The 43,361-nt window shown below is 65.9% G+C and carries 32 protein-coding genes; 19 read left to right on the plus strand and 13 right to left on the minus strand.

Annotation, left to right across the window (positions count from 1 at the left end; all coding sequences use genetic code 11):
• Positions 1–1,189 precede the first annotated feature (1,189 nt).
• From ACE04A_RS29135 to ACE04A_RS29155, 5 genes are all read left to right on the plus strand, one after another.
• Positions 1,190–2,455: an MdtA/MuxA family multidrug efflux RND transporter periplasmic adaptor subunit gene (locus ACE04A_RS29135; protein WP_485820777.1), complete on the plus strand. Its 1,266-nt coding sequence runs from the start codon at positions 1,190–1,192 to the stop codon at positions 2,453–2,455.
• Positions 2,456–2,467: 12 nt separating this feature from the next.
• Positions 2,468–5,566 (plus strand): MdtB/MuxB family multidrug efflux RND transporter permease subunit, encoded by a 3,099-nt coding sequence (locus ACE04A_RS29140; protein ID WP_448717023.1) that lies wholly within the window; start codon positions 2,468–2,470, stop codon positions 5,564–5,566.
• Complete coding sequence (locus ACE04A_RS29145) at positions 5,563–8,676, plus strand: multidrug efflux RND transporter permease subunit (protein WP_259252916.1); 3,114 nt, start codon at positions 5,563–5,565, stop codon at positions 8,674–8,676. The genes ACE04A_RS29140 and ACE04A_RS29145 overlap by 4 nt, the downstream gene beginning before the upstream one ends.
• On the plus strand, positions 8,673–10,193 hold the full coding sequence (locus tag ACE04A_RS29150) for an efflux transporter outer membrane subunit (protein ID WP_448717024.1): 1,521 nt from the start codon (positions 8,673–8,675) through the stop codon (positions 10,191–10,193). The genes ACE04A_RS29145 and ACE04A_RS29150 overlap by 4 nt, the downstream gene beginning before the upstream one ends.
• A 181-nt stretch (positions 10,194–10,374) precedes the next feature.
• On the plus strand, positions 10,375–11,391 hold the full coding sequence (locus ACE04A_RS29155; RefSeq protein WP_448717026.1) for a Bug family tripartite tricarboxylate transporter substrate binding protein: 1,017 nt from the start codon (positions 10,375–10,377) through the stop codon (positions 11,389–11,391).
• 84 nt (positions 11,392–11,475) lie between these two features.
• On the opposite strand, the gene ACE04A_RS29160 is transcribed toward ACE04A_RS29155, so the two are convergent.
• The 13 genes from ACE04A_RS29160 to ACE04A_RS29220 form a co-directional block, all read right to left on the minus strand.
• On the minus strand, positions 11,476–12,726 hold the full coding sequence (locus tag ACE04A_RS29160; protein ID WP_485820778.1) for a D-amino acid dehydrogenase: 1,251 nt from the start codon (positions 12,724–12,726) through the stop codon (positions 11,476–11,478).
• A gap of 79 nt (positions 12,727–12,805) precedes the next feature.
• A complete protein-coding gene (locus ACE04A_RS29165) occupies positions 12,806–14,323 on the minus strand; it encodes an N-acyl-D-amino-acid deacylase family protein (RefSeq protein WP_485820779.1) in 1,518 nt (505 codons plus the stop codon).
• A 7-nt stretch (positions 14,324–14,330) separates the two neighbouring features.
• Positions 14,331–14,993, minus strand: a complete 663-nt coding sequence (locus ACE04A_RS29170) for a TetR/AcrR family transcriptional regulator (protein ID WP_485820780.1) — start codon at positions 14,991–14,993, stop codon at positions 14,331–14,333.
• A gap of 3 nt (positions 14,994–14,996) precedes the next feature.
• Positions 14,997–15,908: a DUF6963 family protein gene (locus ACE04A_RS29175; protein WP_485820781.1), complete on the minus strand. Its 912-nt coding sequence runs from the start codon at positions 15,906–15,908 to the stop codon at positions 14,997–14,999.
• 3 nt (positions 15,909–15,911) lie between these two features.
• Complete coding sequence (locus ACE04A_RS29180) at positions 15,912–16,811, minus strand: carbohydrate ABC transporter permease (protein WP_259252923.1); 900 nt, start codon at positions 16,809–16,811, stop codon at positions 15,912–15,914.
• Complete coding sequence (locus ACE04A_RS29185) at positions 16,801–17,745, minus strand: carbohydrate ABC transporter permease (protein WP_448717033.1); 945 nt, start codon at positions 17,743–17,745, stop codon at positions 16,801–16,803. The genes ACE04A_RS29180 and ACE04A_RS29185 overlap by 11 nt, the downstream gene beginning before the upstream one ends.
• Positions 17,742–18,863: an ABC transporter ATP-binding protein gene (locus tag ACE04A_RS29190; protein ID WP_485820782.1), complete on the minus strand. Its 1,122-nt coding sequence runs from the start codon at positions 18,861–18,863 to the stop codon at positions 17,742–17,744. The genes ACE04A_RS29185 and ACE04A_RS29190 overlap by 4 nt, the downstream gene beginning before the upstream one ends.
• Before the next feature lies 1 nt (position 18,864).
• The gene (locus ACE04A_RS29195; RefSeq protein ID WP_448717035.1) at positions 18,865–20,292 is read right to left on the minus strand and encodes an ABC transporter substrate-binding protein; all 1,428 of its coding nucleotides are present in this window, start codon (positions 20,290–20,292) and stop codon (positions 18,865–18,867) included.
• 357 nt (positions 20,293–20,649) lie between these two features.
• The gene (locus tag ACE04A_RS29200) at positions 20,650–21,612 is read right to left on the minus strand and encodes a Nudix family hydrolase (RefSeq protein WP_448717037.1); all 963 of its coding nucleotides are present in this window, start codon (positions 21,610–21,612) and stop codon (positions 20,650–20,652) included.
• Entirely contained in the window at positions 21,605–22,471 is an 867-nt protein-coding gene (locus ACE04A_RS29205) for an ATP-binding protein (RefSeq protein ID WP_259252928.1), read from the minus strand. Before ACE04A_RS29205 ends, ACE04A_RS29200 begins: the two co-directional genes overlap by 8 nt.
• A 669-nt stretch (positions 22,472–23,140) precedes the next feature.
• Positions 23,141–24,367 carry a bifunctional glutamate N-acetyltransferase/amino-acid acetyltransferase ArgJ gene (gene argJ, locus ACE04A_RS29210; RefSeq protein WP_485820783.1) on the minus strand — a complete coding sequence of 409 codons (1,227 nt, stop codon included), beginning with the start codon at positions 24,365–24,367 and terminating at the stop codon, positions 23,141–23,143.
• Positions 24,368–24,478: 111 nt separating this feature from the next.
• Positions 24,479–25,519: a hypothetical protein gene (locus tag ACE04A_RS29215; protein ID WP_485820784.1), complete on the minus strand. Its 1,041-nt coding sequence runs from the start codon at positions 25,517–25,519 to the stop codon at positions 24,479–24,481.
• A gap of 62 nt (positions 25,520–25,581) precedes the next feature.
• Complete coding sequence (locus tag ACE04A_RS29220; protein ID WP_259252931.1) at positions 25,582–26,076, minus strand: MarR family winged helix-turn-helix transcriptional regulator; 495 nt, start codon at positions 26,074–26,076, stop codon at positions 25,582–25,584.
• A 339-nt stretch (positions 26,077–26,415) separates the two neighbouring features.
• On the opposite strand from ACE04A_RS29220, the gene ACE04A_RS29225 reads away from it, so the two are divergent.
• From ACE04A_RS29225 to ACE04A_RS29290, 14 genes are all read left to right on the plus strand, one after another.
• Positions 26,416–27,579, plus strand: a complete 1,164-nt coding sequence (locus ACE04A_RS29225) for an ABC transporter substrate-binding protein (protein WP_259252932.1) — start codon at positions 26,416–26,418, stop codon at positions 27,577–27,579.
• Positions 27,580–27,710: 131 nt separating this feature from the next.
• Entirely contained in the window at positions 27,711–28,631 is a 921-nt protein-coding gene (locus ACE04A_RS29230) for a branched-chain amino acid ABC transporter permease (protein WP_050447047.1), read from the plus strand.
• A complete protein-coding gene (locus tag ACE04A_RS29235) occupies positions 28,631–29,596 on the plus strand; it encodes a branched-chain amino acid ABC transporter permease (RefSeq protein WP_259252933.1) in 966 nt (321 codons plus the stop codon). Before ACE04A_RS29230 ends, ACE04A_RS29235 begins: the two co-directional genes overlap by 1 nt.
• A complete protein-coding gene (locus ACE04A_RS29240; RefSeq protein ID WP_485820785.1) occupies positions 29,593–30,381 on the plus strand; it encodes an ABC transporter ATP-binding protein in 789 nt (262 codons plus the stop codon). Before ACE04A_RS29235 ends, ACE04A_RS29240 begins: the two co-directional genes overlap by 4 nt.
• The gene (locus ACE04A_RS29245; RefSeq protein ID WP_100857487.1) at positions 30,381–31,085 is read left to right on the plus strand and encodes an ABC transporter ATP-binding protein; all 705 of its coding nucleotides are present in this window, start codon (positions 30,381–30,383) and stop codon (positions 31,083–31,085) included. Before ACE04A_RS29240 ends, ACE04A_RS29245 begins: the two co-directional genes overlap by 1 nt.
• A 238-nt stretch (positions 31,086–31,323) precedes the next feature.
• Positions 31,324–33,312 carry a biofilm regulation protein phosphatase SiaA gene (siaA, locus tag ACE04A_RS29250; protein ID WP_279995084.1) on the plus strand — a complete coding sequence of 663 codons (1,989 nt, stop codon included), beginning with the start codon at positions 31,324–31,326 and terminating at the stop codon, positions 33,310–33,312.
• Between the two features lie 23 nt (positions 33,313–33,335).
• The gene (gene siaB / locus ACE04A_RS29255) at positions 33,336–33,875 is read left to right on the plus strand and encodes a biofilm regulation protein kinase SiaB (protein WP_050447051.1); all 540 of its coding nucleotides are present in this window, start codon (positions 33,336–33,338) and stop codon (positions 33,873–33,875) included.
• A gap of 40 nt (positions 33,876–33,915) precedes the next feature.
• On the plus strand, positions 33,916–34,293 hold the full coding sequence (gene siaC, locus ACE04A_RS29260; RefSeq protein WP_259252936.1) for a biofilm regulation phosphoprotein SiaC: 378 nt from the start codon (positions 33,916–33,918) through the stop codon (positions 34,291–34,293).
• Positions 34,290–35,090 (plus strand): biofilm regulation diguanylate cyclase SiaD, encoded by an 801-nt coding sequence (gene siaD, locus ACE04A_RS29265; RefSeq protein WP_448717044.1) that lies wholly within the window; start codon positions 34,290–34,292, stop codon positions 35,088–35,090. Before siaC ends, siaD begins: the two co-directional genes overlap by 4 nt.
• A gap of 39 nt (positions 35,091–35,129) precedes the next feature.
• Positions 35,130–37,703 (plus strand): sensor domain-containing protein, encoded by a 2,574-nt coding sequence (locus ACE04A_RS29270; RefSeq protein WP_485820786.1) that lies wholly within the window; start codon positions 35,130–35,132, stop codon positions 37,701–37,703.
• A gap of 1,198 nt (positions 37,704–38,901) precedes the next feature.
• Positions 38,902–41,253, plus strand: coding sequence for a bifunctional salicylyl-CoA 5-hydroxylase/oxidoreductase (locus ACE04A_RS29275; RefSeq protein WP_448717047.1), 2,352 nt, complete (start codon positions 38,902–38,904; stop codon positions 41,251–41,253).
• Positions 41,250–42,041 carry an SDR family NAD(P)-dependent oxidoreductase gene (locus ACE04A_RS29280; RefSeq protein WP_279995082.1) on the plus strand — a complete coding sequence of 264 codons (792 nt, stop codon included), beginning with the start codon at positions 41,250–41,252 and terminating at the stop codon, positions 42,039–42,041. Before ACE04A_RS29275 ends, ACE04A_RS29280 begins: the two co-directional genes overlap by 4 nt.
• A gap of 42 nt (positions 42,042–42,083) precedes the next feature.
• Complete coding sequence (locus tag ACE04A_RS29285) at positions 42,084–42,941, plus strand: enoyl-CoA hydratase family protein (RefSeq protein WP_259252940.1); 858 nt, start codon at positions 42,084–42,086, stop codon at positions 42,939–42,941.
• Positions 42,942–42,943: 2 nt separating this feature from the next.
• Positions 42,944–43,361, plus strand: a 418-nt coding sequence (locus ACE04A_RS29290; RefSeq protein ID WP_485820787.1) for an acyl-CoA dehydrogenase family protein, incomplete at its 3' end; no start/stop codon positions are given.

Consider the following 43,361-nt stretch of genomic DNA (forward strand, 5'->3'; position numbering starts at 1 on the left):
ACCCGCCCGGCAAACCGCACCCGTAGGATGGGTGGAGCGCGGCAAGCCAAAGCCAAGCACCCAGCCCTCCAACGCGCGAAACCCATCACACACCGCCGAATTCGCGCCATCACGTCACCCGCCCGGCAAACCGCACCCGTAGGATGGGTGGAGCGCGGCAAGCCAAAGCCAAGCACCCAGCCCTCCAACGCGCGAAACCCATCACACACCGCCGAATTCGCGCCATCACGTCACCCGCCCGGCAAACCGCACCCGTAGGATGGGTGGAGCGCGGCAAGCCAAAGCCAAGCACCCAGCCCTCCAACGCGCGAAACCCATCACACACCGCCGAATTCGCGCCATCACGTCACCCGCCCGGCAAACCGCACCCGTAGGATGGGTGGAGCGCGGCAAGCCAAAGCCAAGCACCCAGCCCTCCAACGCGCGAAACCCATCACACACCGCCGAATTCGCGCCATCACGTCACCCGCCCGGCAAACCGCACCCGTAGGATGGGTGGAGCGCGGCAAGCCAAAGCCAAGCACCCAGCCCTCCAACGCGCGAAACCCATCACACACCGCCGAATTCGCGCCATCACGTCACCCGCCCGGCAAACCGCACCCGTAGGATGGGTGGAGCGCGGCAGGCCAAAGCCAAGAACCCAGCCCTCCAACGCGCGAAACCCATCAAGCACCGCCAAATAGCACCATCACGTCACCTGCCCGGAAAAAGCACCCGTAGGATGGGTGGAGCGCGGTAAGCCATAGCCAAGAACCCAGCCCCCCACGCGCGAAACCCATCAGGCACCGCCAAATCGCGTCATATACCCGGCACCAAGCACCCCGAATCGCGTCACCGACCCGCAAAAGCCCGCAGGACGGGTCAGCGCGGCAAGCCCAAGCCAAAAGCCCATGGCCCCGAATGCCTGTCGCCCATGTCCACGAACACGTGTCACCCATGTTCCCGAATGCCTGTCACCCATGTTCCCGAACACGTGTCACCCCTGTCCCCGAACACGCGTCACCCATGTCCCCGAACACCTCTCTCCCCGTCCCCGCTCCAAACATCCGCGCGAAACCCAAGCCTCCCCATCCACCCCACCCCCACCCCGATTCTTGTTGCGGCCAGTTTCAACTGGAACTTCCAGCGCGCGAAACCGGGACTGACTAGTAGACAATACGGCTTTCTGCATTAGTGCCGGAACCGTTCCATGTCCGAAAGTCGTCCTGTTTCCCAACCCTCCCGCTGGAGCCGCCGCCGCGTTGTCGGGCTGGTGGTGTTGTTGCTGGTGGGGGCGGGTGTTGCCTGGTTTGCGCTGCGGCCTTCCCCCAAGCAAGCCGGGGCGCGGGGGCCGGGCGGGGCGCGTCCGTCGATGGCCGCCATGGCCAACATGCCCGTGCCGGTGCGCATTGCCACCGCCACCCAGCAGGACATCGACATCTACCTGAAGTCGCTTGGCACCGTCACCGCCTACAACACCGTCACCGTGCGCAGCCGCGTCAGCGGTGAACTGGTGGACGTGGCTTTCCAGGAAGGCCAGCGCGTCAAGGCGGGCGACCTGTTGGCGCAGGTGGATCCGCGAGCCTTCCAGGTCGCGCTGGATCAGGCGCGCGGCACGCAGATGCAGAACGTGGCCCAGCTTGAAAACGCGCGGCGCGACCTGCAGCGCTACCAGGCCCTGTTCAAGCAGGACTCCATCGCCAAGCAGCAGGTGGATACGCAGGCCGCGCTGGTGCGCCAATACGAAGGCACCGTCAAGAGCGACCAGGCCAATGTCGACAACGCCAAGCTGCAACTGGACTATGCCCGCATCACCGCGCCCATCAGCGGCCGGCTGGGCTTGCGCCAGGTTGACCGGGGCAACCTGGTGTCCAGTTCGGACACCAACGGGCTCGTCGTCATCACCCAGACACAGCCGATCTCCGTCGTCTTCACCTTGCCCGAAACCCAGCTACCCGAAGTGCGCGCTGAACTCGCCGCCGGCCGCACCCTGCCGGTTGACGCCTATGACCGCGCCGACACCCGCCGCATCGCCACCGGCGTGCTGGAAACGCTGGACAACCAGATTGACGTCACCACCGGCACCTTGAAGTTGAAAGCCAAGTTTGAAAACGCCGACGACGCGCTTTTTCCGAACCAGTTCGTCAACGTGCGCCTGCACGTGCTGACGCGCAAGGACGTCACCGCCATCCCCACCGCCGCCGTGCAGCAAGGCGCGGCCGGCGCCTTTGTCTTCCTGGTGCAGCAAGACGACACCATCGTCGTGCGCCCGGTGAAGCTGGGCGCCATCAACAACGGCATGGTGGCCGTGAACGAAGGGCTGCAACCGGGTGACCGCGTCGTGACCGAAGGCACCGACCGCCTGCGCGCCGGCGCCAAGGTTGAAATCGTGGGCGGCGCCGAAGTCATTCCCGCCACCCGCGACAAGACGCTGGGCGCGGGTGCGCCGGCCGGCACCACGCCGCCGTCGAAATAAGCCGAGCCCATCGTGAGTCCGTCGCGCCTGTTCATTCTGCGTCCCGTGGCCACCACGCTGGCGATGGTGGCCATCCTGATCGCGGGTTTCATCGCCTACCGGCTCTTGCCCGTGTCGGCGCTGCCCGAGGTGGACTACCCGACGATCCAGGTGGTGACGCTGTATCCCGGGGCCAGTCCTGACGTCATGACGTCCCTGGTGACGTCCCCGCTGGAACGGCAGTTTGGGCAGATGCCCGGCCTGAACCAGATGTCGTCCACCAGTTCGGGCGGCGCGTCGGTCATCACCATGCAGTTCAACCTGACGCTGCCGCTGGACGTGGCGGAGCAGCAGGTGCAGGCCGCCATCAACGCGGCGTCCAACCTGCTGCCCAGCGACCTGCCGGTGCCGCCCACCTACAACAAGGTGAACCCGGCCGACGCCGCCGTGCTGACGCTGGCCATCACGTCGCCCACCATGCCCTTGCCGCAGGTGCGCGATTTGGTCGACACGCGCGTCGCGCAAAAGTTGTCGCAGATTCCGGGCGTGGGCCTGGTCAGCGTGGCGGGCGGGCAGCGTCCGGCCGTGCGCGTGCAGGTCAACCCGCAGGCGCTGGCCGCCAATGGTTTGGCGCTGTCGGACCTGCGCACCGCCATCGTGGGCGCCAACGTCAACCAGCCCAAGGGCAACTTGGACGGCCCGCTGCGGTCCACCACCATCAACGCCAACGATCAGTTGAAGTCGCCCACTGACTACAACGACCTGATCATCGCCTACAAGAACAATGCGCCGCTGCGCCTGTCCGACGTGGCGCGCGCGGTCGAGGGCGCCGAAGACACGCGCCAGGCCGCCTGGGTCGGCGACAAGCCCGCCATCCTCTTGAACATCCAGCGTCAGCCGGGCGCCAACGTGATCGACGTGGTCAACCGCATCCAGACGCTGTTGCCGCAGTTGCGCGCCGCCTTGCCCGCCACGCTGGACGTGACCGTGGTGTCCGACCGCACGCAGACCATTCGCGATTCCGTTGAAGACGTGAAGTTTGAAATGCTGCTGGCCGTCGGGCTGGTGGTGATGGTGACCTTTGTGTTCCTGCGCAGCCTGACCGCCACGCTGATCCCCAGCGTCGTGGTGCCGCTGTCGCTGGTGGGCACGTTCGGCGTCATGTACCTGGCCGGCTTCTCCATCAACAACCTGACCTTGATGGCGCTGACGATCGCCACCGGCTTCGTGGTCGACGACGCCATCGTCATGATCGAGAACATCGCGCGCCACCTTGAAGAAGGCGAAACGCCGATGCAGGCCGCGTTGAAGGGCGCCTCGCAGATCGGCTTCACGCTGATCTCGCTGACCTTCTCGCTGATCGCCGTGCTGATTCCGCTGTTGTTCATGACGGAAGTCGTGGGCCGATTGTTCCGGGAATTCGCCATCACGCTGGCGGTATCCATCCTGATATCGCTGGTGGTGTCATTGACCCTGACGCCGATGATGTGCGCGCGCCTGCTGCGCGCCGAATCAGAACAGAAGCATGGGCGTTTTCATACGGCTACCGGCAACTTCATCGACCGCGTCATCGCCGGCTACGACCGCATGCTGCAAGTGGTGCTGCGGCATCAGACGCTGACGCTGCTCGTGGCGCTGGGCACCTTCGCACTCACGGTGGTGCTGTACCTGATGGTGCCCAAGGGCTTCTTCCCGCAGCAGGACACCGGCCTGATCCAGGCCATTACGCAAGGCCCGCAATCCATCTCGTTCCCCGCCATGGCCGAACGCCAGCAGGCCGCGGCGCGCCTGGTGCTGGAAGACCCGGACGTGCAGGCCGTGTCGTCGTTCATCGGGGTGGATGGCAGTAACGCCACGCTTAGCGCCGGGCGCATGCAGATTGCGCTGAAACCGCAGGCCGAACGCAACGGCGACCTGGCTACCGTGATGGCGCGCTTGCAGGAATCATTAGGCAAGCAGGATGGGCTGACCGTCTACATGCAGCCCGTGCAAGACCTGACCATTGAAGACCGCGTCAGCCGCACGCAATACCAGATGACGCTGTCCAACCCCGACCTGAAGGTGTTGAGCGAATGGACGCCCAAGCTGGTGGACCGGCTGCGCCAGGTGCCGGGCTTGAAAGACGTGACCGATGACCTGCAAGACGACGGCCTGCAAACCTGGGTCGAGATTGATCGTGACGCGGCATCCCGCTTGGGCATCACCGCCGCCGTCATCGACGAGGCGCTTTACGACGCCTTCGGCCAGCGGTTGATCTCCACGATTTTCACGCAGTCCAACCAATACCGCGTGGTACTGGAAGTGCAGCCGCAGTTTCAGATGAACCCCGCCGCGCTGGGCCAGATCCATGTGCCCACCTCGGCCGGCACGCAGGTGCCCTTGTCGTCGGTGGCGCATATTTCCGAAGGCAAGACCGTGCTGGCGGTGAACCGCCTGGACCAGTTCCCGATGGTGACCGTGTCGTTCAACCTGGCCCCGGGCGCATCGCTGTCCAACGCGGTGGAAGCCATCACCGCCGCCGAGGCCGAGATCGGTATGCCCGCCAGCGTTGAAACCCGTTTCCAGGGCGCGGCGCTGGCGTTCCAGAATTCCCTGACCAGCACGCTGTGGCTGATCCTGGCCGCCGTGATCACCATGTACATCGTGCTTGGCGTGCTGTACGAAAGCTACATCCACCCCATCACCATCCTGTCGACCTTGCCGTCCGCCGGCGTGGGCGCGTTGCTGGCCTTGCTGATCAGCGGCACCGAGCTGGACATGATCGGCATCATCGGCATCATCCTCTTGATCGGCATCGTTAAAAAGAACGCCATCATGATGATCGACTTCGCGCTGGACGCCGAACGCAAGCGGGGCTTGAGCCCGCGCGCGGCCATCCACGAAGCGGCGCTGCTGCGCTTTCGGCCCATCTTGATGACGACGCTGGCCGCCTTGTTCGGCGCCTTGCCGCTGATGCTGTCCACCGGCACGGGGGCGGAACTGCGCCAGCCGCTGGGCCTGGTCATGGTGGGCGGGCTGTTGCTTAGCCAGGTGCTCACGCTCTTCACCACGCCGGTCATCTACCTGATGTTCGACCGCCTGTCGCGCCGCTGGCGTGGCGTGCGCGAGCCGGCGGCCGGGGATGCGTCATGATTCTGTCGGCGCCTTTCATCATGCGGCCGGTAGCGACCACGCTGCTTAGCCTGGCGGTGGTGATGGCGGGCTTGCTGGCGTTCTTCCTGCTGCCGGTAGCGCCCCTGCCGCAGGTGGATATCCCCACGATTTCCGTGTCGGCCAGCCTGCCCGGCGCCAGCCCCGAGACCATGGCGTCCAGCGTGGCCACGCCGCTTGAGCGGTCGTTGGGCAGCATTGCCGGCGTGACCGAGATGACGTCGCGCAGCTCGCAGGGCTCGACCCGCATCACCTTGCAATTCGATCTGTCGCGCGACATCAACGGTGCCGCGCGCGACGTGCAGGCCGCCATCAACGCGGCGCGCTCGCTCTTGCCAACCAGCTTGCGCAGCAACCCCACGTATCACAAGTCCAACCCGTCGGACGCGCCCATCATGACCTTGGCGCTGACGTCCGACACGCTGAGCCAGGGCCAGCTGTACGACATTGCCTCGACCATCGTGGCGCAGAAGCTGGCGCAGGTGGACGGGGTTGGCGAAGTCACGGTGGGCGGCAGTTCGCTGCCGGCCGTGCGCGTGACCGTGCTGCCCGGCGCGCTGGCCAACCAGGGCGTGTCGCTGGACCAATTGCGAACCACGCTGGCCAACGCCAACGCGAACCGCCCCAAGGGCGTGCTGGAAAACGACCGCTACCACTGGCAGATCATGGTCAGCGACCAGCTCAGCCGCGCCGAGCAGTACCGGCCGCTGATCGTCGCCTGGAAAGACGGCGCGCCGGTGCGCGTGTCGGACGTGGCCAAGGTGGAAGATTCCGTCGAAGACCTTTACCAGACCGGCTTCTACAACGATCGCAAGGCCATCCTGATGATTGTGCGGCGCCAGGCCGACGCCAACATCATCGAAGCCGTCGACGCCGTGCGCGCGCAACTGCCCGTGTTGCAGGCGCTGATGCCGGCGGACGTGAACATGACGGTGGCGCAAGACCGCACGCCCAGCATTCGCGCGTCGCTGCACGAAGCCGAGCTGACGCTGATCATCGCCGTGGGCCTGGTGGTGCTGGTGGTACTGCTGTTCCTGCGGCGCTGGCGCGCGGCCATCATCCCCAGCGTGGCGGTGCCGGTATCGCTGATCGGCACGTTCTGCATCATGTATATGTGCGGCTTCACGTTGAACACGATTTCGCTGATGGCGCTGATCGTGGCCACGGGCTTTGTGGTGGACGACGCCATCGTGGTGCTGGAAAACATCATGCGGCACGTGGAAAACGGCATGTCGCCGATGCGGGCGGCGCTGCGCGGCTCGCGCGAGGTGGGCTTCACCGTGCTGTCCATGAGCCTGTCGCTGGTGGCGGTGTTCATTCCGATCTTGCTGATGGGCGGCGTGGTCGGCCGCCTGTTCCGCGAATTCGCGGTGACCTTGTCGGCCGCCATCATGGTGTCGCTGGTGGTGTCGCTGACCTTGACCCCGATGATGTGCGCGCGGCTGTTGCGCCCCGAACCGCAAGACGCCAAGCCGCCCGGCCGCCTGGCGCGCTGGTCCGAACGCGGCTTCGAGTCCATGCTGAACGGCTACCGCCGCAGCTTGAGCTGGGCTTTGGCGCATGGCCGGTTGATGATGCTGACGCTGGCCGTGGCGGTGGGACTGAACGTGTACCTGTACATGGCGGTGCCCAAGGGATTTTTCCCGCAGCAGGACACGGGCCAACTGCTGGGCTTTTTCCGGGTGGACCAGGGCACGTCGTTCCAGGCCACGGTGCCCAAGCTGGATGCGCTGCGCAAGGTGGTGCTGGCGGACCCGGCGGTGCAAAGCATGACGGGTTACGCGGGTGGACGCGGGGGCAGCAACAGCAGCTTCATGCAGATCCAGCTTAAGCCCCTGGAAGAACGCAAGGTGTCGGCCGATGACGTCATCAACCGGCTGCGCGGCAAGTTGCAGAACATGCCGGGGGCGCGCATGTTCCTGGTGTCGCAGCAAGACATCCGCATCGGCGGGCGCCAAAGCCAGGGGTCTTACGACTACACGTTGATGTCCGGTGACCTGCAATTGCTGCGCACCTGGATGCCCAAGGTGCAGCAGGCCATGGCCAAGATTCCCGAGATCACCGACGTGGACACCGATGTCGAGGACAAGGGCCGCCAGATTGACCTGGTGATCGACCGCGAGGCCGCGACCCGGCTGGGCGTCAGCATGTCCACGATATCCACCGTGCTGAACAACTCGTTCAGCCAGCGCCAGGTGTCGGTCATGTACGGCCCGCTGAATCAGTACCACGTGGTGCTGGGCCTGGAACCGAGGTTTGCCGAAGACATTGAATCGCTCAAGCAGGTTGAAGTGATTACGTCGACCGGCGCGCGCGTGCCGCTGCTGGCTTTTGCCCGGCTTGAAAATTCCAACGCGCCGCTCAGCGTGCAGCATCAGGGCCTGTTCGTGGCGGACACCGTGTCGTTCAGCCTGGCGCCCGGCGTGTCGCTGGGGCAGGCCACGGCCGCCATCGACGCGGCGGTGGCGCGCATCGGTTTGCCGTCGGACCAGATCCAGGCCGGCTTCCAGGGCACGGCGGCGGCCTTGCAGCAGACCTTGTCGCAACAACCCTGGCTGATCCTGGCGGCGCTGGTCACCATGTACATCGTGCTGGGCATTCTGTATGAAAGCTTCGTGCATCCACTGACGATCCTGTCGACGCTGCCATCGGCCGGGTTGGGCGCGCTGCTGGCGCTGCTGCTGGTGCGCCATGACTTCACCTTGATTGCGCTGATCGGCGTGTTCCTGTTGATCGGCATCGTGAAAAAGAACGCGATCATGATGGTGGACTTTGCGCTGGAAGCTCAGCGGGTGCAGGGCATGGCGCCGCGCGAGGCCATCTTCCAGGCCTGCCTGACGCGGTTTCGTCCGATCATGATGACGACCATGGCCGCCATCTTCGGCGCGCTGCCGCTGGTGCTGGCCACCGGCGCCGGCGTCGAGATGCGCCAGCCCTTGGGCATTACCATCGTGGGCGGCCTGGTGCTCAGCCAGATCCTGACGCTGTACACCACGCCCGTGGTTTATCTCTACCTGGACCGATTTCGCCTGTGGGCCGCGCGCGGGCGCGGCCGGCGCAAAGACGCCTCTGCTTCCATAGAACCTACATGATCCGACCCAAGCCGCTTGTCTTCACCCGTCTTCCTCGCAGCGCCGCCACGTTGGCGCTGTGCGCGCTGCTGGGCGCCTGCGCGGTGGGCCCCGACTACCAACGCCCCGAACTGGATGTGGGCGCGTCCTACAAGGAAGCCCAGGGCCAGCAGCAGGTAGAAGGCTGGAAGCCGGCCCAGCCGCGCGACGAGGCGGACCGTGGCAAGTGGTGGCTGGTGTACGGGGACGACACGCTGAACACGCTGGTGGAACGGCTGGATACGTCGAACCAGACCATCGCCCAGGCCGAAGCCAATTACCGCCAGGCGCTGGGTCTGGTGCGTGCCGCGCGCGCCGGCTTCTACCCCACCGTGGGCGCCAGCGCGGGCGCATCGCGCGCGGGCGTCGGCAACGGGTCATCGTCGTCGTCGTCCAACGGCAGCAACGTGTCCAACCAGTATTCCGTGACCGGCAGCGTCAGTTGGGAAGTGGACGTGTGGGGCCGCGTGCGCCGCAGCACGGAATCGTCCGAGGCCAGCGCGGCCGCCAGCCTGGCGGACCTGGGCGCCACCCGCCTGAGCGCGCAGGCGGCGCTGGTGCAAACCTATTTCCAGTTGCGTGTGCTGGACGAACAGAAGCGCTTGCTGGACGCCACGGTGGCGGCCTATGAACGGTCGTTGAAGCTGACGCAGAACCGCTACGAGGTCGGCGTGGCGGGGCAGGCCGATGTGGCGGTGGCGCGTACGCAGGTGGAAAGCACGCGCGCCCAGTCCATTGACCTGGACTGGCAGCGCGGCCAGTACGAGCACGCCATTGCGGTATTGATGGGCCAGGCGCCATCGCAATTCAGCCTGGCGCCCGCTGTCTTCACCTTGCAGTTGCCACAGATTCCGGTGGGCCTGCCGTCCGAGCTGCTGGAACGCCGTCCGGACATAGCCGCGGCCGAGCGCCGCGCGGCAGCCGCCAACGCGCAGATTGGCGTGGCGCAAGCCGCATGGTTCCCGTCGCTGATCCTGTCCGCCGACGGCGGTTTTCGCAACGGCCAATTCGCGGACCTGTTGACCGCGCCCGCGCGCTTCTGGTCCCTGGGGCCGGCGCTGGCGCTAACGATCTTCGATGGCGGCGCGCGCGCCGCGCAAGTGGAACAGGCACGCGCTTCTTACGATTCGCAGGCCGCCGCCTACCGCCAGGCGGCGTTGGTGGGGCTGCGCGAAGTCGAGGACTACCTGATCCAGCTTCGGGTCATGGAACAAGAACAGATCGTGCAGCGCCGCGCGCTGGAGTCCGCGCGTGAATCGCTGCGCCTGATCCAGAACCAGTACCAGGCCGGGCTGGTGGACTACCTGAGCGTGGCGGTGGTGGACGCTACCGCGCTCAATAGCGAACGCAATGCGCTAAGCCTGTTGGGCACGCGGCTGGTGGCCAGCGTGAACCTGATCGTTGCCCTGGGCGGCGGCTGGGAGGTGGAGCCCCCGGTGTCTCAGGAAACCCAGGAATCGCGGGTGTCCCAACAGCCCTCGGTGGCGCAAGGATCCTAGGCAATTCCTGGAGCTAGGGATTACGCCTAATTCTCTTTGCTGTCGTTGACAAGCTTTCGGCGCCGGTTCTTAATGCGGGAAAAGTGACCGCATGGTCACTTTCGCTGTGCATGACGTCATGCTGCACCGACGCCGACTTCCGTTTGATCACACGAACACAATCATTCGAAGGGGAAAGAGGATGGGCTGGTCATTTCAATGGCGGCGCACCGCCAGTGCCGGGCGCTGGGCAGGCAAGGCGGCTTCCGCCGTGGCAGCCGCTACGCTGGCATTTTCGGCGGCGGCATCCGCCGACACGTGGCCGACGCGGCCCATCACCCTGATCGTGCCGTTTCCAGCGGGCGGCACCACCGACCTCTTCGCGCGGACCATCGCGCAGCACATGGCGCCCACGCTGGGCCAGTCCATCGTGGTTGAAAACAAGCCGGGCGCGGCGGGCAACCTGGGCGTAGCCGCCGCAACGCGCGCCGCACCGGATGGCTACACGATCGTGCTGGGGTCTATCGGCACGCAGACGGTCAACCAGTATCTGTACAGCAACATCGGCTTCAACCCGGCCACCGACCTGGTGCCGCTGGGCATCATCGCGTCCACGCCCAACGTGATGGCGGTGGCCGCCACGTCGCCATGGCGCAATCTGGATGACGTGATGAAGGCGGTGAAGAAGGACCCGGGCAAGTATTCCTATGCGTCGCCCGGCATCGGCTCATCGGTGCATTTGACGGGCGCCTACTTTGAATCGCTGGCGGGCTTGCAGATGCTGCACGTGCCGTTCAAGGGATCATCCGCCGCCATACCCGCCGTGATCGGCGGCCAGGTCGACATCCTGATGGACAACCTGCCCAGCTCCATGAGCGCGATGAAACCGGGCGGACGCCTGCGCGGCATTGCCGTGACGTCGGCCGAACGCAGCCCCGCCGCGCCCGACCTGCCGACGATGGCGGAAGCGGGCTTGCCCGGCTTCGAGGTCACGGCCTGGTCTGGCTTGTATGCACCGCGCGGCACGCCCGCGCCGGTGGTCGACAAGTTGATCGCCGCCATGAAGCAAGCCTTGAAAGCGCCTGAGCTACAGCAATCGCTGGCGCAAGGCGGCGCCACACCGGGGAATGTCTTTGGCGCCGAGCTGGCTGCGTTTGAAGAGAAAGAACGCGGCAAGTGGAGCAAGCTGATCCAAAGCCGAGGCATCAAGGCCGATTGATCGCGCGGGCGCAGGCGGGACTCTATCCGCCTACGCCTACACCTACACCTGCACCTACGCCTGCACCTGCACCCACGCCTGCGCTTACTTCAGTGCGAAGGCGGACGGCTCCACGGCGGGGTCGCGGCCCCGCATCAAATCCGCCAAGACCCGCGCGCTACCCAGGGCCAGCGTAAAACCCAGGCCGCCATGGCCGGTGTTCAGCCACAGGTTGCGGTACGGCGTGGCGCCGATCAGCGGCTTGCCGTCGGGCCGCGCCGGCCGCAGCCCGGCCCAGGCGCTTGGCGCACCCTTGGGCTTCAAGCCAGGAAAGAATTGCGCCACATCGCGCTCCAGGCTGCGCACGCGCTGCGGGTCGACGCCCGCGCCGCCCGTGCCAATGTCTACCATGCCCGCCACGCGCAGCCGCTGCCCCAGCCGCGCATAGACCACCTTGCGCCGGATATCGCTGATGCTGGCGGTGGGCGCCACGCTGTCCGGCGTCAGCGTGTAGGTCAGGCTGTAGCCCTTTAACGGATAGATGCCCAGGTTCAAGCCCAGCGGGCGCGCCCGCGCTTGCGCGCCCATGCCGCTGGCCAGCACGAAGTGGTCGGCTTCCAGGTCGCCGGCCGTCGTGGCGGCGCCCATCACGCGGCCGTGTTCGCGGCGCAGCGTGTCGACCCGCGTGTTGAAGTGAAAGCGCACGGGGTCGGGCGCGGCGCGCAGGATGCGCTCCAGCTCGGTGCACAGCCGCTGGCAATCGCCGGCGTCTTCGGTGGGGGTGTAGAGCGCGCCCTGGATGCTTGCCCCGATGCCGGCCAGTGCGGGTTCCATCTCAAGGCAGGCGCGCGTGTTCATTACCTGTTGCTCGCAGCCCAGGTCGGCCAGGTAGTCGCGTTGCGCAAGGGCCTGCCGATAGGCGTCGGCATCTTGGTAGACCAGCAGTTTTCCTGCGCTGGCAAAGTCGAAGTCGGGCCGTTCGTCACGCACCAGCGTGTGCACGCACAAGCGGCTGTACATGCCCAAGGCCAACAGTTCGCGCGTGGTCTCGCGATTCTTGGCGCGTGTGCAGGCGCGTAGAAACGCCAGGCTCCAGCGCCATTGATCGGGATCCAGCCGGGGGCGAAAGCGCAGCGGTGCGTCCTGGGCCAGCAGCCAGGACGGCAGCTTGGGCAGCACGGCGGGGTCAGCCAGTGGGGCGACAAAGCTATAACTCAGTTGCGCGCCGTTGGCCATGCTGGTGGCCTGGCCGGGGCCGGACCCCGCGTCCACGACCGTCACGCGATGGCCCTCGCGATGCAGGAAGTAGGCGGTGGCCATGCCGACCACCCCCGCGCCGATGACAACGATGTGCATGATGCTCCAGGAAAGCCGCCACGCGCCGAGCGCGCGGCGTTCAGGGTTGCTATTTGCTATTTGCCTTTTGCTATTCGCTTTAAGTGGCGCTCGCGTTACAGGCCGCCCAAGCCGGTGTTTCGAAGCCGGGGGCGGCGCGCTCGTCGCCGCGCAGCAGGCGGCCCGGGCGGGCGCCCGTGGGCGCGCCGCCTTCTTCGACCAGTTGGCCATTGACCAGCACCGCATGGATGCCGGTGGACGGCAGCGTCGGTTCGGCAAAGCTGGCCAGGTCGGCGACGGTGGCGGCGTCGAACACCACCACGTCGGCATAACAGCCGGCGCGCAATACGCCGCGATCCTTCAAGCCGAATTGCGCGGCGGTCAGGCTCGTCATGCGGCGCACGGCCTCTTCCAGGCCCAGCACGCGCATCTCGCGCACATAGCGCGCCAGCACGCGCGAAAACGCGCCCCACAAGCGCGGGTGCGGGCGTTGGTCATGCGGCAGGCCGTCCGACCCGATCATGACGCTGCCATGCCCGATGACCCGCTTGACGTCGGCTTCGTCCATCGAAAAATAAATGGCGCCGCCCGGCGACAGTTCTTCGGCCAGGCGGGTAGGGTCCTTGCCTTCGCGCGCGGCCAGTTCGCGCAGGTCCACGCCCTGGATTTCCGGGCGCGTCTGCGACCACGTGACGATGATTTTTTCGCCCGCCGCCACGCGGCGCGGTTCCAGAATGGTGGACGACGCCGCGTAGGGGTAGACGTCCATGCCCACCGGCTGGTCGGCACGCACGCGGTCGAACAGCGCCAGCGTTTGCGCGGTGCGTCCGTGGTTGTGCTTGCCGGTGACCTTGTGGTGCGACAGGATGGCCGGCACGTCGGCTGCGCGGCCAATCAGGAAAGCTTCTTCCATGGCGTCGCAAACGTGGTCGGCTTCGTCGCGCAGGTGGGTGGTGTACAGGCCGCGCCAGGCCGACAAGGGCTCGGCCACGCCGATCACTTCCTCGGTGCTGGCGTGCATGGCGGTGGGGTAGTACAGGCCCGTGGACAGGCCGGCGGCACCCGCCGCCATGGCCTCGTCCAGCGCGCGCCGCATGGTGGCGATCTCGCCCTTATCGGCGGGGCGGTCCAGCCGGTCCATGGCCGATACGCGCAAGCTGGAATGGCCCACCAGCGCCAGGCTGTTGACGGCGGCGGGCGCGGCGGAAAGCGCGTCGGCGTAGTCCTGCATGCGGGCGTAGAGTTCGCCCGTGTGCTTGGCCAGCAGGTTCAACGGGGGCGGCACCACGTCGCCCGGCGCGCGCACCGGCGCCAGGCTGATGCCGCAGTTGCCGGTGACCACGGTGGTGATGCCCTGGCTGACTTTAGGCCGCATAAGCGGAGAGCCCAGCAACGCGCGGTCATCGTGGGTATGGCAATCAATAAAGCCTGGCGACACCACCTTGCCGGTGGCATCCAGGCGACGCCGCGCGCGCCATTGCGCCCCGTCGCCAATGGCCGCAATGCGCTCGCCCTGGATGGCGATGGCGGCGCGGCGGGCGGGGCCGCCCAGGCCGTCGGCCACCTGGCCGCCGATGATGATGATGTCGTATTCCTGCGGGTCGGGATGCGCGGGCATGAAGGGCTCAGGTTGGGGGATCGGCGGCCGGCGGTTTGCCGCGCCCCGCTTCCAGGTGGGCAAGGGATTCGGTATTCAAGGGGTCTGGCAAGCCACGAGCCACCAGGTGTTCAAGCGCGGCGCTGATCCGTTCCCACCCTTCGGGCGTGCGCAGTGGCACGCCCAGGAAATGGGATTCGGTCTTGGCGCGCAGCATCAGGTACAGCACGCCCGCCAACATCACGCTGACCGTCGCGGGCATGTCCAGGTTGGGCGCCAGGCCGTCCAGGCGGTCGATGAAGCCGCGCGCCGCGCGTTCGCGCCGTTCGGCCAACGGCGCGGACACCTCGTTGCGTTCGATCAATTCCCAGCGGCGCACTTCGCGCAGGGTTTCATTGCCGGCCAGCGCATCGATCTGCGCGCGCAGCATGGACAGCACCAGTTCCGCGGGCGTGCGCTGGCTGGATTCATCTTCGGCCAGCAGGCCGGGGTTGCGTGTCCAGAAATCTTGTTCCTGCATCCAGGCCAGCATCAGGCCGGGCATGCCGTCGAAGTAGCGGTAGATAAGTTCTTTGCTGACCCCCGCGCGTTTGGCGATGGCGTTGATGCCCACCCCGCCCATGCCCGTTTCCAGTATCTGGGCTTCCAGCGCTTGCAGGATCAGTCTCTCGGTATTCTCGCGGCGGGACATGGCTTATTCCTTCATGAAGATGAGGAAGCGGGCGGGGTCCGGCACGCCGGTCACTCGCCCGTCAGCCAGGTCGGCAATAAGTTCGCTGACGGTGTGGCCGATTAGCCTTCCATCTTGCCAGACTTCGCTGCCCAGGTAGACCACATTCGCACGCCTTGGCGTACGCGGCAATGAAGGGTCGGATTGCTCGATGGCAAGAATGCGTCCATACCGGTTCACCTGCACGCGGTCATGGGTTGCGAGGGTGATCGGCGTTGCAGCAGGCAGGGTCAGGGCGCGGTAGGAAGCGGCCTCACCGGTCAAGGCGCACCAGGCCAGGTCGGCCATGACGTCGGCTAGCGGCGCGCAGGGATAAATGGAGTTGTGCAGCACCGCGACGCGGCAGTCACCGTTGTCGCGATGGGCCATGCCTTGGTCGGGCCGGCGCGAGACGCGGCGGGTATTGCCCCAGCCCAATTCGCCCGTGGCGGACAGCGCGATCAGGCCCGCGTCGATTTCCGGATGCGCGTGCAGCACGCGCGCGACGGCGTCGGCGGGCGGGGCGCCGTCGGCCATGTTTTGAAGCGCGGCAAGGTTCAGCGCAACGCCATCCGCGCCGGGCCGGTTGGGCAGGCGGTGGCCGGTCACCAACCCTACGCCATCGGCGCCGGGCAGGAACTGCACCAGGGGTTCGGGGCGGTCGGGACCGCGTTCGATCAAGGCCGCGCGCCGCGCGCGTAGCCAGGTCGGCGGCAAGTCCAGCGCGGTAACGCCGCCGCGCTGGCATGACGTGTGATGCACGCGGCCATCGTCATCCATCACGGCGAACACCGCGAAGCCGCCGATGGCGCCATGGCCCATCAGCTCGGCGGCCAGCGCCGCCGTGCGCACCACCGCGCCCGCATCCCGCCCCGCTGCCGCTACGCCTATGGTCATTGGCTAGTCCGTATTGCTCGTCACGGGGTCGACGATGTTCAGGTTGGTGATGAAGCGTTGGAACAGCATGGCCAACGCCAGCGGGGGCAGGGCGGCCAGCATGCTGGCGGCGGCGAACAGGCCCAGGTCGGCGCGAAAGCCCGGCATCAACGGCGACAAACCCAGCAGCGAGGCCGACAAGGTTTGCGCCGACGTGCCGCCCGTCAACACGATGGCGAACAGCAGATCGTTCCAGCCCACCAGGAAGGCGATGATGAAGGCGGCGGCAATGCCCGGCATGGCCATGGGCAAGGTCACGTGGCGCAGCATCTGCCAGCGCGTGCAGCCGTCCATGCGCGCGGCGCGTTCGATCTCGACGGGCAGTGACGCGAAGTAGCCCATCAACACCCACGACAGCAGCGGGATCACGGCGGTCAGGTACACGATCCACAGGCCGAACAGGCTGCCCGCCAGGCCGATGGCGGCAAAGAACACGTAGTACGGAATCAGCAAGGCAATCGGCGGCAGCGTGCGCGAGGCCAGCAGCACATACAGCAGCGGACCCTTGAACGGAAATTCAAAGCGCCCCAGCACATAGCCCGCCAGCGTGGCGATGGCCGTGCCGGCGGCGGCGGCCGGCAGCGCCACCAACGCGCTGTTCACAAAGCCCGTCATGATGGCCTTGGTCTGCCCGCCGAAGATAGAGTCCGACGTCGACAGGCCCAGCACGCGCAGATAGTTGTCGAACGTGAATCCGCCCACGTTGTGCGCCACGCCCATGATGATGGCGGACTCGTCCATGAAGGACGCCTTCAGCGTCCAGTACAGCGGGAACAGGCACCAGAACGCAACCAGGGCCACGCCCGCCCCGACCAGCCAGGGGCGCCAGCCTTCGCCGGTGACTTTCGCGGCGTCATTGCGCATGGGCGGCTCCTTGGGGGCGCTTCTTGCGGATCAGCATGAAATAGGCGGTGGCCAGCAGCAGCGACAACACGGTCAGCAAAAAGGCCGCCGCCGACGCCAGGCCATACTTCGAGAATTCGAAGTTGTAGCGGAAGATCAGCAAGGGCAGGATCTGCGTGGACGTGCCCGGCCCGCCGCGCGTCAGCGAGAACAACAGGTCAAACTGGCGCACCGCTTCCACCGTCATCACCACCAGCACGATCAGCGTGGTGTGCTTCAAATGCGGCAGCGTGATATGCCGGAAACGCGACAGCGGCCCCGCGCCATCCACGCGCGCCGCGCGGTACAGGTCGCGCGGAATGGTCTGCAAGGCCGCCAGATAAAAGAAGCTGCCCAGCGGCGCGATATGCCAGACGAACGCCAGCGCCACCCAGAACAGCGCCCAGTCGCTGGACAGCCACACGGTGGCCGCGTTGGCCAGGCCCAGCGGCGCCAGCAGCCCGGTCAGCGCGCCGAAGCTGGGGTTGAGCAAGAACGAGAACACGGTAGCCGTCACCACCTGGGACATCGCCCAGGGCAAGAGCGCCAGGCCACGCACCAGGCCGCGTAGCGGCATCTCTTCGTTCAGCACCAGCGCAATGCCCAGCGCGGCAACGAAGGAACCCACCACGCACATCGCCACAAAGCCCAGGCTGCGCCAGATGGCGTCGATGACGGCGGGGTCGGAAAGCACCTCGCCGTAGAGATCGGTGCCGACGAATTCCTCGGTGCGCAGAATGGCGTTGGTGTCGTGCAGGCTGAGCCAGAACGAATAGCCCAGCGGCACGCCGATGATCAGCGTGTTCAGCGCATACACCGCCACGATGACGGTCAGCGCAAAGCTCAGGTCAGACATTTCGCGGCCGCCCTTGCGCACGGGGGCGGGGCGGGCGGGCGACAAGCTGGCGGCGCTCACAGACGCTGCTCCTCACCGCCATGCACGCGCAGGCCTTGCGCGTCGAACAGGTACAGGCGCGCGGCGGGCAGCGCCAGCGCAATGGGCGCGCCTACCTCGTAACGGCGTTCGGGCGGCAGGCGCGCGCGCAGTCGCGGGCCGTCTTCGCCACCGACGCATACGTCCACGAATTGATCGGGCCCCACGGGTTCCACGGCCCACACGCTGCCTTGCAGCAGCAAGCCGTCGCCCGCCAGCGGCGCGGGCGCCATGGCTTCGGGCCGGAGGCCCAGCGTGGCGGCGCTTCCCTCGGGCAGCATGCGCGCGGCCGGGTGCAAGGCGGGCGGCAGCACGTACACGGTGCCGGCGGCGTGCAAGGCAGGCGCGCCGTCCGGCGCGTGCAGCGTGCCGCGCAGGAAGTTCATGCCGGGGTTGCCGATGAAGTCGGCCACTTCCATATTGGCGGGGCGGCGGTAGATGGTGTCGGGGTCGGCGAATTGCAGCAGGTTGCCGCCCGACATCACCGCGATGCGGTCGGCCAGCGTCATGGCTTCAACCTGGTCGTGCGTGACGTAGATGAAGGTGGCTTGCAGCGTGCGGTGCAGGCGCTTGAGCTCCACCCGCATGTCGGTGCGCAGCTTGGCGTCCAGGCTGGATAGCGGTTCGTCGAACAGGAACAGGTCGGGGTTGCGCACCACCGCGCGTCCGATCGCCACGCGCTGGCGCTGCCCCCCCGACAATTGATAGGGCTTGCGGTCCAGCATGGATTCCACGCGCAGCAGGCTGGCCGCCTGGTCCACGCGGGCGCGCACGTCGGCCGTCGGCATCTTCTGCATGCGCAGCGGAAAGCCGATGTTCTCGCGCACGGTCATGTGCGGGTACAGCGCGATGCTCTGGAACACCATGGCCACGTTGCGCCGATGCGGCGGCACCTGGTCCACGCGCCGGTCGGCAATACGGATCTCGCCGCCGGTGGGCGTGTCCAGCCCCGCGATCATGTTCAGCGTGGTGGTCTTGCCGCAGCCCGATGGCCCCAGCAGCACCACGAATTCGCCGTCGCGGATGTCCAGGTCCAGCGAGCGCACGGCCTGGAAGTGGGAATAGGCCTTCTGGATGCCTTGCAGTGTGACGCTGGCCATATCAGCTCCGCTTCAGGATCTTGGCGTACTTCTTGTACAGCGCATCCCAACGGGCGCGCAGCTCGGTGGCAACCTGCGCGGGCGTCTTCGAGCCCTTGATCAGCAGGTCCTGCGCAATCATCTCGTGCATGGCGGTGTCCCATTCCTGGTACCAGGGCGCCTTCAGGATGTGCGCGGCAACGGCTTTCTCGCGGCCTTGGAAGAGCCACTGATAGACCTGTTCGGCTTGCAGCGGGTACATCCACTTCATGATGGCGGCGCGGCTGTCCGGGTCGCGGTAGAGCTCGGGGAAGGGCACTTCCAGGTTGGCCTTGGCGATCCAGTTCTTGTGCGTGGTGAGCTGGCCGGCCTTGTCGCGATACCCGAAGTACTTCATCAGTTCCCACAGCGCGGCTTGCTCGGCGTCGCTGCGCTTGCGGGTCGACATGCACAGCAGCGCGTGGCCCACCAGCACGGTGTCGTGCGTGGCGCCCGGCACCACCGGGTTGTAGCTGGAATACGCGGCAATCTGGCTCTTGGCGGGGTCGTTGTAGTTGAAGCTGTAGTAGTCGATGTTCAGGTGGAAGGCGTGCTGGCCCTTCATCCATGAGCTGGACGTTTCGGTGCCCGACCACGTCAGCACGGCGCGTTGCACCAGTTCGTCGTCCCACCAGCGCTTCCAGTCCGTCAGCACTTTCACAAGCGGCGTGTCGGCGTTGAAGGTGGCGCGCAACTCGTCGTCCACAAAGCGCTCGCCTTCGGCAAAGCACTGCGCGATCAAGGCCCATGGCAGGCCGGTCCAGGCGTTGTACCAGGGCATCAGCAAGGGATGTTCGGACAGGCCTTTCTTCTTGATTTCACGGGCCTGCTTTTCGACGGTGGCCCAGTCCTGCGGATAGTCGGCGGCATTGGCGGTGCCTTGGAACCCTGCCTCGCCCAGCATCTTTTCGTTGCGGAACAGCGCGAAGGGGCCGCCGTTGTAATAGGTCAGGCCCAGGGTGCGGCCGTCGGTGGCGTGGGCGTCGTCAACAATGCCGGGGAACATCTGCTTCTGGATGTCGGCCAGGCCGGGCATGTCGTCAATGGGTCGGATCCAGCCCGCCGCGTACCAGCGCGACGCCTGGCCGCGTTGCGCGTAGAACATGTCCAGCGGCGCCTTGGCGGCCAACTGGGTTTCGAGCACGGCGGCGTAGTCGCCGGGGATGGGAGAAAGATTGACCGGCACGCCGCTTTCCTGCGTGAAGCGCGTGGCGCCCTGCTGCACGATTTCGCTGCCCCAGGGCCAGAAGGCGAAGGTCAGGGGCGAGACGGCTTGGGCTTGCGCCAAACCCGGCAGCGGCCAGCCCGTGGCCGCCAGCCCGGCCGCGCCGGCCAACCCTGCGGCGCCGCGCAAGAGGAAGTCGCGGCGGGCCGGATTGGCATCGCCTTCAAAGGGGGAACGCTGGGGCATGCTGGACTTCCTTGTTGTGGGAACGACGACAAAGAGAGGGTGCAGCGACTGCGAGAAAGACATAATGTGACTACGTGGTCACATTAAGGATTCCAAGATATTGCTTTCGGCCAGAGGGCAGCAAGGGGGGAGTTTCCCTAGGAGATCAGTCGGTGATGGCGGCAATGCAGCCGCAGTGCAAGGGATACGCAAGCGAAGGACAAGCGGAACCCAACCAAGCGCAATCGGAACGCAATCGGAACGCAATCGGAACGTGGCCGTAACGCAATCGAAGGGCAACCGGAATGTAAAAACGCCGCGCCGTGGCAAGCACGGAACGCGGCGTCTTGATGCAGCCGACAGACGATAAGGTGCGTGTCAGATCACGCCACGAATGCCGGCGATGCCGTGCGCGCCATGGCGCAGCGCCTGCGACACGGTCGTGGTCGATTGGCCGCCCAACGCAAACACGGGGATGCCCGCATCACGGTTGCCGGCAACAAAGCCTTCCCACCCTAGCGTGGCCGCGCCCGGGTGGCTGGGCGTGTCCAGCACCGGGCCCAGCACCGCGAAGTCGGCGCCGAGTTCGCGAGCGTGCACCACCTGCGCGTTATCGTGCGCGGACACGCCGACGAGCGCGCCAGTCGGCAGTTCGGGCCGCGCGTGGAGGCGGGCGGCATCCGCCGTGCGCAAATGCACGCCGTCGGCTTCCTTCCACCAGGCGGCGGGGTGCGCGCTATTGACGAGCACGCGCGCACCAGCGGCGCGGCAACGCTTGATGACCTGCTGCAAGACCTCGTGCAGCGAGCTTGCGTTCGCGCCGTCCGGCCATTGCGGCTCGCGAAACTGCACCAGCTTCACTCCGCGCGCCAGTGCCGCGTCCAGACGGCCCAGGAACGCGGCCACGCCCGCGCGCGAGCCGATCGAACTGATGCCGTAGGTAGTGGGCAGTTGCAGCCAGCGCAACGGGGGCAGGGTGGCGGGCAAGAGATCGCCGACGGATGCTGCGTGGGCGGGGTCCACCCATTCCAGGCGCTGGTTCTCAAGCCCTTGCGGCTCGCCTTCCCACGCGGTCACGTGGCAGAACGCCAGGCGCACCGTGGTGTGCGGATACACGTGCACATAGGTCACCCACGGCCGCGACTGTGTCACGCGGATGCCCAGCTCTTCTTGCAGTTCGCGGGCCAGCGCTTCCAGCACGGTTTCGCCCGGCTCCAGCTTGCCGCCCGGCAATTCCCACCAGCCCGACCACGGCTTGCCTTCGGGCCGCTGGCCCAGCAGCAGCATGCCGTCGGGGCGCAGGATCAAACCGGCGGCAACGTCAACGATCTTCTCAGACATGGCGGGCCGCCCAATCGCGCGCGAATTGATAAGCCACCCGGCCCGAACGCGAGCCGCGTTCGATGGTCCATTGCAGCGCCTCGGTGCGCGAGGGCTCGATATGCGCCTCGGGGCAACCCAGCTCGCGCAGCCAGTGGTAGACGATGTCCAGGTAGTCGTCCTGCTTGAAGGGGTAGAACGACAGCCACAGGCCGAAGCGTTCCGACAGCGAGATCTTTTCCTCGACGGTTTCGCCAGGATGGATTTCGCCATCGGGCTGGTGCTTGGCTTGCAGGTTTTCGCTCATGTATTCCGGCATCAGGTGGCGCCGGTTGGACGTGGCGTAGATCAGCACGTTGTCGCCCGAGGCCGATACGGAGCCGTCCAGCACGGACTTCAGCGCCTTGTAGCCGGGCTCGCCTTCTTCAAACGACAGGTCGTCGCAGAACACGATGAAGCGCTCGGGGCGTGAGGCGACCAGTTCAACGATGTCGGGCAGGTCGCCCAGGTCGGACTTGTCGACTTCGATCAGGCGCAGGCCGCGCTCGCCATAGGCCGCCAGCATGGCCTTGACCAAGGAGCTTTTGCCGGTGCCGCGCGCGCCGGTCATGAGCACGTTGTTGGCCGGCTTGTTCTCAAGGAACTGCACGGTGTTGCGGTCGATGGTGGCCTTCTGGCGTTCGATGTGCTGAAGATCCTGCATGTCGATGCGCGCCACGTGGCGCACCGCGTCCAGCCAGCCACGGGAGCCACGCTTGCGCCAACGGAAGGCGTGCGCGCTCCAGTCGATCTCGGGCGTGGCGGGCGGAAGAAAGGCCTCAAGCTGCGCCAACACCCGCTCGGCGCGCTGGATCAGGGTGGAAAATTCAGTTGCGGTCACGTCTTCATCCTTGGGTGGCGTGGGGGCGGTTGTTGTGGGTTGCGGTTGTGCTGTGGATGATCTTGGTTGGAGGTTCGACGCTGCTTGATGGGTTTGCGCGTTTGGCGTTTGTGTTTGTGGCGGCAGCCTGCCGCGCGGCACCCATCCTACGTTGGGACTTCGGCGCTGCCTGATGGGTTTCGCGCGCTTGGCAGTGGCGTTCTTGGCAACCGTCTTGCGCGCTGCACCCATCCTACGATGGTGGTCCAACCCGTACGATGGTGGTCCAACCGTCCGATGGCCGTCCAATCGTCCAATCGTCCAATCGTCCGATGGTCGTCCGACCGTCCGATGGTCCGATGGTCGTCCAACCGTCCGCTGGCCGTCCAACCGTACGATGGTCGTCCCGGCGTACGACGGTCGTCCCGGCGTACGACGGTCGTCCCGGCGTATGACGGTCGTCCCGGCGTACGACGGTCATCCCGGCGTACGACGCTCATCCCGGCGTAGGATGGGTGAAGCGCGCGATAGCTTCAAGAAGAACACCGCCTAAGATCGCGCGCAACCCATCAACCTACACCGTGCGCAACCATCAACCTACACCGCAGGCAACCATCAACCTACACCGCAGGCAACCATCAACCTACACCGCGGGCATCTCACCAAATAAATGCCTCGCGCCCCATCAATTTACGAACGGTAATCCGCGTTGATCGACACGTACTCATGCGAGAAATCGCAGGTGTACACCGTGTCCGCCACCTTGCCGCGGCCCAGCGCGATGCGCACCTGGATCTCGGCCTGCTTCATCACGCGCTGGCCGTCGGCTTCCTGGTAATCCGGGTTGCGGCCGCCGTCTTTCGCCACCAGCACATCGTCCAGCCACAGGCGAATGTTCGACACGTCCAGATCGTCGATTCCCGCGTAGCCCACCGCCGCCAGGATGCGGCCCAGGTTGGGGTCCGAGGCAAAGAACGCGGTCTTGACCAGCGGCGAATGCGCCACGGCATACGCCACCTTCAGCGCTTCTTCCGTGGTGCCGGCTTCTTCCACGCGGATGGTCATGAACTTGGTGGCGCCTTCGGCGTCGCGCACGATCTTCGTGGCCAATTCCAGCGCGGCCGCAGTCAGCGCCTCGCGCACGGCGGCGTAGGCGGCGTCGGACTCGCTGCTGACGTTCACGCCCGACTTGCCAGTCGCGGCGATGATGAAGGAATCGTTCGTGGACGTGTCGCCGTCAACCGTGATGCGGTTGAACGAAGCATCGGCGATTTCCACCGCCAGCTTCTTCAACAGCGGCTGGGCGATGCCGGCATCGGTGGCCAAAAAGCTGAGCATCGTGGCCATGTTGGGGCGGATCATGCCCGCGCCCTTGCTGATCCCGGTGAAGGTAACGGTCTTGCCGTCGATCTGCACCTTGGCCGACGAGATCTTGGGCAGCGTGTCCGTCGTCATGATGCCGTGGGCGGCGCTGGACCAGTGGTCGGCCGCCAGGTTGGCGATGGCGCCCGGCAGGCCGGCGACCAGGCGGTCCAGCGGCAGCGGCTCAAGAATGACGCCGGTGGAAAACGGCAGGATCTGCGAGGCGGGCACGCCCAGCAATTTGCCCAGCGCGTCGCAGGTGTCGCGTGCTTTCTTCAGGCCTTCTTCACCCGTGCCCGCGTTGGCGTTGCCGGTGTTGATGACCAGCGCGCTGATCGGGCCGCCGGCGGCCAGGTGAGCCTGGCAGACCTGCACCGGCGCGGCGCAGAAGCGGTTGCGGGTGAACACACCCGCCACGCTGGTGCCTTCGGCCAGGCGGAACACGGTCAGGTCACGTCGGTTGGCTTTGCGGATGCCGGCCTCGGTGACGCCGATTTCAACGCCGGCAACAGGAAAAATTTCGGACTCGGAGGGGATCTGCAAATTAACGGCCATGACTTCGTCTCTTGGTAGGCAGGACAAAATCGCCGCCAGGCTAGGCGGCGTGCGGGGGAAAGGTTCGTATTATCCCACCGCTTTGCGGCAGGGGTTTGTCAGGGGGACGGCTCAGGGGGGCATGCGCATCGCGGCCACGTCCAGCACCCCGGCCTCGCGGTTGCTGAGCACGCTGCGCACCGTGCCATCCGGCGCTTGCAGCACCGAACTGCCGGCCGCCACGTCTTCGCCGCCGTCGCGCCGCGCCGAGCGGCCGCGCGAAGGCGAAAACAGCAGGTCGCCAGGTTGCGCGCCGGGCAGGCGGGGGTTGGCGGTCAGCACGCGGGTGCCGGGCGGGTAGGTCATGGCGCCCAGCGTGGTGTCGCGGGCCAGCAGGCCTTCGAAATCCAGCAGGCGGCGTTGGCCGTCCAGCCGCATGTCCACCTTCAGCAAGGGCAGTTTGCGCAGGTCCATCGCGTCGCTGCCTTCGGTGCGCAGCAGCCAGCGCGGCGCGCCGGCGTTGGCTTCCGGCGCCGTGCCGCGCGCGGCTTCGTCCACCTTCAGCCAGGCGCCGGGCGGCACCGCTTGCTGGTCCAGCGTGTTGCCCACGGCCAGGTGGCAACTGGCAAACCGCGCCTGGCCGCCCTGCAACACAAATTCAAGCCGATGCCCGTGGGCGCACAACCATCCTTCCTGCGCCTGGTCGCGGGCAATTTCCACGGACAGGGTTTCGGGCTGCTTGGGGGTGGCGGCGTAGCGGAACAAGCGGGTGGCGGCAAGGCCCTGGATGGCGGCGGGCTGTGTGTCGGGAAATACCGCGCGGTCGAACGAAGCCAGGTCGCCCGCGTGCGTCAGGCTGAGCACGGTGCCGGCGGGCATGTCGACACCGGCCAGCCGGGTGGGCTGCGTCAGCGTCGTCTTGCGGCCGGCGTCGGCCTGGGCATCACGCTGGGCGGCGAACCACACACTTAGCTGCTGATACGGAAAGATGGCGCCCACCAGCGCCAGGATGGTCATCAAGATGGTGCCAGCGCGCCGGTGGGCGCCCAGCCAAAGCCGCGCGCTGGGCGTGGTGGCCAGCACGGCCAGCCAGGTCAGCAAGGTGGCCAGGCAGGCCAGCGAGGCCACCATCAGCACGTAGAAGTTACCGCCAGGAAGAGAAACCGGAATCATGGCGGCAATTATGCGCCAATCCGGATGCGGTTTTCAGCCCTGGCGGCAAGGCGGCGGCGGGGTCAGCCCTTGGCGGATTCCGAGCGGGTGGCCACCACTTGCAGCTTGAGTTCGCCCAGCGCCTGGAACAGCGCATTGCGGGTGGACTCGGGCAGTTCGCCAAACATGGACTTGACCCAGGCTTCGTGCGCGCGGGCCATGCGGGCAAAGCTCTTCTTGCCCTGCGGCGTCAGCTTGATCAGTGAACTACGGCGGTCGGACTCGACCTTGGTGCGCACCACCAGCCCTTCTTTTTCAAGCTGGTCGGTAATGCCGGTGATATTGCCGTTGGTGACCATCATGTGGCGCGACAATTCGCCCATCTTCATGCCCTTGGGCGCGCGTTGCAGTTGCGCCATCAGGTCGAAGCGGGGCAGGGTGGTGTCGAATTCATTGCGCAGGCGGCTGCGGATTTCGCCTTCGATGAGGTTGGCGCAGGTGAGCATGCGCAGCCACAGCCGCAGCGCGTGGTGGTCGTCGGGCGCGGCGCGGGATTCGAGATCAGGAGCGTCAGTCATCGGCGGTTTTCTTGAGGTTCGGCGAGATGTCGGGTACTGTCGCGCGAGCGTCGTACCCAGCGTTTCGTCGATACGGTCATCGTTGATGGAAGGGCTGGTGTAAACCCAGGGCTGGTAAAAACCCTAGTCTTGTTTTGAAGAATACTTTAAACCTAAACTATGAACCGCGCCAGCTTTCCCTGTGCAGCACAAGGGGGATGGTGGTGTGGCAAGCGCAGGCTTGCAAGCACGTGTTTGACGGCGGCGCATTGGCGCCGGCAGGCCGCGCAAAGAAGTCATTCGAATCGCACCCTCAATAAGAACACCCTCTGCGCGGGCTCGCGCACGGAGCACACCACCATGCGTTTGATCACTTCCCTTATCGCCGCCGCCGCACTGGTGCCGGCCGTAGCCATGGCTGACGCCGTCAAGGTCGGCATCGCCAACGACATCTCCGGCCCGTTCTCGGCGCTGGGCGCCGAAGCCCGCGACGGCTTCAACCTGGCCATCAAGCAACTGGGCAGCAAGCTGGGCGGTCAGCCCGCCGAATTCGTGCAGACCGACATGGGCGGCAATCCGGACCAGGCCCGCCAATTGGTCACGCGCTACATCCAGCGCGAAAAAATCGACTTCTTCACGGGCCCGATTGGTTCCAACGTGGCGCTGGCCGTCGGCCCCGCGCTGTTCGCCGCCAAGATTCCGTACCTGTCGAACAACCCGGGCCCCAGCCAGTTCGCCGGCGCCCAGTGCAACAACTACTGGTTCGGCACGTCCTACCAGAACGACGCCTTCCACGAAGCGGCCGGCAAGGTTGCCGCCGATCGCGGCTTCAAGAAGATGTTCATCATGGCGCCCGACTACCCGGCCGGCAAGGACGCGCTGACGGGCTTTAAGCGTGGCTACAAGATCGCCCCGGGCGACGAGGTCTACACCAAGCTGGGCCAGATCGACTACGCCGCCGAAATCGCGCAGATCCGCGCGGCCAAGCCGGACGCGGTCTACATCTTCCTGCCGGGCGGCATGGGCATCAACTTCGTCAAGCAGTTCGTGTCGGCGGGCCTGTCGCAAAGCGTCAAGCTGATCGGCCCGGGCTTCTCGGCCGACGAAGACGTGATCCAGGCCGTGGGCGAACCCATGCTGGGCATGTACAACACCGCGCAGTGGGCGCATGACCTGGACGTGCCGCAGAACAAGACGTTCGTGGACGCCTTCCGCAAGGAATACAACGGCCGCTACCCGTCGGTGTACGCCGCCCAGGCCTATGACGTCATCATGGCCATGGATGCCGCCGTCAAGCAGGCCGGCGGCAAGGCCTCGGACCGCGCGGCCGTCGTCGCCGCGCTGGAAAAGGCCGACTACCCCTCGGTGCGCGGCAAGTTCACCTACGGCAAGAACCACTATCCGATCCAGGCTTACTACCTGCGCGTCGTCGACAAGGACGGCAGCGGCCGCATCACCAACAAGCTGGTGGGCAAGGTGTTCGACAAGTACCAGGACGTCTACGTCGGCGAGTGCAAGCTCTGAGGTAAGACGCCCAAGCACACGCTCGCCGCGGTTTCCGGCAATGCCGGACGCGGCCGGCGCGTGCCGCCGTCCAATGTAGGTTCGAATCGCACGCGCACCGCCATCAAGGTTCGCGGCAGGGGGAAGTGTTCATGACGTTTACGCTGATCGTCGAGCAATTGCTGAACGGTCTGCAGTTTGGGTTGATGTTGTTTTTGATCGCGGCCGGGCTGACCCTGGTTTTCGGCATCATGGACATCATGAATCTGGCTCACGGCTCGCTCTACATGGCCGGCGCCTATGTCGCCGCCGAAACCATGCAGCGCACAGGTTCATTCACCGCCGCCGTCCTGGTGGCGGCCGTCGCCACCGGCCTGGTCGGCGTGGTGCTGGAACTGACGCTGATCCGCCGCCTGGCGCTGCGCGACCACCTGGCTCAGGTGCTGGGCACCTACGCCGTCATTCTTATCGCCAATGACCTGGTCAAGATGATCTGGGGGCCTGCCCCCGTCATGCTGAACATGCCGGCCATGCTGTCAGGTCCCGTGCGCTTGATGCCCGACCTGCTGTATCCCGCCTACCGCTTGATGATCATTGTGTTCGGCGTTGCCGCCGCCGCGGGCCTGTACTGGTTCGTGACGCGCACCCGTGCCGGCGTGCTGGTGCGGGCCGGGGCGTCCAATCGGCAGATGGCCACGCTGATGGGCGTGCGCGTGCCGCTGCTGTTCCTGGGCGTGTTCGTGCTGGGCGCGATGCTGGCCGCCGTGGCCGGGGCGCTGCTGGGGCCGATCACCGCCGTGCAGTTGGGCATGGGCGAAGACATCCTGATCCTGGTGCTGGTGTGCATCGTCATCGGCGGCATCGGGTCCATTCGTGGCGCCTTTGTGGGCGCCTTGCTGGTGGGCATGGTGGACACGGCGGGGCGGGCCTTCCTGCCCATGCTGCTGCGCCAGATCTTTTCGCCGGCCGTGGCCTCCAGCGTCGGCCCGACGCTGGCCGCCATCGCCATTTACGTATTGATGGCGGCTGTGCTGGTGTTCCGGCCCTCTGGCCTGTTTCCGGCGCGGGGTTGATGATGAAAAGCACAATCTGGACCGTTCTTCTGCTGCTGGCGCTGGCGGCATTCCCGCTGGTGGCTCCGGCGCTGGGCCTGGACTTCTACATATCCTTCGTACGCCGCGTGCTGATCTACGCGCTGGCCGCAACCAGCTTGAACCTGATTCTGGGCTATGGCGGCATGGTGGCGCTGGGGCACGCGGCCTTCTTCGGCGCGGGCGCCTACGCCGTCGGCATCCTGGCCATGTCGGGCGTCACGTCGGCGCTGATCGTCTGGCCGGTGGCCATGGTGCTGGCGGGCGTGCTGGCGGCAATCACCGGCGCGATCTCGCTGCGCACCCGTGGCGTGTACTTCATCATGATCACGCTGGCGTTCGCGCAGATGCTCTACTACATCTTCATTTCGCTGCGCCAGTACGGCGGGGAAGACGGGCTGAACCTGCCCGGCTATTCCACGCTGCCGGGCATCGACCTGGCCAACGACGTCAGCTTCTACTACCTGGTGCTGGCGCTGTTCGCGGTGTTGATGTGGGTGTTCAGCCGCGTGGTGTCTTCGCGCTTTGGCACCGCCTTGCAGGGCATTCGTGAAAACGAATCGCGCATGGAAGCCATGGGCTATCCGGTCTACCGCATCAAGCTCGTGGCCTTCACGCTGAGCGGTGCGGCGGCGGGCCTGGCGGGCGCGCTGCTGGCCAACCACAACCTGTTCATCTCGCCCAACCTGATGCAATGGACCCAGTCGGCCAACCTGCTGATCATGGTGCTGGTGGGCGGCATCGGCCTGCGCTGGGGCGGTGTAGCCGGCGCGGTGGTGATGCTGACGCTGGAAGAAGTGCTGCGCCTGTGGACCGAATACTGGCACCTGCCCCTGGGCGTGCTGCTGCTGTGTGTGGTGTTTGGCGCGCCGCGCGGTCTGGTCGGCCTGTTCGGCCCGATGTTCGGCGGACGCGCCGCGGCCCAATCCGGCAAGGTGGGATCATGAGCTTGGCATCCAACACCAACAACAACTCGGGCGTGCCGGCTTTGCAGGCCACCGGCCTGGTGCGCCGCTTTGGCGCCCTGGTCGCCACCGACAACGTGTCGCTATCCCTGAACCCGGGCGAAATCCACGCGCTGATCGGCCCCAACGGCGCGGGCAAGTCCACGCTGATCCATCTGCTGTCGGGCACGCTGGCGGCGGATTCCGGCACGCTGACCGTGGGTGGGCGCGACGTCACCAGCATGAACGCGCACCAGCGCGTGGCGGCCGGGCTGTCGCGGTCCTACCAGATCACCAACATCTTCAAGCAGTCCACCGTGTTGGACAACCTGGTGCTGGCGGTGCAGGCGCACGCGGGCAGCAGCTTCCGCTTTTGGTCGCCGCGCACGGCCCAGACCGCGCTGTACGAACAGGCGCGCGAGCTGGCGCGGGAATGCGCCATCGACGCCAGCCTGCTGGAACGCCCGGCCGGCACGCTGCCGCACGGCGAGCAGCGCAAGGTGGAGTTCGCGCGGGCCTTGGCCGCGCGCCCCAGCGTGCTGTTGCTGGACGAGCCCATGGCCGGCATGGGGCCGGACGAAACCGTGCGCCTGACCGAATTGATCGAATCCCTGCGGGGCCGCGCCGCCATGCTGCTGGTTGAACACGACATGCAGGCGGTGTTCCGCCTGGCCGACCGTCTGTCGGTGCTGGTGTATGGACGCGTCATCGCCACCGGCACCCCCGACGAAATCCGCGCCAATCCGGAAGTGCGGCAAGCCTATCTGGGCGACGAGGAGACCGCATGATGCTCACCATCGAATCCGCCCAAAGCGGTTACGGCGCCAGCCAGGTGCTGTTTGGCGTGGACTTGCAGATTGGCGCCGGCCAGGTGGTGACCTTGCTGGGCAGGAACGGCATGGGCAAGACCACGTTGCTGCGCACGCTGTTTGGCCAATTGCCGCTGCGTGGCGGCAAGATCCATTTCGCGGGCCAGGACATCAGCGGCTGGAGCTCCGATCGCATCGCGCGCGCCGGCGTGGCCATCGTGCCCGAGGGGCGGCAGTGCTTTCCCAACCTGACAGTGCGCGAACATCTGACCGCGTTCACGGCTTCGCGCAACCCCGGCATCGGTGAACCCTGGACGCCGGACCGCGTGTTCGAGCTGTTTCCACGCCTGCGCGAACGCGCCCGCAACATGGGTAACCAGTTGTCGGGCGGCGAGCAGCAGATGCTGGCCATCGGCCGCGCCCTGGTCACCAACCCGCGCCTGCTGATCCTGGACGAAGCCACGGAAGGCCTGGCGCCCAAGATCCGCGAAGAAATCTGGATGTGCCTGGCGCGCCTGCGCCAAGCGGGCCAGACCATCCTGGTCATCGACAAATATGTTGAAAGATTGCTGAGCCTGGCCGACCAGCACGTCATCCTGGAACGCGGCAAGGTCGTCTGGACGGGCGATTCCAAAGCGCTGGATGCGGACCGCGGCCTATGGGAACGCTATCTGGGCGTGTAGTAATAAAGCTGCACAATGCGCGGGTGAGCGAAAGAAAAATTAGATATAAATCGCAATAAACCGCCATTTTCATTGCTGGGCTGAAACACAAGGTGTCTGGATCGAATCCTGATGTTTGCACCTGTTTCAATTGCCCCGGCTGTTCTCTACACTTGTCCCGCCAGGCCCTTCGCGAGCCTACCGAGTGGGCACGCACGTTACGCAAGTACGTCTTATCAAGCTGTCAGGAAGACTTCGCATGGCGAAATGGGGTTTGCGCAAAAAATCATTGATGGCGCTGTTGTTGGCGTGCGTGGTCGCCCTGGCGCCCGCGGCGGTAATCGGTTGGTTGGTGCTGGATGGGGTCAGGGACCACTTCGGACGCGCCTTCGCCGACAACTTCACGCAATTGAACCGGCAACGCATCCTGGCGCCGGTTTCCCGTGAACTGGCCTTGTCCTTGCGCCTGGCCGACAGCGAAGTCACTCGCCGCTGGCTGCGTGATGAAAGCGATCCGGCCGCGCGCGAATTGTTCTTTCGAGAAGCGGATGGCTACCGGCGCGATTTGCTAGGACGCGCCTACTTCATCGCCAGCGCCGCCACCGGCAACTACTACTTCAACGACGACAAGCCGCTGTCTGAAGCGCCGCGCTATACGCTCAGCCCCAGCGCGGCCGACGACGGGTGGTTCTACGCGTCGCTGAAATCGCCGGCCAAATACAACATCAACGTCAACCCCGACCTGAAGCTGAAAACCACCAAAGTGTGGATCAACGTCCAGGTGCGCGACGGCAACAAGGTCGTGGGGCTGACCGGCGCGGGTTTGGACGTGGGCGGCTTCCTGCGGGAATTCGTCAACAGCGGCCAGCCCGGCGTCACTCCCATCATCGTGGACGAAGACGGCGCGATCCAGGCGCACATGGACGCCTCGCTGATCGCCTATAACTCCGGCGCGGGGGGCGGCGCCGCCGATCGCGGGCGCGTGTTCAACCTGTTGGACGCGGGGCCGGGGCAGGACGAACTGCGCTCGGCCATGCACGCGGCGCAGGCCGATCCGCAATCGGTGCAGACGGCGTGGGTCAGCATGGACGGCACGCGCCAACTGGTGTCGGTGGCGTATATGCCCGAGCTGCACTGGCACGTGCTGACGGTGGTGGACCTGGGCGCCGCGCGCGTGCTGGACACCGACTGGCTGTGGCCGGCCGCCATCGGCCTGGTGGTGCTGTTTGCCGCCATGCTGCTGTGCTTTGGTTTTGCCATCGAGCGCTTGATGCTGCGTCCCTTGCGCCGCTTGCAGCAATCGGCCCGCGCCATTGCCGATGGCAGTTACGACGTGCGCCTGCCGCCGGGCGGCCAGGACGAAATCGGTGACTTGAGCCGCGCCTTTGGCGTCATGGCCGACAAGGTCCGCCAGCACACGGCCGAACTGGAAACCAAGGTGCGCGAACGCACCTCGGCACTGGAAGACGCCAACCGCGCCATGGCCGCCGCGCACAAGAAAATTGGCGACTCCATCGACTACGCCAGCCTGATCCAGCGCGCCATCCTGCCCGACCGCCAACTGACGCAGTCGCTGGGTGCGCACCATTTCGTGCTGTGGAAGCCGCGCGATGTGGTGGGCGGCGACTTCTACGTGTTCCGCTCCGACGGCGCCAACTGCCTGCTGGGCATCATGGACTGCGCGGGCCATGGGGTGCCCGGCGCGCTGATGACCATGCTGGCGCGCGCCGCCATTGACCTGGCGATCACCGAGGTCGGCCCCGCCGACCCCGCCGGCGTCCTGACCCGCACCGACGGCGCCATCCGCGCCATGCTTGCGGATGCGCAATTGCCGCGCGCGCTGGCCACCAATACCGATGCGGGCCTGGTATATATTGACCGCCAATCCGGGCGCCTGCGCTATGCGGGCGCCAAGATCAGCCTGTACGCCAGCGATGGCGAGACCTTGCGTGAAGTGCCCGGCGGCAAGCGCGCGCTGGGCGACAAGCGGGTTGGCCGCTATGAAAACATCGACGTGCAATTGGAGGCCGGCTGGACGTACTACCTGGCCACAGACGGCTTCCTGGACCAGGCGGGCGGCGAGCACGGCTTTGGCTTTGGCAACACCCGTTTTGCGGAAATGCTCAAGAGACACGCGCGCCGGCCGTTAACTGAACAGGCCGCCGCGTTTTCGCAGGCGCTGGCCGAATACCAGGGTGGCCGTCCGCAACGTGACGACATCACCCTGTTGTCTTTCCGTTTCGAATAATCGTTATCAGGGCGGTAACCCCTATGAATGCCTCCGATCTCTACGCGCTGGGTGAACGGTTCAACCAGAACCGGACCCTGCTCTGCTTTAACGGGCCGATCTCCCGCAGCCTGATCGAAGAAATCGGCAACGCGCTCAAGAATTACCTGAATGCGGAACATGCGCGCCCGGCGGAAGCCATGGACGTCTTTTCGGTCTATATCGAAATGATCCAGAACATCCGCCAGTACGCCGCCGCCAATGGCGATGCCGAGGCCAGCGCCACGGTCGTCATCGGCCGCCGCGACGAAAGCCGCTACGTGGTGTCGGCGGGCAACCTGGTCAAGTCCGACGACGGCCACGCTCTGGTCGCCCGCATCCGCGAACTGGCCGCGCTGGACAAGGCGGCGTTGAAGGCCGAATACAAGACACAGTTGCACAAGCCGCGTGCCCAGGGCGTTGCGTCGGGCGCGGGCTTGGGCTTGATCGATATCGCGCGGCGCGCCGGCGCTCCGCTGGAAGCCAGCCTGACGCCCACCGCGCACGAAGGCAAGGCGTTCTTCAGCCTGAGCGTCGTGATTTGAAGGCTCCGCGCGCATCAAAGAATCATTTTCGGAGTATCTGATGAAAGACCTGAACATTCCCGGGACGCAGTCCACGCCCGCCATCACCGCCGACGCCGCCGCCGGCGTGCTGGCGATGCGCGGCGACTCCTATCCCGAGAATTCCTTTGAACTGTTCGGTCCGGTGATCGAATGGGTCGAAGCCTATCTGCTGAACACGGCCGCCCCGCTGAACCTGGAACTGGAACTGCTGTACCTCAACACCAGCAGCATCAAGTCCGTCATGGACATCTTCGACCTGCTCGAAGCCGCCCATTGCAAGGGCCGCGAAGTCAGCGTCACCTGGTTCTACGACAAGCGCAACGAACGCGTCGGCGAGCTGGCCGAGGAATTCAAGGAAGACTGCACCTTTCCGTTCTCGGTGGTTGGCCGCGAATGAAGCCGGGCGCCGCCGAACTGGATCGCCGCATCGCCGAATTGCTGGCTGATCCCACCCATGCCGGACACCCGCTGCGCGAAGCGCTGGAGGCGCTGTGGCGGCATACGGCGGACCAGATGGCGCGGATCGAGCGCGTGACCCAGTTGTCGGACGCCTATCAGTCCATGGCGCACGAGCGAGAGCTGGGGCTATGCGACCAGTTCGACCGCCAATTGCGGCGCTTGACGCGCATTGCGCGCATATCCGATCACTACCAGAACATGATGCGCGACCTGAACACGGCGCTTGCGGAAACGTCCAGCCGCGACCCGCTGACCGGCCTGCTCAACCGGCGCGCCTTGATGGACATGATCAAGCGGGAAGTCGAGCGCGCCGCGCGCAGCGGAGAGAGCTTTGCAGTGGCCATGCTGGACGTGGACCACTTCAAGGCGGTCAACGACCGTTACGGCCACGAAACGGGCGACCGCGCCCTGGTCGAACTGGCGGGCGTGCTGGGCGAAAGCCTGCGTGAATACGATATGTGCGGCCGTTGGGGCGGCGAGGAATTCCTGGTGATGCTGCCCAACACCCAACCCGAAGCCGCCCAGGGCGTCATGGACCGGCTGGTCGGCGCGGTGCGCGGACTGGTGGTGGCGGCAGGAGAAAACGACGTATTGAGGCTGACGGTAAGCATCGGCATGGCGCATCACCAGTTGGGAGAAACCTTCTCGGAGACGCTGAGCCGCGCGGACCAGGCGCTGTATCTGGCCAAGCAGGACGGACGCGACCGCGTCGCCCTTGGTTTTCCAAAGCGCTGAATGAAACCGGAACCGCTGTATTCCGGTATGGAGCCCCTTATGCTTGACACTCAAGCAAGCGTTTCAAGCGCGGGCCCCCAGGGCGCCGCGTGGCATGGCGACAATTATCTGGCGTCGATGGACCGGGCGCTGTTGCTGTTCGATTTCGACACGAACGGCGCGCTGCTGAACGCCAACGCCAATTTCCTGGCGGCCGTGGGATACACCCTTGACGAGGCCTTGCTGCTGCGCCACGACATGCTGTGCGACAGCGTGGACGAAGGCAAGGGCATCGCCAGCGGCGAGCAGGTGTGGGCCCGGCTGCGTCGGGGCGAACACTTTTCTGGCACCTGCCGCTACCGCATGAAAGACGGCGGCAGTTTGTGGATCGAAGCCACCTATCTGCCATTGCCGGGCGACGACGGCCTGACCGCCCGCGTGTCGGTCGTGTCGCGCAAATCCATCGCCGACGCCGAACGCCAGGAAGAAATCCGCCTGTTGCTGCTGGGCATCAACGAAACCGGCAACGCGGTCGCGGTATCCGGCTCGGACGGCCGCATCGTCTATGTGAATGATGGGTTTCAACGCATGCTGGGCTTTGCGCGCGGCGACGCGCTACAGCAGGAGCTGGGTGAACTGCTGGCCGGCGGCCGCCCCGATGGCGGCACCCGCGAAGAGCTGGACCGCCGCATCGCCTGCCGCGAAGGCTTCCACAAGGACGTGCTGGTCTATGACCGCTGCGGCAAGCCGCTGTGGGTGTCGGTCATGGCCAATTCCGTCTTCGATGACCGGGGTACGCTGGTCAATATCGTCGACGTGCTGACCGACATCACGCCCACCAAGGTGCACGAGGTATTGCAACGGCGCGTGTTGCAGGCCATGGTCAACGAGGCGTCGGTGGTTGAAGTGATGAACATGGTGTGCCGCGAGGTCGAGCGCCTGGCGCCCGAAGTGGCCGCCACGGTCTTGCGCGTGGACGATACCGGCCATCTGCGGCCGCTGGCCGCGCCCAGCATGCCGGAGGCCTATTCAAACGCGCTGGACGGCGTGAAGATCGGGCCGCAAGTGGGCGCCTGCGGCACGTCGGCCTTTCTGGGCCGCCCGGTCATCGTGCCGGACATCGCCACCGACCCGCTGTGGGACGATTACCGCCATCTGCCCTTGCCGGACGACATCAAGGCGTGCTGGTCATCGCCCATCAAGTCCAGCGATGGCAGGGTGATCGGCACCTTCGGTTTCTATTTCCGCGAACGCCGCCTGCCTGATGATTTCCATCATCGCCTGGTCGACGTGTGCGTCTACCTGTGCGCGCTGGCGCTGGAACGCGAAGAAGCGCGCGCCCGCATCCGGCAACTGGCGTTCTACGACGAGCTGACCGGCCTGCCCAACCGCAACCTGCTGCTGGCGCAAGCCGAGCAGGCCATCGCGCGGGCCGAGCCGGAACGCAAGCGGGTGGCGGTGCTGTTCCTGGACCTGGACCGTTTCAAGCAGGTCAACGACACGCTGGGCCATCCGGTGGGCGATGCGCTGCTGCGCGATGTGGCGCAACGTCTGCGCCGCCTGGCGCGCGCGTCGGACATCGTCGGCCGCTTGTCGGGCGACGAGTTCGTGATGCTGATGCCGGACTTCGAACACGGCCGCCTGACCGCGGCCGCCGAACATGTGCTGGTGGCGCTGGCGCAGCCGTTCACGGTGGGCGGTATTACTCTGAATCCGTCGGTCAGCATCGGCATCAGCGTGTTCCCGGAAAACGGGCGCGACATGGATACCTTGCTGCGCCACGCCGATATGGCCATGTACCAGGCCAAGACGGCGGGCCGCAACCGCATCTCGTTCTTCAGCGCCGAAATGAACCGCCAGGCGCAAGAACGCCTGGCCCTGGAAGCCGCGCTGCGCGATGCGCTGGAAGCCAAGGCGCTGCGCTTGCACTATCAGCCGCAGGTGGGGTTGAAGAACGGCAGCCTGTATGGGGTCGAGGCGCTGGCCCGCTGGCGTCATCCCACGTTGGGCGATATTTCGCCCGTGCGCTTCGTGCCGCTGGCCGAGGAATGCGGGCTGATCGGCGACCTGGGCGACTGGGCGCTGCGCGAAGCGTGTTCGCAACTGGCTATCTGGCGCAACAACGGCCTGCGGGTGCCGTCGGTGTCGGTGAACCTGTCGGCGACGAATTTCCATAATCTGAACTTGCCGCGGATGATTGCGGCGACCCTGGCCGAGTTCGGCTTGGCACCGGCGGATTTGATGCTGGAGATTACCGAAGGCGTGGTGCTGGACGCCACGGCCGGCACGCTGCGCACCATTGCCGAGCTGCATCGGCTGGGGGTGCGGCTGTCGATGGACGACTTCGGCACGGGGTATTCCAGCCTGGGCCACTTGCGGCGCTTGATTGTGGATGAGTTGAAGCTGGACCGCAGTTTCGTGCAGGGCCTGGAAAGCGACGATGCGGCGCGGGCACTGACCAGCGCCGTCATCCGGATCGGAGAAAGCCTGAGCCTGCCGGTAGTGGCCGAAGGGGTCGAGAACGAAGAACAGCGCAGGTTCTTGATCGAGCAGGGCTGCGCGGCAGGACAGGGGTTTTTGTTTTCACCGCCGTTGCCGGCGGAGGAACTGGAGGAGTGGCTGCGGGGCAGGTAGGTGGGATGCGCTGCACGCATCCTGCGCGGCGCCTTCGCGCGGTGCCTTGGGTTGGGGCGCTGCTGATGGGTTCGCGCGCTGGAGGGCGTTGTTTTTCTCTGCATGTGTGCGCGCCACACCCATCCTACCTGGCCGCGTCACACATTGTCTCGGGGCGGGGCACCGCTGATGGGTTCGCGCGCTGGGGGCTGTTGTTCTTCTCTTCATGTGTGCGCGCCACACCCATCCTACTTGGCCGCGTCACACATTGTCTTGGGGCGGGGCACCGCTGATGGGTTCGCGCGCTGGGGGGCTGTTGTTCTTCTCTTCATGTGTGCGCGCCACACCCATCCTACTTGGCCGCGTCACACATTGTCTTGGGGCGGGGCACCGCTGATGGGTTCGCGCGCTGGGGGGCTGTTGTTCTTCTCTTCATGTGTGCGCGCCACACCCATCCTACTTGGCCGCGTCACACATTGTCTTGGGGCGGGGCACCGCTGATGGGTTCGCGCGCTGGGGGGCTGTTGTTCTTCTCTTCATGTGTGCGCGCCACACCCATCCTACTTGGCCGCGTCACACATTGTCTTGGGGCGGGGCACCGCTGATGGGTTCGCGCGCTGGGGGGCTGTTGTTCTTCTCTTCATGTGTGCGCGCCACACCCATCCTACTTGGCCGCGTCACACATTGTCTTGGGGCGGGGCACCGCTGATGGGTTCGCGCGCTGGGGGGCTGTTGTTCTTCTCTTCATGTGTGCGCGCCACACCCATCCTACTTGGCCGCGTCACACATTGTCTTGGGGCGGGGCACCGCTGATGGGTTCGCGCGCTGGGGGGCTGTTGTTCTTCTCTTCATGTGTGCGCGCCACACCCATCCTACTTGGCCGCGTCACACATTGTCTTGGGGCGGGGCACCGCTGATGGGTTCGCGCGTTGGGGGGCGTTGTTCTTCTCTTCATCTGTGCGCGCCGCACCCATCCTACGTAGGATGGGTGAAGTGCGCGAAGGCGGCCCCGCGGACTTCGGCGCCCAGCGCACGTAACCCATCTCTTCCCCCGCCACCAAAGCGTCCCCCATTTCAATCCCACCTAATAGCTTTCCCCCATTTGCGAACCCCTTGCTTCGGGTATATATTTCAAGCCTAAACTATCCAGACCTAAATATCCGCGGCGCCCCGCTCCCGATAAGCGAGCGACTGTCGCGTACCTCGGAGCGTTACGGCAATGAAAATAGTCTGCATCGGCGGTGGTCCCGCCGGCCTGTATTTCGGTCTGCTCATGAAACTGCAGAACCCCGCCAACGACGTCACCGTCATCGAACGCAATCGTCCGTATGACACTTTTGGATGGGGTGTGGTGTTCTCCGACGCCACCATGCAGAACCTGCGCGAGGCAGACCCCGTTTCCGCTCAAACCATTGGCGACGCGTTCAACCATTGGGATGACATCGACATCCATTTCAAGGGCCGCAGCATCCGCAGTAGCGGCCACGGCTTTATCGGCATTGGCCGCAAGAAGCTGTTGAACATCCTGCAGGCGCGTTGCGAAGACGTGGGCGTGAAGCTGGTGTTCGAGAACTTCGTCCAGGACGACCAGGCCATCGCTCGGGAATACGACGCCGATCTCGTCATTGCCTCCGACGGCATCAACAGCCAGGTCCGCACTCGCTACGCCGACACCTTCCACCCCGACATCGACCAGCGCCGCTGCCGCTTCGTCTGGCTGGGCACCAAGAAGGTGTTCGACGCCTTCACCTTCGCCTTCGTCCAGACCGAACACGGCTGGTTCCAGGCGCATGCCTACCGCTACGAAGACGGCATGTCCACCTTCATCGTGGAAACGCCGGAAGAAACCTGGCAGGCTGCCGGCATCGAGCAGATGAGCCAGGAAGAAGGCATTGCCTACTGCGAAAAACTGTTCGCGCCCTGGCTGGACGGCAATGCGCTGATCAGCAACGCCACGCACCTGCGCGGGTCCGCCATCTGGATTCGTTTCCCGCGCGTCATCTGCAACACCTGGGTGCACTGGAACACGCTGGACACGGCGCGCGGCCAGCGCCGCGTGCCCGTCGTGCTGATGGGCGATGCCGCGCACACCGCGCACTTCTCCATCGGCTCCGGCACCAAATTGGCGCTTGAGGATTCCATCGAACTTGCGCGCTGCCTGAGCGGCGCCGAAGGCAGCGTTGAAGCGGGCCTGAAGCACTACGAAGAAGTGCGTAGCGTCGAGGTCCTGAAGATCCAGAACGCCGCCCGCAACTCCACCGAGTGGTTCGAAAACGTCGAGCGATACGCCGAACTGGAACCCGAGCAATTCGCCTACTCGCTGCTGACCCGCTCGCAGCGCATCTCGCACGAAAACCTGCGCTTGCGCGACCCGGCCTGGCTGGAAGGTTTTGAGCGCTGGATCGCCGAACGCGCCGGCGCGCCCACCGCGTCCGGCCAGCGTCCCGCCATCCCGATGCTGACACCGTACCAGGTACGCGGCGTGCGGTTGAAGAACCGCATTCTGGTGTCCCCCATGGCCATGTATTCCTGCACCGACGGCGTGCCGGGCGATTTCCACCTGGTGCACCTGGGCGCGCGCGCCATGGGCGGCGCCGGCCTGGTCATGGTGGAAATGACCTGCGTGTCGCCGGATGGCCGCATCACCCCGGGCTGCCCGGGCTTGTGGAACGACGAACAGGCGCAGGCGTTTGCCCGCATCGTGGATTTTGTGCACGGCAATAGCGACGCCCGCATCGGCGTGCAGTTGGGCCATGCCGGCCGCAAGGGCTCCACGCAACTGGGCTGGCAGAAAATCGATCACCCCCTGGCCGAAGGCAATTGGCCGCTGCTGTCGGCGTCTGCCTTGCCGTACATCGAAGGCGTGTCGCAAACGCCGCGCGCCATGACGCGTGCCGACATGGACGACGCCCGCGACAACTTCGTTGCCGCCGCCCGCCGCGCCGAGCAGGCCGGTTTTGACTGGCTGGAACTGCACTGCGCCCACGGCTACCTGCTGTCCAGCTTCATCTCGCCCCTGACCAACCACCGTGACGACGAATACGGCGGCAGCCTGGAAAACCGCCTGCGCTTCCCGCTGGAAGTGTTCAAGGCCGTGCGCGCCGTCTGGCCCGAAGACAAACCCATGTCGGTGCGGATTTCCGCCAGCGACTGGGTGGAAGGCGGCATCACCGCTGATGACGCGGTGGACATCGCACGCTACTTCAAGGCCGCCGGCGCCGACATGATCGACTGCTCGTCCGGCCAGGTCAGCAAGGAAGAAAAGCCCGTCTACGGCCGCATGTTCCAGACTCCGTTCGCCGACCGCGTGCGCAACGAAGCGGGCATCCCCACCATTGCGGTGGGCGCCATCTTCGAAGCCGACCACGCCAACGGCATCATCGCCTCGGGCCGTGCCGACCTGTGCGCTCTGGCTCGTCCCCACTTGGCCGACGCTTCCTGGACGCTGCGCGAAGCCGCGCGCGTGGGCTATCGTGACATCGCCTGGCCCAGCCAGTATTTCGCGGGCAAGCGCCAACTGGAAACCAACTTCGAACGCGCCGCCGCCATGGCGCAACTGGACATCAAATGACGAGTCTTGCGCAACCCTTGGCCGGTCGCCACGCGCTGGTGACGGGCGGCGCGCGCGGCATCGGCCTGGCCAGCGCGCGGGCGCTGCTGGCGCGCGGCGCGCGTGTCACGCTGCTGGGCCGAGACGGCGCGGCGCTGGATGCCGCCGCCGACAGCCTGGCCAGCCTGGGGCAGGTGCAGGCGGTTAGCGCCGACATCGCGGACGAAGCCTCGGTGCGTGCCGCCTTTGCCCAGGCCGAAACCGAATTCGGCCCGGTGCTGGTGCTGGTGAACAACGCCGGCCAAGCCGTCAGCCAACGCTTTGACCGCACCGACGCCGCGCTCTGGCACCAGATGATTGCCGTCAACCTGACCGGCACGTTTCACTGCATCCAGGCCGCGCTGCCGGGCATGCTGCAAGCCAAGTGGGGCCGCGTCATCAACGTGGCCAGCACCGCCGGCCTGATCGGCTATGGCTATGTCAGCGCATACTGCGCCGCCAAGCATGGCGTGATCGGGCTGACCCGTTCGCTGGCGCTGGAAACCGCGCAAAAGGGCGTGACCGTGAACGCTGTCTGCCCCGGCTATACCGAGACCGACATCGTGCGCGGCGCGGTCGCCAACATCGTGGAAAAGACCGGCATGACGCCGGACGCCGCCCGCGCCAAGCTGGCCGAGCGCAACCCCCAAGGCCGCCTGGTGCAGCCCGAGGAAGTGGCCGAGACCGTGGCCTGGCTGGCGCTGCCGGCCTCTGCGTCGGTCAATGGGCAGGCGATCGCCGTGGACGGCGGCGAAGTGATGACCGGCTAAGCCCGGCGCCCCATCAACCCCTGGATAACGAACGGAGACACCATGAGCACCCAGTCCGAAGAGCACACCATGAAGCACCACAAGCGCCCGCTGGCCGGCTATCAGGCCAAGACGTTCCTGTGGGAGGTGTCGGCCGACGGCAAGATCGGCACGGTCACGCTGAACCGGCCCGAACGCAAGAACCCGTTGACGTTCGATTCCTACGCCGAACTGCGCGACCTGTTCCGCTCGCTGGTGTATGCCACCGACGTGAAGGTGGTGGTGGTGACGGGCGCGGGCGGCAACTTCTGCTCGGGCGGCGATGTGCATGAAATCATCGGGCCGCTGACCAAGATGAGCATGCCCGAACTGCTGGACTTCACCCGCATGACGGGCGATCTGGTCAAGGCCATGCGCGCCTGCCCGCAACCCATCGTGGCGGCGGTGGACGGCGTGTGCGCGGGCGCGGGTGCCATGGTGGCGCTGGCCGCCGACATGCGCCTGGGCACGCCCGCCGCGCGCACCGCCTTCCTGTTCACCCGCGTGGGTTTGGCCGGCGCCGACATGGGCGCCTGCACCTTGCTGCCGCGCATGATCGGCCAGGGCCGCGCCTCTGAATTGCTGTACACCGGCCGCGCCATGACCGCAGACGAAGGCGCCAGCTGGGGCTTCTTCAACGCGCTGCACGATTCGGCCACCTTGGCCGAGGCCGCGCAGAAGCTGGCCGCGCAACTGGCCGCCGGCCCCACCTTCGCGCACGGCGTCACCAAGAAGCTGCTGCACCAGGAATGGAACATGGGTGTGGACGAGGCCATCGAGGCCGAAGCCGAGGCCCAGGCCATCTGCATGCAGACGCGCGACTTCCACCGCGCCTACGAGGCCTTCGTGGCCAAGCAAAAGCCCGTCTTCGAGGGGAACTGATGATGCGTGATGCAAGCTGGCTGGACTGGCCTTTTTTTGACGACGCGCACCGCAAGCTGGCGCACGACGTCGACGCCTGGTGCGAAGCCTCGTTGGGTGATGTCGACCATCACGACGCCGACGCGGCCTGCAAGAAACTGGTCAAGGCCATGGGCCAGGCCGGCTGGCTGCGCTATGCGGTCGCGGGCGGCCCGGGCGGCGCCTGGGGCGGCGCCTTGCCGGAAGTCGATTCCCGCGCCGTCTGCATCCTGCGCGAAACCTTCGCCCGTCACGAAGGGCTGGCGGACTTCGCTTTCGCCATGCAGGGCCTGGGCAGCGGCGCCATCTCCTTGATGGGGTCGGACGAACTGCGCCAGCACTACCTGCCGCGCGTGGCACGCGGTGAAGCCATCGCCGCCTTCGCGCTGTCCGAGCCCGACG

The organism is Achromobacter colocynthidis (assembly GCF_057334535.1).

Excerpts from the sequence above, each read along its gene's own strand:
- ACE04A_RS29135 (WP_485820777.1), top strand. The coding sequence starts at position 1,190 with ATGTCCGAAAGTCGTCCTGTTTCCCAACCCTCCCGCTGGAGCCGCCGC.
- ACE04A_RS29145 (WP_259252916.1), top strand. The coding sequence starts at position 5,563 with ATGATTCTGTCGGCGCCTTTCATCATGCGGCCGGTAGCGACCACGCTG.
- ACE04A_RS29150 (WP_448717024.1), top strand. The coding sequence starts at position 8,673 with ATGATCCGACCCAAGCCGCTTGTCTTCACCCGTCTTCCTCGCAGCGCC.
- ACE04A_RS29155 (WP_448717026.1), top strand. The coding sequence starts at position 10,375 with ATGGGCTGGTCATTTCAATGGCGGCGCACCGCCAGTGCCGGGCGCTGG.
- ACE04A_RS29160 (WP_485820778.1), bottom strand. The coding sequence starts at position 12,726 with ATGCACATCGTTGTCATCGGCGCGGGGGTGGTCGGCATGGCCACCGCC.
- ACE04A_RS29165 (WP_485820779.1), bottom strand. The coding sequence starts at position 14,323 with ATGCCCGCGCATCCCGACCCGCAGGAATACGACATCATCATCATCGGC.
- ACE04A_RS29170 (WP_485820780.1), bottom strand. The coding sequence starts at position 14,993 with ATGTCCCGCCGCGAGAATACCGAGAGACTGATCCTGCAAGCGCTGGAA.
- ACE04A_RS29175 (WP_485820781.1), bottom strand. The coding sequence starts at position 15,908 with ATGACCATAGGCGTAGCGGCAGCGGGGCGGGATGCGGGCGCGGTGGTG.
- ACE04A_RS29180 (WP_259252923.1), bottom strand. The coding sequence starts at position 16,811 with ATGCGCAATGACGCCGCGAAAGTCACCGGCGAAGGCTGGCGCCCCTGG.
- ACE04A_RS29190 (WP_485820782.1), bottom strand. The coding sequence starts at position 18,863 with ATGGCCAGCGTCACACTGCAAGGCATCCAGAAGGCCTATTCCCACTTC.
- ACE04A_RS29195 (WP_448717035.1), bottom strand. The coding sequence starts at position 20,292 with ATGCCCCAGCGTTCCCCCTTTGAAGGCGATGCCAATCCGGCCCGCCGC.
- ACE04A_RS29200 (WP_448717037.1), bottom strand. The coding sequence starts at position 21,612 with ATGTCTGAGAAGATCGTTGACGTTGCCGCCGGTTTGATCCTGCGCCCC.
- argJ (WP_485820783.1), bottom strand. The coding sequence starts at position 24,367 with ATGGCCGTTAATTTGCAGATCCCCTCCGAGTCCGAAATTTTTCCTGTT.
- ACE04A_RS29215 (WP_485820784.1), bottom strand. The coding sequence starts at position 25,519 with ATGATTCCGGTTTCTCTTCCTGGCGGTAACTTCTACGTGCTGATGGTG.
- ACE04A_RS29220 (WP_259252931.1), bottom strand. The coding sequence starts at position 26,076 with ATGACTGACGCTCCTGATCTCGAATCCCGCGCCGCGCCCGACGACCAC.
- ACE04A_RS29225 (WP_259252932.1), top strand. The coding sequence starts at position 26,416 with ATGCGTTTGATCACTTCCCTTATCGCCGCCGCCGCACTGGTGCCGGCC.
- ACE04A_RS29230 (WP_050447047.1), top strand. The coding sequence starts at position 27,711 with ATGACGTTTACGCTGATCGTCGAGCAATTGCTGAACGGTCTGCAGTTT.
- ACE04A_RS29235 (WP_259252933.1), top strand. The coding sequence starts at position 28,631 with ATGATGAAAAGCACAATCTGGACCGTTCTTCTGCTGCTGGCGCTGGCG.
- ACE04A_RS29240 (WP_485820785.1), top strand. The coding sequence starts at position 29,593 with ATGAGCTTGGCATCCAACACCAACAACAACTCGGGCGTGCCGGCTTTG.
- ACE04A_RS29245 (WP_100857487.1), top strand. The coding sequence starts at position 30,381 with ATGCTCACCATCGAATCCGCCCAAAGCGGTTACGGCGCCAGCCAGGTG.
- siaA (WP_279995084.1), top strand. The coding sequence starts at position 31,324 with ATGGCGAAATGGGGTTTGCGCAAAAAATCATTGATGGCGCTGTTGTTG.
- siaB (WP_050447051.1), top strand. The coding sequence starts at position 33,336 with ATGAATGCCTCCGATCTCTACGCGCTGGGTGAACGGTTCAACCAGAAC.
- siaC (WP_259252936.1), top strand. The coding sequence starts at position 33,916 with ATGAAAGACCTGAACATTCCCGGGACGCAGTCCACGCCCGCCATCACC.
- siaD (WP_448717044.1), top strand. The coding sequence starts at position 34,290 with ATGAAGCCGGGCGCCGCCGAACTGGATCGCCGCATCGCCGAATTGCTG.
- ACE04A_RS29270 (WP_485820786.1), top strand. The coding sequence starts at position 35,130 with ATGCTTGACACTCAAGCAAGCGTTTCAAGCGCGGGCCCCCAGGGCGCC.
- ACE04A_RS29275 (WP_448717047.1), top strand. The coding sequence starts at position 38,902 with ATGAAAATAGTCTGCATCGGCGGTGGTCCCGCCGGCCTGTATTTCGGT.
- ACE04A_RS29280 (WP_279995082.1), top strand. The coding sequence starts at position 41,250 with ATGACGAGTCTTGCGCAACCCTTGGCCGGTCGCCACGCGCTGGTGACG.
- ACE04A_RS29285 (WP_259252940.1), top strand. The coding sequence starts at position 42,084 with ATGAGCACCCAGTCCGAAGAGCACACCATGAAGCACCACAAGCGCCCG.